Raw genomic sequence first — 53,832 nt, forward strand, 5'->3', positions numbered from 1 at the left:
AACGGCGCCAGGTTGCCGATGTTCAGCTTGATGATGCGGTGGCCTTCTTCTTCGAGCCGCTTCGCATGTTCGAGGACCGGCCCGCGAATGTCGTAGCAGACATTCAGCAACTTGTTTGACTTGAGAATCGGTTTCACGGCGGGCACTTCATCCTGGTTAATGGGCATTGAGGGCTGCAAGGCTTGACGCCGAGGCCGGTGGAGGTCAGACACAAACTGGCAGAAACAGGGCAAAAATGGCTGGACGACAGGCAGGCACCACGCTTCTCACCCGCTCTGCCACGAGCCCTGAACCACAGGCGATAGCCGGCTCGGGCAAAAAATAGACGCGCACAACACTCGCCGATTGCAAATTCGGGACGCGGCAACGCCGCAGGGCCGCTCCGTAGCGGGCCGCCCGAGGTGGACGAAAGCGGGCGCAACCAGGGTAGGCAGGATGGGCCGCACCCCGGACCGTCGGCGCGGCTCGTGGCGGCGCATGCGCGGGGGCGCCGCTAGGCGGCTAAAAAGTTATAATTTAGCGGATTTTGGCCGACTTCCGCAATGCACCAAGCGCAACGGGAGCCTTTTGAGCCCTTTCCTGTCCCACTCGTGTAGAACCGCCCTGCTCGCGTTTGCCGCGTCAGGCCTTCAACACGCACGATGTCTCGCGACGACTTCGGAAAACGAATTTGAAATTACATCAGGATTCCAGCGGCGCCCTCAACACCGTCACGGGCTACGGCGCCGGCTATGTGGAAATCAATCTGGAGCGCCATGCCGGCAGCATTCTCGTGATGCCGGACGCGCCCGTCATCCCTTGGCCCGTCACGTCTTTCGAGCAACTCACCCCTGAGCTTTTCGCGATGCTGGTGGATTCCGCGCCGGAGGTGGTGGTGTTCGGCAGCGGCGAGCGGCTGCGCTTTCCGCACCCGCGCCTGACTGCGATGCTGACGGCAAGACGCATCGGCGTCGAAACCATGGACTTCAAGGCCGCCTGCCGCACGTACAACATTCTGATGGCCGAGGGCCGCAAGGTTGCGGCGGCGCTGCTGATCGAAGCGTAGCGACTGCACGCAGTCGATTGCGAGCTTGCGATGGCCGGGCGCCTGTGGCCGTGCTGCCGTGCGTTGGCGGATGCCGTGCGTTGGCGGATGCCGGGTGATGGCGAATGCCGTGCGATGGCCGCTGCGGTGCGGTGGATGCTGCGTTGCGATGGCCGCTGCCGTGCGATGGCCGCTGCCTTGGCATACGCCAATGACCGTCCGTCCGGCCAGCGTTCCATCGCGCGCACGCCGAAAGCCGCTGACCGCGAGTTTCGCGCACCTGCCGCCTGGCCTGCCCTCGCCGTGCCCCGCACGATCACGTACACTGCGCGCCATCCGCGCACGGGCAGCCGCCTGCCGGCATTTCCGAATAACAACGCAGCGCCGCGCAAGCAGCGTTGCCAGAAAGGTTTAAATCCATGAACGATACGCCGTCCAGGCTACCGCTCAACCGCACTACGATCCTGTTACTGGTGCTGGTCCTTGCCCTTATCTGGTTCGTGCCGCTCGGCTGGCGCCATCTGCTGCCAAGCGACGAGGGCCGCTACGCCGAAATGGCCCGCGAGATGTTCGTGACCGGCGACTGGATCACGCCGCGCTATAACGGCTACAAATATTTCGAAAAGCCGCCGCTGCAGACCTGGGCAAACGCGCTCACCTTCGCGTGGTTCGGCATCGGCGAATGGCAGGCGCGGCTCTATACGGCGCTGACAGGTTTTGCCGGCGTGCTGCTGATCGGCTACACCGGCGCGCGGGTATTCAATGCGGCGACCGGCGTGTTCGCCGCACTGGTGCTGGCGACCTCGCCGTACTGGAATCTGATGGGCCACTTCAACACGCTCGACATGGGCCTGTCGTTCTGGATGGAACTGACGCTGTGCGCGCTGCTGCTTGCGCAGCGCCCGAACCTCACCGTTTCGTGCGTGCGCGGCTGGATGTGGCTGTGCTGGGCGTCAATGGCGCTCGCGGTGCTCTCCAAGGGCCTTGTCGGCGTGATCCTGCCGGGCGCCGTACTGGTGCTCTATACGTTGATTGCGCGTGACTGGGCGGTCTGGAAACGCCTGCATCTGATCGGCGGCCTGCTCGTGTTCTTCGCGATCGTCACGCCGTGGTTCGTGCTGGTGCAGGAGCGCAATCCGGAATTCCTCAATTTCTTCTTCGTCGTTCAGCAGTTCAAACGCTATCTGACGCCTGAGCAGAACCGCCCCGGGCCGTTCTATTATTTCGTGCCGGTGCTGATCATCGGTTTCCTGCCGTGGCTTTCGGTCACCGTGCAAAGCGTGCGTCACGCATGGCGTCTGCCGCGCCAGCCGAACGGCTTCGCGCCGGTCACGTTGATGTTCGTCTGGACCGGCTTCATTTTCCTGTTCTTCAGCGCGTCGCACTCCAAGCTGCTGTCGTACACGCTGCCTGTCGCGCCGGCCATCGCGCTTCTGATCGGCATGTATCTGCCGCTCGTCACGCGCGGGCAGTTGCGCCGTCATCTGACGGGCTATGCGCTATTTCTCGTAGTGGCCGCGTTTGCCGCGCTTTTTCTGCCGCGCTTTGGCAGCGCGCGCAATCCGACCGAAATTTACGCTGCGTACCGCAGCTGGGTGCTCGCGGCGCTCGCGGTGGCCTTCGCGCTTACACTCGCGGCGCTCTGGCTCAATCGACGCAGCCGCGCCGCCAGTCTCGGTGCGATCGCGAGTTTCGGCGCCGCGTGGCTGCTGCTCGGCACGATTGCGGGCACGGGTCACGACGTATTCGGGCGGCTTAGCTCCGGCGCGCCGCTCGCGCCCGCCATCAAGGCGCAAATGGCGAAATTGCCCGCCGACACGCCGTTCTACTCCGTCGGCGTGCTCGACCACACATTGCCGTTCTACATCGGCCATACGATGACGATGGTCGAGCATCCGGATGAACTGGCGTTCGGGGTGTCGGTGGAGCCGCAGAAATGGCTGCCTTCGGTGCAGGCATGGGAAGAGCGCTGGAGGGCCGACCGCTATGCGCTCGCGCTGCTTCCGCCGCAGACTTACGACAGACTCCTGAGCGAAGGTCTGCCGATGCAGATAATTGCCCGCGACTCGCGCCGCGTGGTGGTGATGAAGCCGCTCACGGCGCAGCCGGCGGCATCTGCATCTGCGTCCGCATCTGCATCTGCTGCGACGTCGGCACCCGCAGCGTCGGACGCCTCGGCCACGCCGGCAACTCCGCCCGCACCCGCCGCGTCGGCAGCCAAACCGCAGTCATGACGCCATATCAGGATCCTGAGCTCAGATGAACCCGATTTCCCTCTTTTGCATCCTCGCCGGCGTCACGTTGAACGCCGGCGCGCAATTGCTGCTCAAAGCCGGAACGAATGCCGTTGGACACTTTGAATTCAGCCGTGCGAACATCCTGCCCATCGCCTTTCGAATGGCGACGCAACCGCCGATCATCGGCGGCCTCGCCTGCTATGTGATCAGCGTGGTGGTGTGGATCGTCGGACTGTCGCGCGTGGACGTGTCGATCGCTTATCCGATGCTGTCGCTCGGCTACGTCGTCAATGCGTTCGCCGCGTGGTATCTGTTCGGCGAAGTGCTGTCGGTGCAGAAACTGGTCGGCATCGGCGTGATCCTCGTGGGCGTGGCGATAGTCGCCCGCAGCTAGGCGCCCGGCGCCACGCGCCGCAACAAGACAACGTAAGCCGGCCTTCATGCCGGGCAAGCAAAACGTAAGGTCGATCGCGGTATGCTTCGCGGTTGCACCCTTTTTTGGCCCAGGCCTCGCGTGGCGCGTCGTGTGTGTCGACGGCGCCGTGCAGGCCCCCGGCCCTTTCGATCGAGCGAAGCATTCATGACCCAGTCAACCGTCCCGCCGCTGCCGTTCCTGCCGTTCGTCAAACCGGAAATCGACGAAGAAACGATTCAAGGCGTAGCCGAGGTGCTGCGCTCCGGCTGGATCACCACCGGCCCGCAGAACCAGAAGTTCGAGGCCGCGCTGTCCGAATTCTGCGGCGGCCGTCCGGTGCGCACCTTCAATTCCGGCACGGCGACACTCGAAATCGGCCTGCGCATTGCAGGCGTCGGCCCCGGCGACGAAGTGATCACCACGCCCGCCTCGTGGGTCTCGACCAGCAATGTGATCTACGAAGTCGGCGCAACGCCGGTGTTCGCGGACATCGACCCGGTAACGCGCAACATCGACCTCGACAAGCTTGAGCAGGCCATCACCCCGCGCACCAAGGCGCTCATCCCGGTTTATCTGTCCGGCCTGCCCGTCGACATGGACCGCCTCTACGCGATTGCCCGCGCACACAAGCTGCGCGTGGTGGAAGACGCCGCACAGGCGTTCGGCTCGACGTGGAAGGGCCAGCGCATCGGCGCGATTGGCGACATGGTCTCCTTTAGCTTCCACGCGAACAAGAATCTGACGTCGGTCGAAGGCGGCGCCCTCGTGCTGAACAACGAGGAAGAAGCCGTCCTCGCGCAGAAGTACCGGCTGCAAGGCATTACCCGCACCGGCTTCGACGGCATGGACTGCGACGTGCTCGGCGGCAAGTACAACCTCACGGACGTTGCCGCGCGCGTCGGCCTCGGGCAGTTGCCGCATCTGGACCGTTTTCTCGCGCAGCGCCACAAGCTGGTGCGCGCGTACTACGCCGGCTTCGAGGGCGGCGCGGCAGTGAAACTGGGCGTCGGCCTGCCGTTCGCCGACTTCGAGAACAGCAACTGGCACATGTTCCAGATCACGCTGCCGCTGGAAAAGCTTTCGCTCGACCGCGCCGGTTTCATGGGACAGTTGAAGGAACGCGGCATCGGCTCGGGCGTGCACTACCCGGCCATTCACCTGTTCTCGCTGTATCGCGCGCGCGGCTTCGCGCCCGGCATGTTCCCGCATGCCGAGCGTTTCGGCGCCACCAACGTCACGCTGCCGCTGTTCACGCTGATGAACGAAGGCGACGTGGAGCGCGTATGCCGCGCGGTCAACGAAATTTGCGAACAATACGGAAAGTAAGCGGAAATGATTTATACGGAACAACGCGCCGTCACGCCGGAAGTGTCGATCATCATTCCGGTGTACAACGAGGAAGCCGGACTGGCAGCGCTCTTCGCGCGGCTTTACCCGGCGCTCGACGCGCTCGGCACGTCCTATGAAGTGATCTTCATCAACGACGGCAGCCGCGACAAATCTCCCGCGCTGCTCGCCGAGCAGTTCCGCGCGCGCCCGGACACAACCCGCGTGATCCTGCTCAACGGCAATTACGGGCAGCACATGGCGATCCTCGCGGGCTTCGAGCAGTCGCGCGGCGAGATCGTCATCACGCTCGACGCCGATCTGCAGAACCCGCCCGAGGAGATCGGCAAGCTCGTGAACAAGATGCACGAGGGCTTCGATTACGTCGGCACCATTCGGCTGCAACGCCAGGACAGCCTGTGGCGCCGCAAAGCGTCGCGCGCGATGAACCGCCTGCGCGAGCGCATTACCCACATCAAGATGACCGACCAGGGCTGCATGCTGCGCGCGTACAGCCGGCACATCATCGACACCATCAATCGTTGCGGCGAAATCAACACCTTCATTCCGGCGCTCGCCTACACGTTCGCGCAGAATCCGGTGGAGATCGAGGTCGCGCACGAGGAGCGCTTCGCAGGCGAATCGAAGTACTCGCTGTATTCGCTGATCCGCCTGAATTTCGACCTGGTGACCGGCTTCTCCGTCGTGCCGCTGCAGTGGCTGTCGTTCATCGGCGTAATCCTGTCGCTCGGCTCGGCGGCGCTCTTCGTGCTGCTGCTGATTCGCCGCTTCATCATCGGCGCGGAAGTTCAGGGCGTGTTCACGCTGTTTGCGATTACGTTCTTCCTGCTGGGCGTGATCATCTTCGCGCTCGGGCTGCTCGGCGAGTACATCGGGCGGATTTATCAGCAGGTGCGCGCGCGCCCGCGCTATCTGGTGCAGACCATTCTCGAAGAGCGCAACGGCACCGCGGTGGCGGACGTGCCGCGCCAGACGGTGGTGCAGGCGATTCGGCCGGCGCCCATCGCCGAGGAGCGCAACGAGGGTCCTGACCGATGAAACCGCGCGCCGTCGTATTCGCGTATCACAACGTCGGCGTGCGCTGCCTGCAGGTGCTGCTCGCGCGCGGCGTGGAGGTGGCGCTCGTCGTCACCCACGAGGACAGCCCGACCGAGAACATCTGGTTCGGCAGCGTCGCGAGCGTGGCGGCCGAGCACGGCATTGCCGTCGTGACGCCCGCCGATCCGAAAAGCCCAGAATTGCGTGCAGCCATTAGCGCGGCGCGCCCGGACTTCATTTTTTCGTTCTACTACCGCCACATGCTGCCGGTCGACCTGCTCGCGCTCGCCGCGCGCGGCGCCTACAACATGCACGGCTCGCTGCTGCCCAAGTACCGGGGCCGGGTGCCCACCAACTGGGCGGTGCTGCACGGCGAAACCGAAACCGGCGCGACGCTGCACGAAATGGCCGCCAAGCCCGACGCGGGCGCGATCATTGCGCAGACGCCCGTGCCGATCCTGCCGGACGACACCGCCGCGCAAGTGTTCGACAAGGTCACCGTGGCCGCCGAGCAGACCCTGTGGCGCGTGCTGCCCGCGCTGCTCGCGGGCGAGGCGCCGCATCTGCCGAACGATCTGTCGCACGGCAGCTATTTCGGCGGGCGCAAGCCCGAAGACGGCCGCATCGACTGGAGCCAGCCGGCACAGCAGGTGTACAACCTGATTCGCGCGGTCGCGCCGCCCTATCCCGGCGCGTTTACCGACATCGACGGCCGCCGTTTCGTGGTTGCGCGCGCGCGCCTCGCGACGCCCGGCGCGCTTCGCTCCGATTTGCCGCCGGGCCTGCACGTAAGCGATAATGCCGTTTTCGCGATATGCGGCGACGGTCGCGCGATCGCGGTCCACGAATTGCGGCACCAGCACGACGGCAGCGAAACCGTCGTCACCCCGGCCGAATTCGCCCAGTTCCTCCAAACTCCCCGACATTTATGAAGAAAGTCCTGATCCTGGGTGTGAACGGCTTCATCGGCCATCACCTGTCCAAACGCATTCTCGAAACGACCGATTGGGAAGTCTTCGGGATGGACATGCAGACAGAACGTCTGGGCGATCTCATCAATCATGAGCGGATGCACTTTTTCGAAGGCGACATCACGATCAACAAGGAGTGGGTCGAATATCACATCAGGAAGTGCGATGTGATTCTGCCGCTGGTCGCGATCGCCACGCCCGCCACCTACGTGAAGCAGCCGCTGCGCGTGTTCGAACTCGACTTCGAGGCGAACCTGCCGATCGTGCGCTCGGCCGTCAAGTACGGCAAGCACCTCGTGTTTCCGTCCACCTCCGAGGTCTACGGCATGTGCACGGACGAGCAGTTCGATCCGGAAGAATCGCAACTGTCGTATGGCCCGATCAACAAGCCACGCTGGATCTATGCGTGCTCGAAGCAGTTGATGGACCGCGTGATCTGGGGCTACGGCATGGAGGGCCTGAACTTCACGCTGTTCCGTCCGTTCAACTGGATCGGCCCGGGCCTCGACTCGATCTACACGCCGAAGGAAGGCAGCTCGCGCGTGGTCACGCAGTTCCTCGGCCATATCGTGCGCGGCGAGAACATCAGCCTCGTGGACGGCGGCGCGCAAAAGCGCGCGTTCACGGATATCGACGACGGCATCGGCGCGCTGATGAAGATCATCGAGAACAAGAACGGCGTGGCGACGGGCAAGATCTACAACATCGGCAATCCGACCAACAACTTCTCGGTGCGCGAGCTCGCACACAAGATGCTCGCGCTTGCGGCTGAATTCCCCGAATACGCAGACAGCGCCAAGCAGGTGCAACTGGTCGAGACCTCGTCCGGTGCGTACTACGGCGCGGGCTATCAGGACGTGCAGAACCGCGTGCCGAAGATCGACAACACGATGCAGGAACTCGGCTGGGCGCCCAAGTCGACCTTCGACGAAGCGCTGCGCAAGATTTTCGAAGCGTATCGGGGCCATGTTGCTGAAGCGCGCGCACTCGTCGAACAGCAATAAGGGCTGATCTTGGCCCGTATCGTGCTGAAGATCGACGTCGACACGCTGCGCGGCACCCGCGAAGGCGTGCCGAACCTCGCGCGTATCTTCGACCGCTTCAAGGCGCGCGCCACTTTCCTCTTCAGCCTCGGGCCCGACCACACCGGTTGGGCGATGCGCCGCGTGCTGCGCCCGGGCTTCCTGCAGAAAGTGTCGCGCACCTCGGTGGTCGAGCACTACGGGCTCAGGCAGTTGATGTACGGCGTGCTGCTGCCGGGGCCGGACATCGGCGTGAAAGCGTCGGCAGAAATGCGCGCGATTCACGAAGCCGGTTTCGAGTGCGGCATCCACACGTGGGACCACGTGTACTGGCAGGACAACGTTCGCTCGAAAGACCGCGCGTGGACAGCCGCACAAATGCAGAAAAGCTACGCGCGCTTCGTCGATATTTTCGGCGCGCCGCCCGTCACGCACGGCGCGGCAGGCTGGCAGATGAACGGCCATGCGTTCGAGCAGATCGACGCCTGGGGCATGCACTACGCGTCCGACGGCCGCGGCCATTCGCCGTACCTGCCGGTCGTGGACGGCAAGACGCTCGCTCACGTGCAAATGCCGACCACGCTGCCCACGCTCGACGAAGTGCTCGGCGTGAACGGGGTGGACGAACACAACGTCGCCGCCTTCATGTTGACGCACACGGAAAACAATCCGCACGATCAGGTCTTCACGCTGCACGCGGAACTGGAAGGCCAGAAGCTCGCGCCAATCTTCGAGCAATTGCTGGAAGGCTGGCGGGCGCAAGGCCACACGTTTGCGACCATGGGCGACTACCACGCGGCGCTGGACCGCAGCGCGCTGCCATCGTACCCTGTTACGTGGGGCGAAATTCCAGGGCGCTCCGGCGAGCTGATCGTCCAGCCATGACGGGTCGGCCGGCCTGCCGGACCGACACAACCGCTGGCTTGCGGTCCGCCAACCCCGCCCTGACGAGCCCAGCCGCCACGCGAGCGTGTGCGTACCGGCAGCCCCTCCCAAAAAATGTCTCGATGCCAGGTCCGCGCCGCCGTGACGGATTCACGCGGCGGCGCCGACCATCACAACCGGAGAATCTTGTGCCCATCGCAGTCGATCAACCTATCCCCGACTTCACCGCTGCCGCTACCGGAGGTGAGATCACGCTGTCCAGTCTGCGGGGTAAGAAGGTGGTGCTGTATTTTTATCCGAAGGACAACACGCCGGGCTGCACGACCGAAGGTCTGCAGTTCCGCGATCTGTATCCGAAGTTCAAGAAGGCCGGCAGCGAGATTCTCGGCGTCTCGCGCGACAGCCTGCGCTCCCATGAGAACTTCAAGGCGAAGCTCGAACTGCCCTTCCCGCTCATCTCCGACCCGGAAGAAAAGCTGTGCGCGCTCTTTAACGTCATCAAAATGAAGAAAATGTATGGCAAGGAAGTACGGGGAATCGAACGCTCCACCTTTCTCATCGACGCCGACGGCGTGCTTCGCGCAGAGTGGCGCGGCGTGAAAGTGCCCGGCCATGTCGAGGACATTCTGGAGGCTGTACAAGCGCTGTGAGGCGCGCTATATTGGGTTGCAATGAGTGCCTGTCCATCCCAAATTTTTCGCTGCTGCGCAAGGCTTGACGGTCGTGTCGGTCATGGCAACCGATCCGTCGAAGTCGTGAGGCGCAACGCGAACACCGTAGGCGAGCCGCTTGCCCCGTACGACGGGGCGGCGGCTTTTTTAATTGCGCGCAGCCGTTCGTTCACTCGGCCGCGCGCTTTCCGTTAAGGAGCCGATCGAAGAAGAGGCGAACTGGCATCTTTAGACCGAATGCGCGCCTCCGGGCGCAAACTGCGTGCGCGACATCGGCACCGGCAGAATGCGACAGGCGGCGCACGATATGTGACCCGATTATTCCGAGGGAAACCATGCCTTTGCCTACCCCCCCGAGCAAGCTCGGCAATCTCCTGCCACCTGACGAATACAAGGCCAAGGCCGCCACTCCGGCGCGCTCAGCAGCAAAGAAACAGCCCGAGGGAGAGTCCGCGGAACCGGCCGACTACGGTCGCGCGAACGTCGCCACGCCCATGGCGCATGCCGCCAATGCGGCGACCACCTTGCGACCCGTGCCGGCGTCGTCGGCTTCCGCTGCAGCGTCTACTGCCGCGGGCGAGACCGCTCAGGCACGCGGCGCGTCGGGCTCCGGCCGCAAGACGAGGCAAACCGCCGCGCTGCTGCAGCCGGTTCCGGCAGCCGAGCCGCAGCCGGTCGTCGCGCGCAAGCCCGGCGCGAAAGAGCCCGTGGCCAGCACGGCCGCCGCAGCGCCCACCGCGCGCGGCACCAGCAAGAAACGCGGTGCGGCTGCGCAGCCGGTCGAGATCCAGAAGCTTTTCGTGCTCGACACGAACGTGCTGATGCACGACCCGAGCTGCCTGTTCCGCTTCGAGGAACACGACGTCTATCTGCCCATGATGACGTTGGAAGAGCTCGACAACCACAAGAAGGGCATGTCGGAAGTCGCGCGTAACGCCCGCCAGGTGAGCCGCACGCTCGACGCGCTGGTCGCGAACGCAGGCAACATGTCCGACGGCATCTCGCTTGCACGTCTGGGCAGCCGCGAGGCGTCCGGGCGCCTGTACTTCCAGACGAAGCTGACGGCCATCGAGCCGGTCGAAGGTCTGCCGGAAGGCAAGGCCGACAATCAGATTCTCGGCGTGGTGCGCGCGTTGCAGCGCGACCGTTCGGATCGCCAGGTCGTGCTGGTGTCGAAGGACATCAACATGCGCATCAAGGCGCATGCGCTCGGCTTGCCGGCCGAAGATTACTTCAACGACCAGGTGCTCGAAGACAGCGACTTGCTGTACTCGGGCATCCGCGCGTTGCCGCAAGACTTCTGGACGCGGCACGCGAAGGGCATGGAGAGCTGGCAGGACACCAAGACCGGCACCACGTATTACCGCGTGACCGGGCCGCTGTGTCCGTCGATGCTCGTCAACGAATTCGTCTATCTGGAGCCGCAGAACGGCGAGCCGGCCTTTCACGCGCTGGTGCGCGAACTGAACGGCAAGACGGCGCTGCTGCAAACGCTACGTGATTACGGCCACCACAAGAACAACGTGTGGGGCATTACCGCGCGCAACCGCGAGCAGAACTTCGCGCTGAATCTGTTGATGAACCCCGAGATCGACTTCGTGACGCTGCTGGGTCAGGCGGGCACCGGCAAAACGCTGGTCGCGCTCGCAGCGGGACTCGCGCAGGTGCTCGACGACAAACGCTACAACGAGATCATCGTCACGCGTGCGACGGTGCCCGTCGGCGAGGACATCGGCTTCCTGCCTGGTACAGAAGAGGAAAAAATGCAGCCGTGGATGGGTGCATTCGACGACAACCTCGAAGTGCTGCAGAAAACCGATGACGCTGCCGGCGAATGGGGCCGCGCCGCTACGCAGGAACTGATCCGCTCGCGCCTGAAGATCAAGAGCATGAATTTCATGCGCGGCCGTACGTTCGTGGACAAGTATCTGATCATCGACGAGGCGCAAAACCTTACGCCCAAGCAGATGAAAACGCTCGTCACGCGTGCAGGCCCGGGCACGAAGATCATCTGCCTCGGCAACATCGCGCAGATCGATACGCCGTATCTGACGGAAGGCAGTTCGGGTTTGACGTACGTGGTCGACCGCTTCAAGGGCTGGGCACACAGCGGTCACGTGACGCTGGCGCGCGGCGAACGTTCGCGCCTTGCGGATTACGCGTCGGAAATCCTTTAAAAATCAAACGGCTGCCTGTAACGGGCGGCGCAACAGTGAGCCGCGCCCCGAGCATTCGGGGCGCGGCTTTTTTCTGCCTGTTGCGTCTTTGGCGAGCAACACTTAGCGCAGCAACTTCAAGTAATTTGTCAAGAGTTCTTGCCGCTTTTGCGTTTCACCGGCTACCATCCGGACATCGTCCGCCTTTAAACGAGCGTTTACCGCCCTCTGCCCTTCATGCGCCGACTCGCCTTTTCACTGCTGACCGTCCTGCTGCTCGCCGCATGTGCCGGCGCGCCGCAGAAGACCTCGCGCAGTTCGGGAAGCCCGGTTGTCGTGGCGAACGGCACGTATCGGGCGCCGCCGCCGGGTTTTCCCAACTTCGTGGATCACAGCATCGGCCGCGAGGAAATTTCGATTCAGGCTATGAGCCTTGTCGGCGTGCCCTACCGTTGGGGCGGCAACACGCCGGACAGCGGCTTCGATTGCAGCGGCCTCGTTCGCTATGTGGTGGCGCGCGCCGCCTCGGTGAACCTGCCGCGCACGACCGCGGATATGAGCGGGCGGGGCGAATCCGTCGAACCTGACGAAATAGCGCCCGGCGACCTGATCTTTTTCAACACGACCGGGCGCCCCCATTCGCACGTAGGCATCTACGTGGGCAAACTGCGCTTTGTCAACGCGCCGTCGACGGGCGGCACCGTGCGGCTCGATTACTTGACCAACCCCTATTGGGCAAAGCGGTTTGACGGTATCCGCCGGGTGGCTGGGCCGGCCGCGAAGCCCGCGCCATTCGACGCGCCGAGCTACCAGGCGGCCACGCCGCAGCCGGAGCGGGCAGCGGCGCTGGCGGCGGCAAGTGCGTACGGCGGTGCTCGGGCGAGCGCGGCGAATGCGCCGTCGGGCGCCGGCAGATCGGCTGCGAGTTATGCCGCCGCTTCCTCGCCTTCGCAAGACAGCGCTCGGGCCGCAGCGGCGGCTGAGCCGCGCACGCCGTCGACGGCAACTACGGATCCCGCCGTGGCCGCGCTGCCCACGACGCGGGCGCCGCAAGCCGATCCGTTCGAACCGCCGCCACCGGGAATGAGTGCAGCGCAATTGCAGGCGCGCGCAGCGGGCGCGGTTTCGCCGACGCCGGTGGCCCCTTCGGCAACGACTGCATACGACAGCAGCGCTCCCGCGCCTCTCCAGGCCGCCGCTGCAGCACGCTCGGCGACCCAGCCAGCAAGCGCCGGCGCACCCGATGCGATCGACGCAGCCGCCGATGCGTTCGAGCCCCCGCCGCCCGCTTCCGTCGCCGCTCGCCAGGCACGCGTCGCTCAGCAAAGCCAGCAGACGCAGCAGGCCCCGCTCGCTCAGCAAGCGAATCAGCCGCGAACCGACGACGGCGCCGTGCAGATCATGCGAGCGTCGACCGCCTCGCGCAGCGTACCCGCCCCGTCCCAAACGAACGACGACCCGATTGCCCGGTTCGCCAACGGCAACTTCTAACGCGAGGAACGGCCGATCGCTGACGCGGCAGCGCCGTTCAGACGCGCTGCGTGAGTTCGTCGAGCGTAATGGGCGCGGTGCCGACTTTGCCGACCACGATACCGGCTGCCACGTTGGCGAGCCGCGCGGCGCTTTCGACGTCGTGGCCCGCTGCCAACGCGGCGGCCATCGTGGCGATGACCGTGTCGCCGGCGCCGGACACGTCGTAGACTTCGCGCGCCTGCGCCGGGATGCGGATGTGGCGATTCCCGACAAAGAGGCTCATGCCCTCCTCCGAGCGCGTGACAAGCAACGCGGCCAGCTCGAACTCGTCGCGCAGCGCGAACGCGCGCCGCTCGAAGTCGGCCTCGCAGGTCCACTTGCCTGCTGCCTGCGCGAATTCGTCGCGATTCGGCGTGATGAGGCTCGCGCCGCGGTAGATCGAGTAATCCGGCCCTTTCGGATCGATCAGGATGGTCGCGCCGGCGGACCTCGCATCGGACATCATCAGGGATAGATGAGCGAGCCCGCCCTTGCCGTAGTCCGAGAATACGACGGTCTTGCAGGCTTTCAACTTCTCACGGAATTGCGCCACCAGCGGAAACAGCAACTCGTGGTTTGGACGCTGCTCGAAATCGGCGCGCACGATCTGCTGGTTGCGCGAAATGACACGCAGCTTGACGGTGGTTTGCAGCGCCGCGTCGCGCAAAAACGTGCAACGAACATTGCGCGATTCCAGCAATGCCTGCAACGCGCGCCCGTCCGGATCGTCGCCGACCACCGACAGCAGTGTGACGTGTGCGCCCAGATTCACCACGTTGATGGCCACGTTGGCAGCGCCGCCCGCCACGTCGCCGGTGCGCTGAATGTGGACCACGGGCACCGGCGCCTCGGGCGAAATGCGCGTGCTGTCTCCAAACCAGTATCGGTCCAGCATCACGTCACCCGCAACGATGACCGACGCCGACGAGCAATCCAGACTCAATTTGCGGCTCCTTCAGAATGACTACTTTTTCGACAGAGAAACATTGGTCGACCGCATGGCCAAATACTTCGTCATACTGACGAATCTGACAGCGAAAAACGCACACATTGTCACAAATGAGATGGCGGCCCCAAGCGGCGCTGACGCCTTGGCGCAACGGTCACGATCAATCGGATTTTTCCGATTGACCTACGGCGAACACTACAGCGAACACCGCCCGGCGACGCGGTTGGTTCAACACGCGGGCGTCGCCGATCTGCTATCGTCATCGGTATTCTTCTGAAGCGGGTGACGACAATGGATCTCGGGCTGAAAGAAAAAGTGGTGTTGGTTACAGGCGGCAGCAAGGGTATCGGCTTTGCATGCGCGCGGGCTTTCGCACTGGAAGGCGCGAAAGTTGCAATCGTGTCGCGCGATCCGGCCAATCTGGCGCGTGCGTACGAACAGTTGAAGGCGGAAGGCTTACACGTACATCGCACGCGCGCCGACCTGCATGAGCCGCACAGCGCGGCGGACATCGTCGAAGAAGTCAGCACGGCGCTTGGTCCTATTGACGTGCTCGTTAACAGCGCCGGCGCGGCGCGCCGCTACGACCCGGAAGCGCTCGATGCCGACGCGTTCCGCGCGACGATGGAAGCCAAGTATTTCCCTTACATCTATCCGCAGCAGGAAGTGCTGCGCCGCATGGCGGAGCGCGCGAAGGCCGGCAACAGCGGCGATCCGGGCACGGTCGTGAACATTATCGGTATGGGCGGCAAAGTGGCGAGCGATATTCATATTGCAGGCGGCGCCGCCAATGCCGCGCTGATGCTGGCCACCGTCGGCCTTGCCCACTACTACGCGCGTTTCGGCATTCGGATCAACGCGATCAACCCCGGCGCGACGCTCACGGAGCGCGTCGAAGAAGCCGCGAAACTGGAGGCCGCGCAGCAAGGTGTGGAAACCGCCGAGGCGCTGGCCCGCGGCCAGGCCAAGGTGCCGCTCGGGCGCTACGCGAAACCGGAGGAAATTGCAGATGTCGCGCTGTTCCTGGCAAGCCGCCGCGCGAGCTATGTGACGGGCGCGATCGTGCCGATGGATGGCGGGAGCACGCCGATGATTTAGGTTAGGAGCGGCTCTGCCTTACGAGGGCCTTCTCGGGCCTTGTGAGAGCCTTGTGAGACCCTTGCGAGAGCCTTGTGATCCTGTCCAGGCCTTCTGCGGGGCGCGTGGGAGCCTTGTTCGGACTCACTGAGCCGCATGGCGCAGCTTCGCGCCCGCTGGCAAGTACAGTTTCCTGTCTCGCCAGCAAGCGCCGCTTGCGCAGAACTTGCAGAGGCTTACAGGAAGCGGTGGCCCAGCCACCAGGCGGCAGCAGCAAGCGCCGCGGACGCGGGAATCGTCAAAATCCACGCCCACACGATGTTGCCGGCCACCCCCCAGCGAACCGCGCTCAACTTCTGCGTCGCACCGACGCCGACAATCGCGCCGGTGATGGTATGCGTGGTGGACACCGGAATGCCGAGCCACGAGGCGGTGAAAAGCGTGATCGCCCCGCCCGACTCCGCGCAAAATCCGCCGACCGGCTTCAGCTTGGTAATTTTCTGGCCCATGGTACGGACGATTCGCCAACCGCCGAACAAGGTTCCTACACCCATCGACAGATAGCAGCCACCGATTACCCACAGCGGCGGCGCTTCCGCGATGGACGACGCATAGCCGGTGGCGATCAGCAACATCCAGATGATGCCGATGGTTTTTTGCGCGTCGTTGCCGCCATGGCCGAGACTGTAGAGGCCCGCGGACAGCAGTTGCAGACGCCGGAAGCGCCGGTCGACCTTGCTTGGCGGCGTGCGGAAGTAGATCCACGAGACGGCCAGCATGAAAAACGATCCAAGCACGAAACCCAGCAGCGGCGAGACGAAAATGAACGTGACGGTCTTCATCAGGCCGTCGAAATTTAGCGAGCCCCAGCCGGACTTGGCCAGCGCGGAACCGACGAGCCCGCCGATCAGCGCATGCGACGAACTGGACGGAATGCCGTAATGCCACGTAATGACGTTCCAGCCGATCGCGCCGACCAGCGCGCCGAAAATCACGTAGTGATCGACAATGTTAGGGTCGATCGTGCCCTTGCCGACCGTGGCGGCCACCTTGAGGTGAAACACGAAATACGCGATGACGTTGAACGCAGCCGCAAACGCGACTGCCTGCTGCGGCTTCAGCACGCCGGTCGACACCACGGTGGCAATCGAATTGGCCGCGTCGTGAAAGCCGTTCATGAAGTCGAAAATGAGCGCGACGGCGACCAGGGCAGCGACCACCCAGATAGCGAGTTGTATCGATTGCATTATGCGTTTTCCAGCACGATGCCTTCGATGATGTTCGCTACGTCTTCACACTTGTCCGTGATCGTTTCGAGCAGTTCGTAAATTGCCTTGAGCTTGATCAGGGTCTTGACGTTGTCTTCTTCGCGAAAGAGCTTTGACATGGCCGCGCGCAGCACCCGGTCTGCTTCGGATTCGAGGCGGTCGATCTCTTCGCATGCCTTCAGGATCTGGCTTGCCTGCTTCATGTCCGAGAGCAGGCTGACGGCGAACTGCACGCGCTCCGAAGTTGCCGTGCAGATGTGCGCGAGCTGGCTCGCCTCGGACGTGACCGACTGCACGTCGTAAAGGGAAATGGCCGTGGCGACGTCCTCCATCAGGTCGAGGATGTCGTCCATCGTGGTGATCAGCTTGTGGATCTCGTCGCGGTCGAGCGGCGTAATGAAAGTCTTGTGCAGCAGGTCGATAGTTTCGTGGGTGAGCCTGTCCGCGGCCTTTTCGGCTTTCTGCACGTTTTGCTTGTGGGTCTCTGCGTCTTGCAGATTGTCGATCAGCAGCTCCAGCTCGCGGCTTGCCGAGACGATGCACTGTGCGTGCGCGTTGAAAATATCAAAAAACTTGCCCTCGGTGGGCATGAATCGACCGAACATTGGGATCCCGAAAATTGGTCACATAATGGCTGACATAAAACCGCCATATTGTACCGTTGCGGGATCGATGTAGCACTTTGCACAGCACGGTTACAACAGCGCCATTGCGTCGCTACGGCTTTTGCTGATGCTTCGCAAGCGCTGTGTCGGCAAATCGCGCTTACTCGCCGTAGAAATTCTGCGCGCCCGCAAAGTTGTCGAACTTCGTGTATTGACCGTGGAATGTGAGCCGAACAGGCCCGATCGGACCATTCCGCTGCTTGCCGATGATAATTTCGGCAGTGCCTTTGTCCGGGCTGTCGGGGTTATACACTTCGTCCCGGTAGATGAACAGGATCACGTCGGCGTCCTGCTCGATAGCGCCCGATTCGCGCAGGTCCGACATGATCGGCCGCTTGTTCGGACGCTGCTCGAGACCGCGGTTCAGCTGCGACAACGCGATCACCGGCACGTCCAGTTCTTTTGCGAGACCCTTGAGCGAGCGCGAGATTTCCGAAATTTCGGTCGCCCGGTTTTCGCCCGCCGACGAGCCGCTCATCAGCTGCAGATAGTCGATGATGATGAGCCCGAGCTTGCCGCACTGGCGCGAGAGCCGCCGCGCGCGCGAGCGCAGTTCCATCGGGTTGAGACCGCCGGTTTCGTCGATGAAAATTTGCGCCTCGCTCATTTTCTGCACCGCGTGCGTGAGCTTCGGCCAATCTTCGTCTGTCAGACGGCCGGTTCGCATGCGGTGCTGATCCAGACGCCCGACCGAGCCCAGCATACGCATGGTGAGCTGGGAGCCCGGCATTTCCATCGAAAACACCGCAACCGGCAAGCCGTACTCAACCGCGACGTATTCGCCGATATTCATCGAGAATGCCGTCTTACCCATCGACGGGCGTCCGGCCACGATGATCAGCTCCCCGCCGTGCATGCCCGAGGTCATGCGATCGAGGTCGACAAAGCCTGTCGGCGTGCCCGTCACGTCGCTTGGATTGGCCGTGTGATAAAGCGTGTCGATCCGCTCCACCACTTCGGTCAGCAGCGGCCCGATTTCGAGGAAGCCCTGAGTGCCGCGCGCACCGTCTTCCGCAATCGAGAAAACCTTTGACTCCGCTTCGTCCAGCAGTTGCCGGACTTCCTTGCCTTGCGGGTTGAAGGCGTCCGCGGAAATTTCATCGGCCACCGAAACGAGCCGGCGCAGCACCGCGCGGTCGCGCACGATTTCGGCATAGCGCCGGATATTTGCCGCGCTCGGCGTGTTCTGCGCGAGCGCATTCAGATAGGCGAGGCCGCCGACCTCTTCCGCCTTGCCCGAAGTACCGAGCGCTTCGTACACCGTGATGACGTCGGCCGGACGCGTCGCCGCGATCAACTTGCCAATGTGCTCGAAGATGATGCGGTGATCGTAGCGGTAGAAATCGCTCTGCGAGAGGAAATCGGCGATCCGGTCCCACGCGGCGTTATCCAGCAGCAAGCCGCCCAGCACCGACTGCTCGGCCTCGATCGAATGCGGCGGGACTTTCAGCGACTCGAGTTGGGGATCTTTGGACGGTGCGTTCATGGAGAGCAATTATCGTGAAATGTGGCGCGCGCGGCCAGCAGCAAATTCAGAAATAGCGCGCACAAAAAAGCAGGGGCCGGTTGCCCGGCCCCTGCCTCTAGCCAGCAACAACCTGGCCAATACTATCTGATACGCTCAGCGTGGATGCTGCGGCTTAGACGTGCTCGCCCAGCACCGACACCGTCACGTCGACAACGACGTCGGTGTGCAGCGAAACCTGAACCGGGTGGTCGCCCACCATCTTCAGCGGGCCTTCCGGCAGACGCACTTGCGCCTTTTCCACTGCAAAGCCTTGCTTGCCCAGCGCTTCGGCGATGTCGGCGTTCGTCACCGAGCCGAACAGACGGCCGTCCACGCCGGCCTTCTGGCCGATCTGAACCGTCGAGCCTGCCAGCTTTTCGCCTTGGGCCTGAGCCGCAGCCAGCTTTTCAGCGGCGATCTTTTCGAGTTCGGCGCGGCGCACTTCGAATTCGGCCAGCGCTTCCTTCGTTGCACGGCGAGCCTGCTTGTTCGGGATCAGGAAGTTACGTGCGTAACCGTCCTTGACCTTCACGATATCGCCCAGGTTGCCCAGATTGACGACTTTTTCCAGAAGAATGATTTGCATTCGGATGCTCCTTATCGCGTCGTCGGGTTAGGCCTTGTGCTGGTCGGTGTACGGCACGAGCGCGAGGAAACGCGCGCGCTTGATTGCCGTGTCCAGCTGGCGTTGATAGTGCGACTTCGTACCCGTGAGACGCGCCGGCGTGATCTTGCCGTTTTCGCCGATGAAGTCCTTCAGCGTTTCGATGTCCTTGTAGTCGATGTACTCGACGCCAGCGGCCGTGAAACGGCAGAACTTCTTGCGCTTGAAGAGCGGATTTTGTTGCTGACGACGCTTGTCGAATTTCTTACCAGTCGGGCGGGGCATGTTCAGTCCTTTCCAATGTCCTGCAATGCTGTGATGTGAAATACCAGAGTTCTTGCGTTGCGGTGCTTTTTAGCCAGGAAGCCTGTGAAGAGCGTTTCGACGCCCATCGGACAGCTTTCCAGCTTACCGCTCGCCTCGCCTGCGGCTACCGCCTGCATGGTCAGTTCGACTTGCCGGGCAATGCCGGCCTCGATTACTTCCGTGCGGTGCTGCAACGTGCAGCCTGCAATCGGAACGCCGGCGGGTGTGTACCGCACCGGTTCGCGTTCGACGACGCTGGCCGTTAGCTGCAGCCGGTTCATGTAGCCTTTCTATACCTGTTGGCGAAAAGCGGCGCGCTTTGATCTGGTAGCTTAAATAGTGTGTCTTAAGCCTGCGCTTCGGACGGTTGCGTAGCAGCCGACTTCTTGGCTTCTTCGCGCTGCACTTCCTTCATCATCGGCGACGGGCCGGTTTCGGCCTTCTTCATCTTGACGATGAGGTGACGCAGAACGGCGTCGTTGAACTTGAACGCGTGCTCCAGCTCGTCGAGCGTGGTTTGGTCGCATTCGATGTTCATGCAGACGTAGTGAGCCTTCGCGAGTTTCTCGATCATGTAGGCCAGTTGGCGACGGCCCCAGTCTTCGATGCGGTGGATCTGGCCACCGTGCGAGGTGATCGTGCTCTTGTAACGCTCGATCATGGCGGGCACCTGCTCGCTCTGATCGGGATGCACGATAAAGACGATTTCATAATGACGCATACACACTCCTTGTGCTGACTTTTGGATAGAAGCCACCCGGGCGTCGAACCGGTGTGGCAAGTGAGAAGCCGAAGATTGTAGCCCGATTAGGCCCCGGTTGCAAGCCATAGTCCCGCACCGGCAGCAGATTCAGGCGTCTTTTCAACTATTTAGCGACCGGCTTGGAGCGCAGGTAGCGAGCCAGCCGCCTCTCGCTGCCGGGCCGCAACGCCGCCCGGCCTTCCGCAGGCCGCGAACAGCCGACCCGCCCGCCGAAGCCACGCGCTAATACGCAGGCTGGTTCCAGTAGTCGTCGCTCGCGTAAATCTGCTTCAGATAATCGATGAAATAGCGCACCTTGGCCGGCACGTAGCGCTGCTGCGGGTAGACCGCGAGAATGTCGTAGTCGGGCAGCGCGAACTCGTCGAGCACGGTTTCGAGTTCGCCGCGCGCAAGCTGCTGCTGGATTTCCCACGTGGAGCGCCAGCCGAGGCCGAGCCCTTCGGACACCCAGCGGTGCAGCAGTTCGCCGTCGTTGCAGTCGAGGCTGCCGCCCACCCGCACCGTGACGAGCTTGCCGTTGCGGCGGAAGTACCAGCCGCGGTTCTGGCCGCCTTGCAGGTTGAACGCGAGACAGTTGTGGCGCGGCAGGTCTTCGAGCGTTTTCGGCTTGCCGTGCCGGCGGAAATACTCGGGGGTGCCGCAGACCACGCGCCGGTTCGAGGCGAGCTTCACTGCGACGAAGTTTGGATCGACCGCGCCGCCAATGCGGATCGACAGATCGTAGCCTTCGCGCACCAGATCCACCACCCGGTCCGTCAGGTTGAACGACACCTGCAGCTCAGGTTTGTCCGCGAGAAAAGCGGGCGCGAGCGGCGCGACGTGCTTGCGGCCAAACGCAGCGGGCGCCGACACGATCAGGTGGCCGTTTACCGCCCGGCGCCCCGCGCTCAGCTCGTTTTCCGCCTGGTCCCATTCGGTCAGGAGACCGCGGCAGCGCTCGAGGAACGCCGCGCCGTCCTCGCTGACCACGAGCCGCCGCGTCGAGCGGTACATGAGCTTGACGCCGAGGCGCTTTTCGAGCGCGTCGATGCGCCGCCCGAGTATCACCGGCGACACGCCCTCCTCCAGCGCTGCAGCCGCGAGGCTGCCGGCGTCGGCCACCCGCACGAAGGTTTCTATCTGCTTGAAGCGGTCCATGCCTGTCTCCTTCCTGTCGCCGCCGGGGGTGCCGGGCGTGCCGGGCGTGCCGGCGCTGTCGGCGCTGCCAGGGCTGCCGGCGTTGTCGTTCGCAGCGGCATTCCATACTTTTTGTTTCGAAATAAGCGACGTGGACTGATCTTATCAAACCTTTAGGTCGAGCCTAAAGTGCGTCCAACAGCGTTATTCGCCAATTTCCAGGATACAGAGGAGACATTCATGGCCAAGATGAGAGCCGTCGACGCCGCCGTGCTGGTGCTCGAAAAAGAAGGTATCGACACCGCCTTCGGCGTGCCGGGCGCCGCGATCAACCCGTTCTACTCGGCCATGCGCCGCGCGGGCAACATCAGCCACGTGCTCGCGCGCCACGTCGAAGGCGCTTCGCACATGGCCGAAGGCTATACCCGCGCGCAACCGGGCAACATCGGCGTATGTATCGGCACGTCGGGGCCCGCCGGCACGGACATGATCACGGGTCTCTACTCCGCCCAGGCCGACTCCATTCCCATTCTGGCCATCACGGGCCAGGCGCCGCGCGCGCGTCTGTACAAGGAAGACTTTCAGGCCGTCGATATCGAGTCAATTGCGAAGCCCGTCACCAAATGGGCGGTGACGGTGCGCGAACCGGCGCTCGTGCCGCGCGTATTCCAGCAGGCATTTCACCTGATGCGCTCGGGCCGCCCCGGTCCGGTGCTGGTCGATCTGCCGATCGACGTGCAGGTCGCCGAAATCGAATTCGACATCGACACCTACGAACCGCTGCCGGTCTACAAGCCAAAGGCCACGCGCAAGCAGATCGAAGCGGCTCTCACGTTGCTCAACGGGTCGGACAAGCCGCTGATCGTCTCGGGCGGCGGCGTGCTGAACGCAGCCGCCGAGGACCTGCTCGTGACGTTCGCCGAAACCGTCGGCGTGCCGGTGATTCCGACGCTGATGTCGTGGGGCGCGATTGCCGACGACCATCCGCTGATGGCCGGCATGGTCGGTCTGCAAACCTCGCACCGCTACGGCAACGCGACGATGCTCGCCGCCGATTTCGTGCTCGGCATCGGCAACCGTTGGGCGAACCGTCACACGGGCAGCATCGACGTCTACACGAAAGGCCGCAAATTCGTGCACGTGGATATCGAGCCGACGCAGATTGGCCGCGTGTTCGGTCCGGATCTGGGCATCGTGTCGGACGCCCGCGCCGCGCTCGAACTGTTTGTCGAAGTGGCGAGCGAATGGAAAGCCGCCGGCAAGCTGAAGGACCGCAGCGCATGGGTCGCCGATTGCCAGCAGCGCAAGCAGACCATGCATCGCAAGACGCATTTCGACAATGTGCCGATGAAGCCGCAGCGCGTCTATGAAGAGATGAACCAGGTGTTCGGTCGCGACACCTGCTACGTGAGCACGATCGGTCTTTCGCAGATCGCGGGCGCGCAATTCCTGCACGTGTACAAAGCGCGCAACTGGATCAACTGCGGCCAGGCGGGCCCGCTCGGCTGGACGATTCCGGCGGCGCTCGGCGTGCGTGCGGCCGATCCGCAACGCCCCATCGTCGCGCTGTCGGGCGACTACGACTTCCAGTTCATGATCGAAGAACTCGCGGCCGGTGCGCAATTCAAGCTGCCCTACGTGCATGTGGTCGTGAACAACTCGTACCTCGGCCTGATCCGCCAGGCGCAGCGCGCGTTCGACATGGATTTCTGCGTGCAGCTCGGCTTCGAGAACATCAATTCACCGCAAACCAATGGCTACGGTGTGGACCACGTCGCGGTGGCCGAAGGCCTCGGTTGCAAGGCGATCCGCGTGTTCAAGCCGGAGGAACTGAAGCCGGCGCTGCAAGAAGCGCAGTCGATGCTCTCCGAGTTCAACGTCCCCGTGATCGTCGAAGTGATTCTGGAGCGCGTGACCAATATTTCGATGGGCACCGAGATCGACGCCATCAACGAGTTCGAAGAGCTTGCGGTGACACGCGAGGACGCGCCCACCGCGATCAGCATCGCCGACTGAGATCACGAGGCGCGCGGGCGCGCTCTCTTCGTGCCCTCCTCGCGCCCTCTCCCGGCTCTCCTCGCGCTCTCATCCACTGACCGACCAACGAGAACACTCAACATGCCGAAATTTGCAGCGAATCTCACGATGCTGTTTAACGAAGTGCCGTTTCTCGACCGCTTTGCGGCAGCTGCGGACGCAGGCTTTAACGCCGTCGAGTTTCTGTTTCCGTATCCGTACAGGATTGCCGAACTGAGCGAGCGTCTTGCGCAGAACCGTTTGAAGCTGGTCTTGCACAACCTGCCCGCAGGCAATTGGGAAGCCGGCGAGCGCGGCATTGCATGCCTGCCCGATCGCGTGACCGAGTTTCAGGAAGGCGTGGGCCGGGCAATCGAATATGCGAGCGCGCTGAAGGTGCCGCAGTTGAACTGTCTCGTCGGCATTCCCACTCCAGGCGTGGATGCCGACAAGGCGCGCGCGACCATCGTCGATAACCTGCGTTTTGCAGCCGCCGAGTTGAAGAAGGCCGGCATCCGGCTGCTGGTCGAGCCGTGCAATGCGTACGACATTCCTGGCTTCGCGCTGAACCGCTCGAGCGAGGGTCTCGACGTGATCCGCGCCGTGGGTTCGGACAACCTGTTCCTGCAATACGACATCTATCACATGCAACGGATGGAAGGCGAACTCGCCGCGACCATCAAAAAGAATCTGCCGCAGATCGCGCATATCCAGCTCGCCGACAACCCCGGCCGCCACGAACCCGGCACCGGCGAAATCAACTACCCGTTCCTGTTCGAACTGCTCGACTCGATCGGCTACGACGGTTGGGTCGGCTGCGAGTACAAGCCCCGCACGACCACCACGGCCGGCCTCGTATGGGTGCAAAGCGTGGCGGGACAAACGCGCGGCGCGGCGCACGCGGCGGCCTGAGCGCAGTTGCATGAAGCGCAGTCGCATGAGCGAGCCTCCCTAAGCGACGTCCAACGGGGAAGGCGCCGCGCACGGCATCGCTCGAATCGGGCGCAGTGCGCCCACGAACACAGTCCCTCGCCGGGACAGCGAACAACACGGGAGATTCACACATATGGCAAAGATCGGTTTCATCGGGCTCGGCATCATGGGTGCGCACATGGCGCGCAACCTTCTCAAGGGCGGTCATACGCTGTTCGTGAACGGCGCCTACCCGGTGCCCGACGACCTCGGCAAGAGCGCGAACGTGGTGGCCAATTCAACTGCCGTCGCGCAAGCCGCCGATATCGTCATCATCATGGTGCCGGACACGCCTGACGTGGCCAACGTTCTGTTCGCCGACGACGGCGTCGCCGCCGGTCTTACCGCAGGCAAGCTCGTGATCGACATGAGCTCGATCTCGCCGCTCGACACGCAGACGTTCGCAAAGAAGATCAATGCACTCGGCGTCGACTACCTCGACGCGCCGGTGTCCGGCGGCGAAGTCGGCGCGCGCGAGGCGACGCTCACTATCATGGTCGGCGGCCCTGAAAAAGCCTTCGCGCAAGCAAGGCCGCTCTTCGAACTGATGGGCAAGAACATCTCGCTGATCGGCGAGAACGGCGCGGGGCAAACCTGCAAGGTCGCGAATCAGATCATCGTCGCGCTGAATATCGAGGCCGTGGCTGAAGCGCTCCTGTTCGCATCGCGTTCGGGCGCCGATCCCGAACGCGTGCGCAAGGCATTGATGGGCGGCTTCGCGTCGTCGCGCATTCTCGAGGTACATGGCGAGCGGATGACGAAGCGCACGTTCAATCCGGGTTTTCGGATCGAGCTGCATCAGAAGGATCTGAACCTCGCGCTCGACGGCGCGCGCAAGCTCGGCATCGCGCTGCCGCATACCGCAAGCGCACAACAGTTGTTCAGCGTGTGCGCGGCAAATGGCGGCAAGGCGTGGGATCACTCGGCGATGGTTCGCGCGCTCGAAATCATGGCCAATTACGAAGTCGCGCAGGCGCCGGAGAGCAAAGCGAAAGCAGCTTGACGACGCAGCGTTGGCGCGCGGCTGGCGCAGCCACAATTGCAGTAGCAGTTCCAGTTGCAGTCAGACCCACGCAAGTGTGCTCGCATCGCTTCACTGCAAAAGCGGCCGCGCGTCACGGCAAACGCAGATTGCGCAGTCAGTAACACCGGTTGCCGCCGGCGTCGTTTCATTCACGTCACGGCAATCGCCTGTGGGGCGCCCGGTTCGTCGCGCGGCATCGCGGCGAAACGGGCAAATCGGGCCGCTCTGGGCTGAGAGCGGCAAAGTGGGGTCCGCAGCGGCACCCGGCGGCGCCGGGGAAGCCTTGGTCGGTCAGACGTCGTCGTCGGGTGTCCGGCTGTCGGATTCTTCATCGCGTTGTGCATGGCGTCGTGCATCGCCCTCTGCATCGCGCTGTACGTCCCATCCATGCTTTGCATGCTTGCGTCATCAAGCACCGGCAATTTGCACGCGCTCTTGCATTTGCTTGCAACTTGGCGCGCTTTCCCTACCTTTCTTGACACTTCGCTGTCCGCTTTTCTCCTACACTCGTGAGTCCGTTGCCTGCGTATGCGCGGCAACGACTGCTTAACCGTACGCACAGCATGCTGGCGTACCAACACGAGGAGTGTGATCCATGGGTATTCTCAGCTTCATCAAGGAAGCCGGCGAAAAACTGTTCAGCGCGGCGTCCACGCCTGCCCAGGCCGAGGCCGCTGCGGCGACGCCCGACCTTGCGGCACTGAACCGGACCGCAGGCGACGCGATCGCCACTTACATCCGCAGCCAGGGTCTGGACGCCACCAACCTGCAGGTCACGTACGACGGAGTCAGCCACACGGTGACCGTTTCCGGCGAGGCGGCTGACCAGCCGACCAAGGACAAGATTCTGGTCGCAGCCGGCAACGTGCAGAACGTCGACAAGGTCGACGACCAGTTGAGCGTCACCGCGCCCGCCGCGGCGCCCACGCAGTTTCATACGGTGGTCGCGGGCGACAATCTGTGGAAGATCGCGGAGAAGTACTACGGTGGCGGCGCGAAGAACGACGCAATCTTCCAGGCCAACACGCCGATGCTCAAGAGCCCGGACAAAATCTACCCGGGCCAGGTGCTGGTGATTCCGCCGCTGCAATAAGCGACTTGCGCGCGTCCGCTGCATTGCTACGCGCGCAGCGGGATATAAAAACGCGGCGCCCGGCTTGACCGCCGGGCGCCGCGTTTTTCATTCGGTACATCGCTTCGCGACAGGCCGCGTCAATAGGTGTCGAACGCCTTTTGCAGCGCGACCGGACCTGCGCCGCCCGCGGCCAGCGCGAGCATCAGCAGCACCCGCGCCTTGTAGGGATTGAGCGAGCCCGCACTGACGAAACCGAGCGCATCGTCGGCAGCCGCGCCGTTGCGCATCACGTGTCCCGAGCCCACGCGCGAAGCACGCACCACGGCGACGCCTTGCGACGCCGCATCGGCCAATGCGTGCGCGAGCGACGCGTGAATCGAACCGTTGCCCGTCCCCGCTACGACGAGACCGCGCACGCCCGCTGTGACGAGCGCATCCACCGCAATGCGCGACACGCCGGCGTAGCTCGACACGATTTCCACATGCGGCCAGTTCGCGCCGATCACGAACTCGGTTGCCCGCGTGTGAGGACGCACCACGCTGCGCTGGAAATCCACCCGCCCGTCCTGCACCCAGCCAAGCGCGCCAATTTCCGGTGAGTGGAACGCGTCCACCGCATACGTGCTCGTCTTCACCACGTCGCGCGCGCTATGAATCTTGTTGTTGAACGCGACCAGCACGCCCTGCCCGCGCGCGGCCGCATGCGCGGCGACGGTCACCGCGTTCAGCAGATTGAGCGGGCCGTCCGCCGAGAGCGCCGACGCCGGGCGCATCGCGGCCGTGAGCACCACCGGCTTGTCCGACTTGACCGTCAGATGCAGCAGATAGGCGGTCTCCTCGAGCGTGTCGGTGCCGTGCGTGATCACTACGCCGTCGATGTCGTCGGCGGCGAGCAATGTGTTGATGCGCTGTGCGAGCGTGGTCCACAGCGCCGTGGACATGTCCTTGCTGTCGATGCTCGCAACCTGCTCGGGCGCAATGCGCGCCACCGTGGACAAGGCCGGCACGACCGAGAGCAGTTGCTCGACGCTGACCACGCCGGCCTGATAGCCGGCGGTGTTGGTCGCATCGGCAGCCGCGCCCGCAATGGTGCCGCCGGTGGCAAGCACGGCGATGCGCGGCAACGGCGCCGCGGCTTCGGACAAAGAGGGAGTCTGTGTATTCATGGCGGCGATTGTAAGCGATCGCGCGCCGCCTTCGCGCGCATTCGACGTTTCCACCGCCGCTTCGACCGCTCGCTCAGACGTTCGAAGCCCTCACACCGCTTCGCGCAACTGCGCGGCGATTTCCGCTTCGGTCAACTGCGGCGCGAACATCTCGATCAGACGGTACGCGTATGCACGCAGGAACGCGCCCTTGCGCAAGCCGACGCGCGTCGTGCTCGCTTCGAACAGATGCTGCGTGTCGAGCGCCACGAGTTCGGTGTCGCGCTTCGGATCGTAGGCCATCGCCGCGACTACCCCGATGCCCATGCCGAGCTCCACGTAGGTCTTGATCACGTCGGCGTCGATTGCGGTCAGCACCACGTCGGGCAATGCGCCCGCTTTCGCGAACGCCTGGTCGATATGCGAGCGGCCCGTGAAATCCTGGTCATACGTGACGATCGGGAACTCGGCGATTTCGTCGAGCGTCAGATTCGGCCGGCCGACGAGCGGGTGATCTTTCGGCACAACGACCACGTGATGCCACGAATAGCAGGCAAAGGTGACGATGTCCGGAAAACGGTCGAGCGCCTCGGTCGAGATGCCGATATCCGCCTCGCCGTTGATGATCATCTGCGCGATCTGTTGCGGGCTTCCCTGGCGCAGCGCGAGATGCACCTTCGGGAACACTTCGGTGAACTGGCGGATCACTTTAGGCAGCGCGTAGCGCGCCTGGGTGTGCGTCGTCGCCACGACGAGGTGACCACTGTCCTGATCCGCGAACTGGCGCGCGACGCGGCGCAGGTTCTCTGCGTCGAGCAGCATCCGCTCGATCAGCTGATGCACCGCCTTGCCCGGTTCGGTGAGCCCCGTAAGCCGCTTGCCGCGCCGAATGAAGATGTCGACGCCGAGCTCGTCCTCGAGATCCTTGATCTGTTTGGACACGCCCGACTGCGACGTGTACAGCACGTTCGCCACTTCCGTCAGGTTCATGTTCTGACGCACGGCCTCGCGCACGAAGCGCAATTGCTGGAAATTCATCTTGAAGTGTCCGCTTCAGCAAAAGTTGAATGATGAGAGTGCGCCGCGCGGCAGCGAATCGGCTCGCGCGAGGCCGCGCGCGTTCACTGCGCCGGGAACACACGGAGCGCGCGCGGCACCGCGGTCACGCCGTCGCCTACCGCGAGCTGCAGTTCGCGCCACGCTTCGCGGTCGAGTTCGGCTTCGAGCAGATTGCCCTCGCGGCCCGCGAGCTCCACTCGCACCGAGCCGCCCAGCGTCACGACGCGCCGCACGTCGACGACGATCCCCTCGCGATGCCCTGCCGACTGCGGATACAACTGCAGGTCGTGCGGACGCACGTATGCGAAAGCCGGACCGCTGAAGTCGGTGGCGATAGGCACCGGCAAAGCCGCGCCGTCCACCACGAAGCCGCTCGCGTCGACCTTGCCGTGCAGACGGTTCGCCGCGCCGAGAAACTCGTACACGAACGACGTTTGCGGGTGGTCATACACGTCCTGCGGACTGCCGACCTGCTCCACGTGGCCACGATTGAGCACGACGATGCGGTCCGCCACCTCGAGCGCCTCTTCCTGATCGTGCGTGACGAAGATCGTCGAGATATGCAGTTCGTCGTGCAGGCGCCGCAGCCAGCTGCGCAATTCCTTGCGCACCTTGGCATCGAGCGCGCCGAACGGTTCGTCGAGCAGCAGCACTTTGGGCTCGACAGCGAGCGCGCGCGCCAGTGCGATTCGCTGGCGCTGGCCGCCCGACAACTCGGACGGGTAACGCTGCGCGAGCCAGTCCAGTTGCACGAGCTTGAGCAACTCGTGCACCTTCTCGCGAATCACCGCTTCCGACGGGCGCTCCTTGCGCGGCTTCACGCGCAGACCGAAGGCCACGTTCTCGAACACCGTCATATGGCGAAACAGCGCGTAATGCTGGAACACGAAGCCCACTTCGCGTTCGCGCGCGCCGACCGTCGCCACGTCCTGACCTTGCAGAACGACCTGACCGCCGTCCGCGTATTCGAGACCTGCGATCACGCGCAGCAAGGTGGTCTTGCCGCATCCGGAGGGGCCGAGCAGCGCAACCAGTTCACCCGGCGGGAAATCGAGCGAGACATTATCGAGCGCGACGAAATCGCCGAAGCGCTTCTCCAGGTTACGTACGGTGATACCCATTACAGCTCTCCTTGCTTGAGCGGGTGTTGCTGCGAGACCGATGTCTTGTGCGGCAGCGCCGCGGCCGGCAGCGCGGCCGGGCCCGCGTGCGCGGGCACGTCGCCCGAGTGCGACAGTTCCGCGGACAGGTGACGCTCGGCGAGCAGCTTGAGCGCGAGCGTGACGAGCGCGAGCAGCGCCAGCACCGACGCCACCGCAAACGCCGCCGAGAAGTTGTATTCGTTATAAAGAATTTCGACGTGCAGCGGCATGGTGTCCGTCTGCCCGCGAATGTGGCCCGACACCACCGACACCGCGCCGAATTCGCCCATCGCGCGCGCATTGCACAGAATCACGCCGTACAGCAGGCCCCATTTGACGTTGGGCAGCGTAACGCGGCGAAAGATCTGCCAGCCGGAGGCGCCGAGCACATGCGCGGCTTCTTCCTCGTCGTTGCCTTGCGCCTGCATCAGCGGAATCAGCTCGCGCGCGACGAACGGGAACGTGACGAAGATCGTCGCGAGCACGATGCCGGGCACCGCGAAAATGATCTGCACGTTGTGCGCTTGCAGCCACGGGCCGAACCACCCTTGCGCGCCGAACATCAAGACGTAGATGAGACCTGAGATCACCGGCGAGACGGAAAACGGCAGATCGATCAGCGTGGTCAGCAGCGCCTTGCCGCGAAACTCGAACTTGGCGATGCACCACGAAGCGGCCAGACCGAACGCGAGATTGAGCGGCACCGCGATCGCGGCGGTGGTTGCCGTGAGCTTGATGGCGGCGAGCGCATCCGGGTCCGCGAGCGATTCCAGATAGAAGCCGAGCCCCTTGCTGAGCGCCTGATAAAACACTGCGACAAGCGGCACGACGAGAAAGAGCGCGAGAAACAGCAAGGCAATGCCGGTCAGCAGCCAGCGCACCGCGGGCGGCTCCGTGACGGGATCGGGCCGGCGCGCCACGTTCAGCGTTGCGCGCGGGGCCGCAGCGGGTGCGTCCATGGCGGCGGCGGTTTTAATGCTATCGACGGAATGGCGGGTCATTGAGCACCTCCGCCTACGCTTGCGACGCCCGCGACGCTCGCCGCGGCCGGCGCGGGCCCCGCGCTGCCGCGGCTCGTGCGGCGCTGCAAATACCACTGCAACGTGTTGATGAAGAGCAGCATCAGGAACGAGACGACGAGCATCACCACCGCGAGCGCGGTGGCGCCCGCGTAGTCGTACTGCTCGAGCTTGGTGATGATGAGCAGCGACGTGATCTCCGACTTCATCGGCACATTGCCGGCAATGAAGATGACCGAGCCGTATTCGCCGAGCGCGCGCGCAAAAGCGAGCGCAAAGCCCGTGAGCAGCGCGGGAAATACCGCCGGCAGCACCACGCGGCGAAACGTCAGCCAGCGCGACGCACCCAGGCAGGCCGCGGCCTCTTCCTGCTCGCGCTCGAACTCCTCGAGCACCGGTTGCACGGTGCGCACGACGAACGGCAAGCCGATGAAAGTCAGTGCAACCAGCACGCCCAGCGGCGTGAAGGCCACCTTCAGCCCCAATGGTTCGAGAAACTGCCCGATCCAGCCATTGCCCGCATACACGGCTGCGAGCGAAATGCCGGCCACCGAGGTAGGCAGCGCGAACGGCAGGTCGACCACGGCGTCGACGATGCGTTTGAACGGAAACCTGTACCGCACGAGCACCCATGCCACCAGGAAACCGAATACCGCGTTGATCAGCGCGCCGCCGAGCGCCGCAAAGAAAGTCAGCCGGTAGGAGGCGAGCACGCGCGGCGAGCTGACCGCGCGGACGAACTGACTCCAGTCGAGCGTCGCCGTCTTGAGAAAGGTCGCCGCAAGCGGAATCAGCACCACGAGGCTCAGATAAGCCACCGTGATGCCGAGAGTCAGGCCAAAACCGGGCAACGCGCTCGGTTTGCGGAAGGTCCACGTGTTCATGCTCGTTACTCTTTCAGTTGATGCTCGTGTTGCAGGCCGCCGGGGTCCCGATCGGCCAGAAGCGCGCCCGCGGCGCGCTACGCAACGACGCGCAGGCGCGCGTCGGATTGCCCTGCCCGCGCCGGCTGCGGCACGGGCATGGGCAGGGCCAGCGTTACTGCGGCTGGTAGATCGAATCGAACACTCCCCCGTCGGCGAAATGCGTTTTCTGCGCATTGGTCCAGCCGCCGAACGTGTCGTCGACCGTGTACAGCTTCAGCTTCGGAAACTTCGCGGTGAGCTCGGCCGGCACCTTGTTCGAGCGCGGACGGTAGAAGTTCTTCGCGGCAATCTCCTGGCCCTGCGGGCTGTACAGGAAGTCCAGGTAAGCCTCGGCGAGCTTGCGCGTGCCGTGCCGGTCGACCACCTTGTCCACCACCGCGACCGGCGGCTCGGCCAGGATGCTCACCGACGGCACCACGATCTCGAACTTGTCCGTGCCGAATTCCTTGACCGACAGGAATGCCTCGTTTTCCCACGCGATCAGCACGTCGCCGATGCCGCGCTGCACGAAGCTGGTAGTTGCGCCGCGTGCGCCCGAATCGAGCACGCCGGCATTCTTGTAGAGCTTGGCGACGAACTCCTTTGCCTTCTGGTCGTTGCCGCCCGGCTGATGCGCGGCATACGCCCACGCGGCGAGATAGTTCCAGCGCGCGCCGCCCGAAGTCTTCGGATTCGGCGTGACGATCGACACGCCCGGCTTGATCAGATCGTCCCAGTCCTTGATGTGCTTGGGATTGCCCTTGCGCACCAGGAACACGATGGTCGATGTATACGGCGACGCGTTGTCCGGCAGACGCTTCTGCCAGTTCCTGTCGACCAGGCCCTTGTTCGCGAGGGCGTCGATGTCATAGGCGAGCGCGAGCGTCACGACGTCGGCCTGCAGGCCGTCCAGCACCGAGCGAGCCTGCGCGCCCGAGCCGCCGTGCGACTGCTTGAAGGTCACGCTCTCGCCGGTCTGCGCCTTCCATTCCTTGCCGAAGGCCTGGTTCACGTCCTGGTAGAGCTCGCGCGTCGGGTCGTAGGAGACGTTCAGAAGCGTCGTGTCGGCGGCCTGCGCCTGCGTGATCGCGCCGAGCGCGGCTGCCGCGCCCAACGCAAGCGCTGCAATGAGTGTCCGGGTTCTGCTTGCCCGCCCCGTGTTGCGATGGTTCATGCCGGTTCTCCGCGTATTGGTTCGCTCAAAGCGAGTGATGTAGTTTTGGGTCGGGTCACGTGCACATGAGCGCGACTGGGAAGCCAGTCTAGCGAACGGCTTTCATCATTAAAAATAATGTTTGTTCATTTTTTAATACGCAAAAGTGGTAATGACAGCCGGACAAGGCGTTGCGGCATGAAAACGGCTGTGAAAACGCCGATCGCCGACGCTGCAGCGTGGTGGCCAGGCACAAACTTAAAGTAAAGCTTGAATTGCGCCGAATACTGTATAAAAATACAGCCACCTGTTCATCCATACAGTGGCGCCATGACCAAACTCACCGCACGACAGCAGCAGGTTTTCGATCTGATCCGCCGGGCCATAGAACGCACCGGCTTTCCGCCCACCCGCGCCGAAATTGCCGCCGAGCTCGGCTTCAGTTCGGCCAACTCGGCCGAAGAGCATTTGCGGGCGCTGGCCCGCAAGGGTGTGATCGAGCTTGCAGCGGGCGCATCGCGCGGCATCCGGCTGGTGCCGCCGCCGGAATTCGGCCAGGACGGCGGGCAGCACCAGTTCACGCTGCCGCATCCAGCTCTGATGCAGTTGTCGTTGCCGCTCGTCGGCCGGGTCGCGGCGGGTAGTCCGATCCTCGCGCAGGAACATATTGCCCAGCACTATGCGTGCGACCCCGCGCTCTTCTCGAGCAAGCCCGACTATCTGCTCAAGGTGCGCGGGCTCTCCATGCGCGACGCAGGCATTTTCGACGGCGACCTGCTCGCGGTGCAAAAGAGAAGCGAAGCGAAAGACGGCCAGATCATCATTGCGCGGCTTGGCGACGACGTCACAGTCAAGCGCTTGAAGCGCCGGCCCAACGGTATCGAGCTGATTGCCGAGAACCCCGATTACGAGAACATCTTCGTCGAGACAGGCAGTGCGGACTTCGCGCTGGAAGGCATTGCCGTGGGGCTGATTCGCCCCGGCGAATTCTGATCGCACGCCGGGGCTGGCGGTTCTGCCGTTCTGCTGCACATCAGCCCTCGCCTGCCACCGACTAACGCAGCATTCACGTTGTATCGCCCGGAGAGCCTCATGGAACGCCTTGCCCGCCTGTTGCCGTTTCGCCAGTTCGGCCGTCTGCGCCACCTGCGCAAGCTGGTGCCTTGCTCACTGATCGAAGCATCCTCGGCTACCACGGCCTCGCTGTTCGATTCGCCAGCAAGCGGCCCCGGCGTGCATGCCGCGCTGTCGTCCTCAATGTCGTCCTCACTGCCGTCGTCCTTGCCTGCGTTTGCACGCGTGTCGCTCAATTCGGGGCTCAATATGGCGGAGCCCGCGCGCCGCGCGCCGGTGCGGGTCTATCATGGGCCGTCGCGGCTCATCATGGTCGGCACCGTAGACGCGGTGTGCAGAATGATCGACCGTTGCATCGCCGAAGAAACCAACGTTCACGGCGCGGTGTTCGAGGCTTGAGGCGTTTGCCGGTGAGAGAAGCGGAGTCGGCAACGTCGCGCTCGAGCCGCTGAAACGCTTACTGCGGCGACGCTTATCGAACGGTTCATCGCATTGCCAGCCGCACCGGAGGGGATCGTTTCAGCGCCACGCCGGTCCACTCTGGGACCACACTAGATGGAGAGATCCGGCCAATGGCAGTTTCAACTCGCACAAAGCGCGGCGCCCGCCCGCTGATTGTCACGCTCATCGTTATTGTGGTGATTGCGGGCTTAGGTTTCGCCTATGCGTCGCCGTATATCGCGCTCAACAACCTGAAGCGCGCGGCCGACGCGCGGGACGCGCAGACCGTCAATCAATACGTCGATTTCCCCGCGTTGCGCGAAAGCCTGAAGCAGCAGGTCACGGGTCTGTTGACGCGGCGGCTCGACTCGCATGGAAGCGGTAATCCGTTGGCCGCGATTGGCGCGATGATCGGGGTCGCGTTGATTGGTCCGCTGGTCGACGCGTATGCGACGCCCGACGGCGTGGCCGCGTTGCTGAACGGCATCCCGCCACGCGGTGAACCCGGCGAGCGGCCGGCTGCGCAGAACCCGGCCGCCGCAAACGGCCCTGCATCGGCAACGCCCGGCACGTCTGACCGTGCGGATCAGAGTGCAGGCAACAGCGGGAACCCAGCAGTCGCGAGCAATGCAGGCCGCAACGCCGCGCCGCCACAGCCTCCGCAGACCACGGCCGGCTACCGCGGCCTCAACGAGTTCGCCGTCACCTATCAGCACGGCGCCGGCGACGCGCGTTACTCCGCGATCTTCATGCGCGAGGGCCTGTTCACGTGGAAACTGGCCGCGGTCAACCTCAACGAGTGAGCGCGAGCGCGGCCCTTCGCGTGATTCCCGGCGCCGCAATGCTCGCTCAGGCCGCCTCTTGCTGCTGCTCCTGCGCGGACGAACACGCGACCAGAATGCTGCACGACACGCGGTCGAGCAGCGGCGTATTGCCGGCACCCATCCACCATCGGGACAGCCCGGTGCGGCAACGGTGGCCGACCACCACGAGGTCCACATGCAGTTCGTTGGCCAGATTGGCGATCTCGTCGATCGGATGGCCGAACGCAAAGTGCCCCTGCGCCTTCACGCCGCGCGCGGTCAGCCAGTCCACGCCTTCTTGAAGAATGTCCCGCGCGGTCTTTTCGAAACTGCCGCACGCGACGTCGGTCAGCAGGCCCGCGCTTTGCGCAATGCTCGAACGCATGTCCACGACCGAGAGCAAATGCGTGTCCGCCTTGAGATCCAGCGCAAGATCGGCGCCGCAACGTAGCGCTTTGCGGCCTTCACGCGAGCCGTCGTAGCACAGCAGGATTTTCTGGTAGCTCGCCATCGTTTTCCCCTTTCCGCACAAGCGCGGTCTAAGTCAATCATGGTGCGCCGCAATTCAGCTTGCAAGGGATGGAAAACGCTAAGTGCTAATCAGCTTCGCCCCTGCCTTGTGCATGCAGGGCCCGGGCGACGGCGGCAGCGTCGGCTCCGCCCATGCGGCGGTGCAAGAAGCCGCCCGGCTGCACAGCCGGAGGCCAACAATGGGTGGCCGATGGCCTAGAATGAGCAGCCTTCCCGGTCATTCGCGACTTTTCCGGAGCCCCGATTTCATCCATGCCTGACACCGCCATCCAGTTTCAACAGGTTCAAAAAAGCTACGGCGAAAAGAAAGTTGTCGACGGCCTTTCGTTTCATGTCGAAACCGGCGAATGTTTCGGGCTGCTCGGACCGAACGGAGCGGGCAAGACCACCACGTTGCGCATGCTGCTCGGCATCGCCGCGCCCGACGCCGGTGCGATCCATCTGTGCGGCGAGCCGATTCCCGGCCGGGCGCGGCTCGCGCGGGCACGCGTCGGCGTGGTGCCGCAGTTCGACAACCTCGATCCCGACTTCACCGTCCGCGAGAACCTGCTGGTGTTCGGGCGGTACTTCGGCTTAAGCGGCGCGCAATGCCGCGCGATGGTGCCGTCGCTGCTCGAATTCGCACGTCTGGAAAGCAAAGCCGACGCGCGCGTGAGCGAGCTGTCGGGCGGCATGAAGCGGCGCCTCACGCTCGCCCGCGCGCTCGTCAACGATCCCGACGTGCTGATCATGGACGAGCCTACTACCGGCCTGGATCCACAGGCGCGGCACCTGATCTGGGAGCGCCTGCGTTCGCTGCTCGGGCGCGGCAAAACGATCCTGCTGACTACCCATTTCATGGAGGAAGCCGAGCGGCTGTGCGACCGGCTGTGCGTGATCGAGGAAGGACGCAAGATCGCGGAAGGCGCGCCGCGCGAGCTGATCGAATCGGAAATCGGCTGCGATGTGATCGAGATCTTCGGCCCCGATCCGCTCGCGTTGCGCGACGAACTCGCGCCGCTTGCGCAGCGGACCGAGATCAGCGGCGAAACGCTTTTCTGCTATGTGAACGACGCTGCACCGGTGCACGCCCGGCTCAAGCAGCGCACGGATTTGCGCTATTTGCACCGGCCGGCGAACCTGGAGGATGTGTTCCTGCGGTTGACGGGACGGGAGATGCAGGACTGAGCGCGCCCGGCGCTAGCGCGGCGGGTGCAGCAAACAGCACGCGAGCGCCATGCGAAACGCCACACGACTGCCACGCTGAAGACCGCCGCACACATCGCACGGGACATCGCCTCAGAACATCGCCCAAACGCCGCTGCAAACGCCGCCCCAGACACCGCCCCAAACGCCGCACGAGACCCGCAATGGACGCACGCACCTACCGAAGCAACGAAGCCGCGCCGCCCGCGCAGGCGCCGCTCGCCGCCCTGCCCGCGAACGCCGTCAACTGGATCGCGGTGTGGCGCCGCAACTATCTCGTGTGGAAGAAGCTGGCGCTGGCCTCAATGTTCGGCAATCTCGCCGACCCGATGATCTATCTGTTCGGCCTCGGCTTCGGCCTGGGACTGATGGTCGGCCGCGTCGACGGTGTGTCGTATATCGCGTTTCTCGCCGCGGGCACGGTGGCTTCGAGCGTGATGATGTCGGCGAGCTTCGAGTCCATGTATTCCGGTTTCTCGCGCATGCACGTGCAGCGCACGTGGGAAGCCATCATGCACACGCCGTTGACGCTTGGCGACATAGTGCTTGGCGAAGTGATCTGGGCGGCCAGCAAATCGGTGCTGTCGGGGGCGGCGATCATGCTGGTGGCGGGCGCGCTCGGCTACGCCAGTTTCCCGTCGATGCTGCTGGCGCTGCCCGTCATCGTGCTGACGGGGCTTGCATTTGCCAGCGTCGCGATGGTCGTGACCGCGCTCGCGCCGTCGTACGACTTTTTCATGTTTTATCAGACGCTGGTGTTGACGCCGATGCTGCTGCTCTCCGGCGTGTTCTTTCCGATCTCGCAGTTGCCTGCCGCCGCACGCGGCGCAGCGCAGGTGCTGCCTCTGGCACACGCCGTCGATCTGATCCGGCCGGCGATGCTGGCGCGGCCGCTGGAGAACGCCGCCGCGCATGTCCTCGTACTGGCGGCTTATGCAGTAGGCGGTTTTCTCGTTTCCGCCGTGCTGTTCCGGCGCAGGATGATGAAGTAAACCGTGTCTTCGCGGGCGTCGAACCGGGGCGGCCAACGCCCGCTTGCGATGCGGTGCGAGCGGCGCTCGCTCAGTCCTCGTCGTCGGTCCAGGGAATGTCGACGTCCGAGATGAACGCGACCGTCGCGAACGGACCGCCTTCGTGTCGCCCGATCTTGCCGTCTGCCCGCTGCCATTCGACGCGGAACACCGTGCCTGGGTCGTCCGCGATCAGGCGCACGGTCCGGATCTCGTCCGGATCGGCGTCTTCCACCGGACCATCGAGCGAGATCTGCAGCTCTTGCGGCCAAAGACCGTCAGCGGGATCGTAGATTTTGTCGCCGTCCGGGATCAGCGTGAAAGCTTCCACGCCGATGGTCGCCGACGCATCCACGATCATTTTGGCCAGCGCGCGCAGCAACGCGGTTGCCCGCGCCGAATTCGCCTGACGGATCGCAAGGTCCCCGCGCGTGAGCGCCTGCTCGAGTTTTGGGTTTGTTTTTTGTTGCGCCATTCGATGTCCTGAGTCCTATCGCTGTGTTGGGCAGCGCGGCGGACGCGCCGCCGCCCTGCCGTTTTTGGGCTGCATCGTATCATTCGCGCACCGGCCAACGCCATGAAGCGCGCGGCGCCGACGGCGCGAACGCGACGAGTGGCGAAGCCCGGCCTGCTCACCACAGTTTAGGTCGTGATTTGCCGACAGACAGGCACATTTGCCTTTCGTTGCAAGTCGTGGCGGCCGGGTGGGAGTTGGGGAGCGCCCTGAGGCGAGCGTGGCGGTCGACTGGGAGCCGCTGGCTTCAAGTCTCACCCGCGTGTGTCCACCTCGGCGGCTGCCTCAAGGCGCAGGGTTGGGCTGCAACTGATGCAGTGCGTCGATTTCATCGAGCACGTCTTGCGGCAGCTTCACATCGACGCTCGCAATGTTTTCCTTCAACTGATCGAGCGAGGTTGCGCCGATCAGATTGCTCGTCACGAACGGCCGGCTATTGACGAAGGCGAGCGCCAACTGCGCCGGTGACAGTCCGTGGCGCTTTGCCAGTTCGACGTAGCGCGAAGTGGCCGCAATCGCTTGCGGCTTGCTGTAGCGCTGAAAGCGCTCGAACAGGGAAATGCGCGCGCCGGCCGGCCGCGCCCCGCCCTCGTACTTGCCCGTCAACCAGCCGAACGCGAGCGGCGAATACGCGAGCAGCCCGATGTTGTCGCGATGCGCGAACTCCGAGAGCCCCGCTTCGTAAGTGCGATTGAGCAGACTGTACGGGTTCTGGATACTGACGATGCGCGGCAAGCCGAGCTTCTCCGACGCACGCAGAAACTGCGCGACGCCCCACGGCGTTTCGTTCGAGACGCCCACATGGCGCACCTTGCCCGCCTTCACGAAATCGCCGAGCACGGAGAGCGTTTCTTCGATCGGCACCGTGTATTCGTCGTCGACCCACGGATATGCCGGGCGGCCGAATGTCATCGTGTTGCGGTCCGGCCAGTGCAGTTGGTAGAGATCGACGTAATCCGTTTGCAGACGCTTGAGGCTGCCGTCGAGCGCCTCGGTGAGATTCTTGCGGTCGAACTGGTTGGTTTCGCCGCGGATATGGCGTGGGTTGTGCGGCTGACGCGCGGGCCCGGCGATCTTGGTGGCCAGCACGATCTTCTCGCGCGCGCTGCGATGCTGCGCGAGCCATGTGCCGATGAAACGCTCGGTCGAACCCTGCGTCTCCGCGCGCGGCGGGACCGGGTACATCTCCGCGGTGTCGATCAGGTTGACGCCGTGATCGAGTGCGTAGTCGATCTGCGCGTGCGCCTCCTGCTCGCTGTTCTGCTCGCCCCACGTCATGGTGCCGAGCCCGATCAGGCTGACCTGCACATTCGAATCGCCGAGTCTGCGGTATTCCATGGAAGCTGTCCTATCGTTGTATGAACATAAACCGCTGACGTTACCACGCCGGCGCGATGCCTGCAGCGAGGCTAGAATGCCGTGCTAGCTGGCGTCCGAGGACGCTCCACTCAAACCTTTATCGCGTCGCTCAACCTGGTGAATTCCGAACAGCTCGAACTGCTAGTCACGCGCACGATGCCCTTCGGCAAGTACAAAGGCCGCCTCATTGCGGATGTGCCCGGCCATTACCTGAACTGGTTCGCGAGTCAGGGCTTTCCACCGGGCGAGATCGGTCGGCTGCTCGCGCTGATGCACGAGATCGATCACAACGGTTTGTCGTCGCTGATCGAGCCTTTGCGGCAACGCCAAGGCTCGTCTTCTGCCGGATGACGATTGCTCGCGCCGCATCGTGACGCGGCCCGGAAATCAACCCACTGTTATCACTTGGTGCACAGTCGACATTGCTCGCGGCGGCAGCCATCTGCGCATGTAGCGGCGTGACAATGCGGCCCAAGAGAGCCCAGCGACAGCGCAGCCACGGGCGGTAACGCACGGACACAAATATCGCTGAACTCCTTCGCGCGCGACCTTTCTCATTCTTATATGAGGACGGGGAGACGATCGTGGGCAGGCTCTTTGCATCGGTGGCATTGCTGATCCTGACGGCAGCCGTTGGCGGATGCGCTGTTGCGCCGGCGTATGACTATGGCTACGCACAACCCTATTACCCCGGCTACGGCTATGCGTACGGCGCACCGTATGCACCGGTGTACGGCACGGTCGGCATCTGGAGCGGCTGGGGTGGGCGCTGCTGCTACGGCGGCGACCACTGGCGCGGCGGCGGTTGGCATGGCGGCCACGGCGGTAACTGGCACGGCGGCGGCTATGGCGGATCGCGAGGCGGCAGTTCGTGGAGCGGCGGCGGTTGGCACGGCGGAGGACGCAGCCATTGATATGGACGTCGAACGGGTTCGGGGGAAAGAAAGGGCAAAAATTGGCGGCGTTGTGATTGGTCACAGCGCCGCTTTCAGAGAGCCTTTTGCCGCTCGTTCGGCGCGCGGCGCATTGGCATCGTCAGGCTGCGGGAAGCGCTCTTCCGGACTAATAGCTGAGCCAGATTTCGCACACTTGCATGCCTGCCCCCGCGAGAGGTTTCATTTTGTCCAATGAACACATAGTATTGGCTCGCTAGCGAAAGCGTCTGTGGCCGCAATCAGCCGGGATCTGGTCCGCACCCTCCTATGCGAGACGACGACGTTGCGGCCCTCGTCACAATTTGGCGCTGATATAAAAAAGTCCCAGTTTTGACTGGGACGCTTGCTTACAGCAGCCCGATGGATCTTCCTCTGCGTCCCTGTGAAGTAAAGATCTCGCCGCGTTCAACGGTCGACCGACGAATTTTCCACAATTCCCGATGGACCTCTATACCGGAAATCATGCCGTTACGAGTCATTTCCTCCAGCAGTTCTATCATCAGATTCGCCGGAGATGGGACTCCAAACCAGCCGTTATCAGGCGATTGAAACGCGTCTTGAAACGCCCAGTTCCAATCTTCAATGATGTACAGACCGCCGGGGCGAAGCAGGGGAAAAAGTGTCTTAAACGACGTCTTCGTTTGCTCGTAAAAGTGGGAAGCGTCGTCTACCACGAGGTCCAGTTCACCACCAAAATCTTCATCGACGATCTGGCGGAGCTTCGATACATCGTCCTGCGACGTGCCGTAGTAAATCTTCGCGCGGGCGGAATTCTTCTCGACATACTGATCCAACGCAGGGATCGGCGTCGCGGACAACTCCAACGCGGAGATTTTTTCGGGGTTAAGAAGTTGATCCAGAAAGACAAATGAGCCGCCCTGATAAACACCCAACTCAAGCACTTTTCTGCAATCTTCCGGACGAAGCGATGTGTAGTGTCCGAGAAAATTTTTTGCCTTCATTAGAAGGAACTCATTCCCCTCAGATCTTATCTTGCTGCCACCGTGCTCATAATGCATGCGCAAAATGTACCCGCCCATCTCGAAGTCAGTTTCATTCTTCCAATTGAGATTATGCATGTTGTATGGCCTCTCTCGGGGTTTTTCATTATTGAAATGTTGACCGTTATTCCCTCTAAATGCGCACTTCTCAAGCGCACCTGAAAAGCCTACTACGCCAATATTACAAGGTAATTTCTTGCAAGATCTGCTATGCAACGTCCCGCGCGCCTGCTAATTTCCGACATAGTCGGTCACCGCAGGTTATTCGCGCGTCTATCATTTGCGGATTGAAGATCGGAAAGGCGAGATTCGGCGCGAGAGTTTTTATGTCTTTTCTCGCGGCGCTGAGATTGCAGGCAGGGGTTACCAGTTGGCGGGTAAGGGCCCGATTACATAAGATTGGCAGAAATGGGCGCACAAGATACGCGACGAGGGAAACAGCGCCTTGCACGAAGACACAGAGCCATCAAGAGGGTCAGTTGAAGAGCTTCGGCTTTTTGCGGAGCTCGTCCTGACGCACCTGTTCACGCTGCCGCACAAGGTCAGTGAGAACCTGCCCAAGACCTGATAGGTCCGGCGCAGCTTCCCCATCATATTCATGCGTCGCAATGGACGAGGCCCATCCGCGCAGGCGTTTAACGAGGTCGTTAGTCATCTGCCACTCCCAGACGGGTGGCGAGGAGAGCGCGGACCTACTACGTGACGCAGCACAAAGCGACGCGCGGCGCACTGCTTGACCTACACGCGAACCCGGCGACGACGGCGCGCGTTTATGACCGCTCCAAGAACGTAAAGCGTCGTGCACTGCAACTGCACGGATGCACAGGACTAGGTGCTTTGACGTACGAGCGAGGGGCGCCGCTCGCTTCCCAAAATGGGAATTTTCGCGGGAAGCACAAACAAAAACGGCACTGTGTTTTTCACAGTGCCGTCGTTTAAGACTTTGATTTACCGCTGAATTCTTTGGGGTGGCTGATGGGGCTCGAACCCACGACAACAGGAATCACAATCCTGGACTCTACCAACTGAGCTACAGCCACCACTGATATCTGCTTTGACTCGCCGAAAACTGCTCAAATAACTGCGCAAAACAGCTTGAAAACCCGGCGTGCCAACGAAGAAACGAGATTATACGAACACGAACGCCGTTTGCCTAGTCCTTTATTCAAAAATCTCGGCCGGCTCACGCAGATGTTGTCGCGCCTCGTCGAAGATCGCGAGGTCGCGAGCAGCGAGACGTTTGCTGTCGGACAGCACACGCCGCCAGCCGCGCGCACCGGCTTCGCCGCGATAAAGGCCAAGCGCGTGACGCGTGATCGAGCCGAGATACGTGCCGCGCGCCATCTCCACGCCACAGTATTCGATCAGCTTCGCTTCCACCTGCTCGCGCGTGAGGGGCGCCTCGGCCGAACCGTAGAAGCGCGCGTCGACATCGGCGAGCAGATACGGGTTGTGATAAGCCTCACGGCCGAGCATCACGCCATCCACATGCTGCAGATGCGCCTCTACTTCGTCGAGCGTCTTGATGCCGCCGTTGATGATGATCTCCAGTTGCGGAAAGTCGCGCTTCAACCGGTACGCGTAGTCGTACTTGAGCGGCGGAATCTCGCGATTCTCTTTCGGGCTCAAGCCTTTGAGAATCGCATTGCGCGCATGCACGATGAAGACCTCGCAGCCGGCCTCTGCAATGGTGCCGACGAAGTCGCGCACGAAGCTGTACTCCTCGACCGCATCCACGCCGATCCGGTGCTTGACCGTTACCGGCACGCCAACGGCGTCGCGCATCGCCTTCACGCAATCGGCAACGAGTTGCGGCTCGTTCATCAGACATGCACCGAACGCGCCGCGCTGCACGCGCTCCGACGGGCAGCCGCAATTCAGATTGATTTCGTCGTAACCCCACTGCTCGCCAAGCTTCGCCGAGCGCGCGAGATCGTCTGGCTCGCTGCCGCCGAGTTGTAGCGCGACGGGCGCCTCGTCCGGCGTGAACGCGAGGTGACGCGGCACGTCGCCGTGCAGCAGCGCACCGGTCGTCACCATTTCCGTGTAAAGCCACGTATGGCGCGAAATCATGCGATGGAGCGAGCGGCAATGGCGATCGGTCCAGTCCATCATGGGTGCGACGCTGACGCGCCGCGGACTGGCAGGCAGAGGTGCAGACATGGGTGGCCAAACGGCTTGAATCGAAACCGCGATTTTACCGCAATGCCGGATCCGGCTCAGCCCGAGCGTTGCCCCCGCTGATCTGCCTGTGCGGACCGACGATCCCCTGCGCCGATCAGGGCTATAAAGCGGCTTGCGCCGCACAAAAGCAGGGTCGAACCACTCCAAACCCGCGCCAGACAAGGCCTAGACCCATTATTTCAGGAACGAGAACAGTAATTTCAGATTATCGGTACAAATTTTCAATAGTAGGGGTATACACTGCCTTCCATCGACGTTGCAGACACACCCACCGGTCTCTGCAACGCCACCCTGAAAATCGAATATCTGGAGGTACATCATGAAGACCAAGTTTATCGCCGCCCTGCTCGTCGCAGTTTCCGCTTCCGTCGCCGCACCGGCTTTTGCAAGCGGCTATGGCCCGGCACCGTTCTATCGCCCGTCCGTCGGCGCACCGGCTTCGCAACAAGGCCAGAACGCGCAAACCGTCGCGGCTGAGCGTGCTAACGCCGAAGCCAACGCTTACGGCGGCGTGAACAACGTGTCGTCGCAATCGGGCACCCGCGAGCCGGTTTCCGGTCCGCAATCGGTGTTCTTCGGCCACTAAGCATTCGCCGTCGACCATGCTGCCCGCCAGGGCAGCATGCGAACTGGGCGCCTAACCGGATTCCGGTGCGGCGCCCAGTTTCGTTTACCTGCGTCGTTAGTGCGTCGTTAGTCAGTCGTTAGCGGCGGCGGACAACGGCAGCCGAGGCGCGCGCTGCGCCCTTACATGGCAAGACCGGCATCGATCACCTCGCGCGCGGCGCGAAAGCCGGCCTCGGCGGCAGCATGCTCGGTCGGCCAAAGACTGTCGATGTGCACGAGCCGCCAGTCGACCACCACCGCGTTCTCGCGCAGTACCCGGAAATGCGCCTTGACGCCGGTAAGCACCTGCTCGACCGCGACCTCGATGTCGTAGTCCAGATAGCGCTCCTGGTAGTCGCCCATGTCGAGGCCCTTCGGCTCCATTTTCCCCTCCTTGCTTTGGCCGACTCGCGGCTCGCGATGCAACCTGCCCCGCGCAAACGCCGCCCGCCGCGCCAGCTTTGGCTTTGCGCGTGACGGCTCGGCCGCCGACCGGCTACCTGTTTCCTGCGCGTCGCAACCGGACATCGCGTGAGACGCCCTGCGGCGGGTTCAGTCGCAATCGCCTGAAAGGTATTGCCTGCCGCTGCAGGTGATTTCGACCTCGTCGCCATTCGCTTCGGCGACGAGGCCGCAGGCCAGCAGTTGCGCGGTCACGGACTGCGGAAACTTCGGCGCCGGCTGCCCGACACCTACATCGTTCAGGCGCCGCAACGCTTCTATCGCTTCGGGACTCAGTGACTTGGACATGATGGTCTCCGCTCTGCGTCGATGACAAATTCATCCTAGCAAGTTTCGACAGCGGATGTGGTCGCGGCGGCGGATCGTCACGCGCGAATGGCTTACGCGTGAATTTTCGCGCAAGCAGCGGGTCTACCGGGAAGCCTCATGCAACCCGCGCGAACGCGGGGCACGCAAAAGGAGAACGAGATGAAGCGAAGCACTATGGCTGCGCTGGGCGCAGCCGCGGCGCTGCTGGCGGCAGGCGCAAGCGGAACGGCGGCATGGGCCGGAACGGACATGGCCGCGCCGAAGCACACGACGCAAGCCGTGCTAGCCGCGCAGGCCGCGCAACCCGCGGACGCTGCGTCGTCAATGGTCAAGCCGCCGGAGTCGGCCTCCAGTGCGACCGGCGCGAGCAATCCGGACAACATGCCGATCAAGCGTCCGCGCAAACCGACAAACGACAAAATGATGCATGAGCCGCCCGCGAGCGGCGCGAACGCAAAGTAGCGCAGCGCTTACAGGCGCGCGATCGAAACCTCCGTGGACTTGACGAGCGCCACGACTTCGGAGCCCACCTGCAGCTCGAGTTCGTCAATGGAGCGTGTGGTGATGACCGAGGTCACGATGCCGAACGCGGTGTCGACATCCACTTCGGACACGACGGGTCCGCGGATGATTTCCTTGACCTTGCCTTTGAACTGATTGCGTACGTTGATGGCGGAAATGCTCATTGCGAGTGGCTCCAGAAAAGCGATTGAGTTGAGTCAGTCAAGGAATGTCAGACGGCCCAGCGGACCTCCGTGGGCCGCCTGAATGGGCCGCTGCCGGCTGCGTCGCGCGTGGTGCGTGCGTCTTGCGCGCCGTGAGACTCGTGCGACCATGGGTCGTCGTTCGGCGCATTCTTCAGCACGCGCCGCAGCACATGCTCTTCGAGCGCGGCGAAGCCCGCCGACGCACGTGCTCGCGGACGCTCGAGCGGTACCGGCTGATCGAGCGCGATGCGCCCTTCTTCGATCAGCAGAATGCGATCGCCCAGCGCCACGGCTTCGTGCACGTCGTGTGTGACGAGCAATGCGGTGAACCGGTGCTCGCGCCACAGGCGCTCGATCAGCGTGTGCATTTCGATGCGTGTCAACGCGTCGAGCGCGCCGAGCGGCTCGTCGAGCAACAGCAACTGCGGACGATGCACGAGCGCCCGCGCCAACGCCACCCGCTGACGCTGCCCGCCGGAAAGCCGGGCGGGCCAGTCGTTGGCGCGCTCCAGCAGACCGACTTCGGCGAGCACCGCGCGGGCGTCGTCGCGAGCGCTGCGCGGCAGGCCGAGCATGACGTTCTGCAGCACGGTCTTCCACGGCAGCAGCCGCGCGTCCTGGAACATGATTCGCGTATCGAGCGGCCGGCCGTCTTCGGCGCGCTTCTCGAGCACGCCCGTCGTGGCCTGCTCGAGTCCGGCGACGAGCCGCAGCAACGTCGACTTCCCGCAACCGCTGCGGCCGACGATCGCGACGAAACTGCCGCGCTCGATGGACAGATCGAAGTCCGTCAGAACCTTGCGTTCGCCATACTGCTTGCCGACGCTGCGCAACTTCACTGAGTAGTCGGCTGAGTCGGCTGACCTGCGTGCGCCGTGTCCGCCTCCAGCGCCACTCCTTACCTCCTCCGTGCCATTGCGCGCCGCCGCGCCCACCGCCTCTGTGCCCCGCCGCTCGACCCGCACCCGCCTCAGCGTGCCATCGCGCTCCTCAACATCCGCGGCCAGATCCGCATCGCGATCCACGACGCGCGCCTGCGCCAGTTCCACCTCAAGATCGCTGCCCGCGATGCCGCCGAACGACGCCGAGAGTGTCGTTGCGCTCATGCGTTACCTCCACGTTGATAGGCCGGGTGCCAGCGCAGCGACACGCGCTCCAGACTCTTTGCCAGCACGTCGGCGATCTTGCCGAGCGCGGCGTAAAGCAGAATGCCGACCACCACGACATCGGTTTGCAGGAACTCGCGCGCGTTCATCGTCATGTAGCCGATGCCCGATTGCGCCGAAATGGTCTCGGCGACGATCAGCGTCACCCACATCAAGCCCAGCGCAAAGCGCACGCCGACCAGAATGGACGGCAACGCGCCCGGCAGAATCACATGGCGGTACAGCGCGAAACCCTTCACGCCGTAGCTGCGCGCCATCTCGATCAGGTTCGGATCGACCGAACGGATGCCGTGGAAGGTGTTCACGTAAAGCGGGAAAAACACACCGAGCGCGACGAGGAACACCTTGGCCTGCTCCTCGATGCCGAACCACAAGATGACCAGCGGGATCATCGCGAGCGCGGGAATATTGCGGATCATCTGCACGGTCGAATCGAGCGCGATCTCTGCCGGTTTGAAGAGCCCGGTCGCGAGCCCGAGCACGAGCCCCATGCCGCCGCCTATCGCAAAACCGGACACGGCGCGCCATGTGCTGACCTTCACGTCCGCCCACATTTCGCCGGACTGGATCAGCGACCACGCCGCCTTCACGACAGCAAGCGGTTCGGGCAACACGCGGGTGGAAAGCACGCCGCTGCGCGCGGCGGCTTCCCAGGCGAGCAGGACCAGAAGCGGCGCGACCCAAGGCGCCAGCGAGGCGCCGATCCGCCGCAACGAGCCGAACGCCGACGCGCGCACGCAGCCGAACGCCGCGCTGTCGCGCACCACTTCGTCGCGCTGCGCACTCACGGTGGATTGAGCCATGATGACTTTCCTGATTGAGTATCGAAGGTGCCGGAACCAGACGGACTGCGCTCAGCTCGCGCTTGCAGCCTTCGGCAGATAGTGATTGCCGACGATCTCGCCGAACGGTCCGGACAGCGGCCCTTCCGAAACCTTGCTCCGGCGATTCGGCAGCAACGGGAACACGAGTTCCGCGAACCGATACGACTCTTCCAGATGCGGATAGCCGGACAGAATGAACGTCTCGATCCCGAGCTCGGCATATTCCTTCATGCGCGCCGCCACTTGCTCAGGATTACCGACGAGTGCGGTACCCGCACCGCCGCGCACGAGGCCGACGCCCGCCCACAGGTTCGGATAGACCTCCAGTTCGGCGCGGCTCCCGCGCCTGCCGCCGTGCAGCGCGGCCATACGGCGCTGGCCCTCGGAGTCCATCTTCCCGAACGACGCCTGCGCGCGCGCAATGGTCTCGTCGTCGAGCTTGCTGATCAGCTTGTCGGCGGCGGCCCATGCTTCTTCTTCCGTCTCGCGCACGATCACATGCAGGCGAATGCCGAAGCGCACCGTCCTGCCATGCTCGGCAGCGCGGGCGCGAATGTCGGCGATTTTCTTCGCGACCGCCGTCGGCGGCTCGCCCCATGTGAGATACGTGTCGATATGCTCGCCCGCGATCGCATGCGCGGCCGGCGACGAACCGCCGAACCACAGCGGCGGATGCGGCTTCTGCACAGGCGGATACAACGCCTTGCCGCCCTTCGACTTCAGATGCTTGCCGTCGAAGTCGATTGCGTCGTTGGTATGCGCGGCCGTGAGCAGCTTGCGCCAGATGTGCAGGAAGTCGTCGGTGATTTCGTAGCGCGTGTCGTGGTCGACGAATACGCCGTCGCCTTCGAGCTCGGCCGCGTCGCCGCCCGTCACCACGTTGATCAGCAGGCGCCCGTTCGACAGACGGTCGAACGTCGCGGCCATGCGTGCAGCCTGCCCCGGCGACGAGAGGCCCGGCCGGATCGCGACCAGAAACTTCAGGCGTTTGGTCGCGGCAATCAGACTCGAGGCGACCACCCACGCGTCTTCGCATGAACGGCCGGTGGGCAGCAGCACGCCTTCGTAGCCGAGCGTATCGGCGGCCACCGCGATCTGCTGGAAATAGTCGTAGTCGGCCGCGCGCGCGCCTTGCGACGTACCGAGATAACGGCTGTCGCCGTGAGTCGGAATGAACCAGAACACATTCATTTGCTGCTCCCCGCTTAAGGCAGAACTGGATTGGGTCAGGACAGCGCCCGCCGCGCCTGCCGGCGCGAGGCAGGCGCATTGCAGATGTCGCCGCGCGCTCACGCAGACCGTACGCACACCGTACGCACCGTATGCACACGCCGGCCGCGCGCATCCGGCCGGTCTTCGGTGACGAACCGGCGGCGCATCGCGAAAGGACGGAAGGTTGCGGTGTCGACGCTAAGCGCAACGATGCGACGCACCGTTTGCATGGAGAAACAGTCTATGGACGGGGGTGCGGCTTTTGAACGATTTTTTTGAGCTTAGGTTTTCCACTTGCGTGATTAGCCCGACGCTACAGCATACGAACACGACTCGACAGGCAGCGGAAAAGCCGTTAGCGCTGGATATAATGGCGCACGTTTCCAATCATCCGGTGCAGGCATTGCAAGTCACGCGCCTGTGCCCTGGCGGTGCAATGCATGCAAAAACTCATCCTGCCGTTTGTAGCCGGTTTCCTGGCATCGCTGTTCTTTCATGATTCCACGCTCGCGTTGCTGCATGCAGCGGGCGTCGTCGAGCAAAGCGGTTTTTCCACTGCCCCGTTCCTGCCGCTCGGTCTGCCCGAGTTCATTGCCAATGCGATCTGGAGTGCGTTCTGGGCCGTGCTGATGGCATGGCTGCTGCGCGTCGCGCCGGAGCGGCGCGCGCCGTGGCTGCCGGCTTTCGTATTCGGCGGCATTGTGCTCACGGCGGCAAGCGTCTTCGTGGTCGATCCGATTCGCGGCATCTGGCCAAGCGGCAACATGCTGCCGCGCCTTGCGATGGGTTTTGCGGCGAACGCCATGTGGGGTTGGGGCGCGCTCGTCTTCATGCGCGCCTTCATGGCGAACGAAGACGGGGATTGAACCCGGGCAACGCCGCCCCGGCGAGCGGCCAAGTGCAGGGCCAACTGCCGGACCAATTGCCGGGCAAACTGCAGAGCTGATTGCCTGGCTAACTGCGGCCGGCTGCGCGGCCAACTGCGTGGCTAATTGCCCAAGTCGAGCAGCGGATGCTCGCTCGCCAGCCACGGGCTTTCGAACATCTTCGCCACGTCGGCGGCACTCACGTCTTCAATGCGCGCAAAACGCCAGCGCGGCGCGTTGTCCTTATCGACGATACGCGCGCGGATGCCTTCCACCGCGTCGCCGTGCAAAAAGCTGGAACGCGTGAGATCCAGATCGCCGCGCAGCACGTCCGCCATCGAGCCTTCCGCGCGCGTCACCACCTCGAGCGATACCGCCATCGAAAGCGGCGAGCGCTCGCGCAACACGGCGATTGTCTGCTCGGCCCAGTCGGCGGCGTCCCGGTCGCACTTCTGCGCGAGCGAAGCGAGAATGCGCGGCACGTCCGGCAGTGCGAAATGCCGGTCGATCAGCGCTCGCGCACGAGCGAGCGGCGCTTCGCCGGGCGGCGGTGCGACCTGATACGCACGGCATTCGCGCTCGACGCATGCGACCACGTCCGCGCCGCGCTCGAACAGTTCGCAGCGCAGCGTGTCGATAAGCGCCGGCAACGCGGCATCTTCGATGTAGAGGTCGGCGAGACCGGCGTATAGCGCGTCGGCCGCGCCGATCGTTTCGCCCGTCACCGCCAGATAACGGCCGATCGCGCCCGGCGTGCGCGCGAGGAACCAGCTTGCGCCGACATCGGGAAAGAGCCCGATGCGCGTTTCAGGCATGGCCATTTTCGTGGACTGCGTGACCACCCGCAGCCCGCCGGTGCGATGCGCGCCCAGCGAAATGCCCATGCCGCCGCCCATCACCACGCCGTTCATCAACGCGATGTACGGCTTGGGATACGTGAAAATTGCATGATTGAGGCGGTATTCCTCGATGAAAAACTCATCGCGAGCCTGCTGGTCGCCGCGCCGCGCCGACTCGTACAGGAAACGGATGTCGCCGCCCGCGCAGAACGCCCGCGGATGCTGGCTGCGCACCACGACCGCGAGCACGTCCGGGTTGGCGGACCACGCGTCGAGCGCGGCGTGCATTGCGCGGATCATGCCGATGGACAGCGCGTTGAGCGCCTGCGGTCTTTCGAGCTCGATAAAGCCAATTCGGTTGGCTACGTAGGTCGCGACTTCGTCGCTGGCTGCGGGCGAGGCGGAAAGGGACATGGAAAACGACGCGCGGCGGCGCAGAGTCATGGGAACCACAACGTTATCACGTGCCTCGTGCGTGGGCGTGTTTCTCCGACGCAGCCAACGGCCGCCGGCCCCATGCAAGGCGCCGCGCGCTCTGTTGAGCTCAGCCCGCGGCGTTTCCCGGCGGGAAGTGACCGCTTTTCAGCAGCACAGGCGTGCCGTTGCTGATCTGCAGATGTTCGCGCGCGACCGCCTCGATGCGCGGACGTCCTGCGTCGAACGCTCGCATCCACGCTTCTTTGTCTTCCGAACTGGCGCCGAAGTGGTCTTCGAGCGCCTCGACGGAGATCGCGCAGGGAACGGGCTCGCCGTCCACTAACGCCGAAAAGACAACGGTCAGATTGGAGTCGCGGTAGGCTGGCGCGCCCGCGGGAAACCTGATTTCCATAGCCGCCTCATCAGAAGTATCCGGTATAGAACCGGAGCCACGCAAAACCGGCTGGCCCCGGACGACCCGAATATGGTACTCGCGGGGCCGGACCGCGGTCCACCCCGCCGCCGCGGCGCCCGGGGCGTCGGGATCGTTGGAATGGGCCAGAGGTTGCGGCTGTCCTTGCGCTTGCCCGCCTCTGCCCTTGCGCTTGCGTGCCTCTGCGCTTGCATCGCCTTGCCTTGCTCCTGCCTTGCCCCGGCTTCGGCTCCTCCGGCTGTCCTTACGCCTGCGCTCGCGTCTGCCCATGCGGGGTGCCCCCGCATCTGCTTTTCCGCCTCCGCGCCTGCGTCTACGCCTGCCCGTGCGTCGCGTGCCGTCAAGAGCCGCTCCCCAGCAGCCGGTCGACGTAATCGCGCGCGGCCTGTTCGACAAACGCGAGCGCCTCCTTCTCGTCGCTGAAGCGCTGCTCTGCGCCGAGGTCGAGCAAGGTTTCCATCCGGTGCGGATCGTCGGGGCCAAGCTCGGCGAGACTCACGGAACCGACGTAATTGCCAGGCGCGCCGTGCGTGTCGCTTGCCGGCACGAGGCGCGCCGCGGCGCTGATGTAATAGCCGCGATAAGGGCCGCTGACCCGCTCAGCCATGTTCGTTCTCCTCGTTGCATTAATTCAGTTAAGGCGCGCGGCAAGCCAATTAGTTCTGTGCGTCCGCACTCGACCTGCGCCTGTCGTGCATTCGCCCGGTTTCACCGCGCCGTTCGCCTGCCCCGCACTTCCACGCCCAGCGTCGGTCGAACACATTCGTCCGGCATACTCCGTGCTCAGGCACTGGCGCCGTTTCGAGTCCAGAGAGCGCAATATGGGAAAATATTTTCTGCACGACCACGAACTGCCCGAGCCGGATGCGGCCAACCGATGGTTCGCGTATGCCGAAAGTCACGGCATCGACATTGCCAAAGCCATCAGCATCTGGGAAGACGCGGCCACTGAAAGCGGCACGGAAAGCCGCCGGGCGGTCAGCGCCGCGGGCATCACTATCGAAACACCTTGAGCTTGCGAGCGTCGCAAGCGCCGATCATCAAAGGAAACAGACACGATGCATTTCATGACGCAATTGCTGCGCACCAGCCATGGTCACCGTGGCTTCGCGCGGACGCTGCTGCGCCACACGCCGCCGTCGGCCACGTTGTTGGCCACGTTGTTGGCCAGGTTGTTGGCCACGCCGTCGGCCACCTTATTGGCCAGGTTGCTGGCCGCTTTGCCGGCCGCGCTCCTCGTGGGTGCGGGCGTCGCCGGCTGCGCGTCGTCCAACACCACGTCGTTGATCAATCTGCCGAACGGCCAGACAGGCTTCGCGGTGAACTGCAGCGGAGCCGGCGCCGATTCGAGCTGGGCCTCGTGCTATGTGCAGGCGGGCAAGGCGTGCGGCGCGACGGGCTATGACATCGTGTCGAAAGACAATGACGAAGGCGGCACCGCCGGCGGCAGCGTGACGAACGTCGTATCGGCCAACGTGAAGAATCGCTCGATGATCGTGCGTTGCAAGTAAGCGCCCTTAAAGCGCCGAGCGCGGGTCGCCCCGTGCAGCCGTGACAGCCCGCGCCTCGCGCAACGCACCTCGTGCGCGTTCTAATGCGCCTGCATCTTCGAGAAGACGTTCAGCACGGTGACGCCAGCAATGATCAGCCCGAGGCCGACGACGGCCGGCACGTCGGGCACCTGCCCGTACAGCAGCAGCGCGACCAGCGTGATCAGCACAATGCCGGCGCCCGACCACACTGCGTAGACGATGCCGACCGGAAGAGTGCGCAACGTCAGCGACAGGCAGTAAAAAGCGACGGCATAGCCGAGCACCACCACTGCCGAAGGCACGAGCCGCGAGAAACCGTCCGACGCGCGCATCGCGGAAGTCGCGATGACTTCGGCCACAATCGCAACGCCAAGCAATG

General features: G+C 63.6%; 62 protein-coding genes and 1 tRNA gene (2 of these 63 cut by a window edge). 29 read left to right on the plus strand and 34 right to left on the minus strand.

From position 1 onward, the window contains the following. Positions 1-146, minus strand: partial view of a pyridoxal phosphate-dependent aminotransferase gene (locus tag JNB89_RS10105; protein ID WP_041728852.1) — the beginning only. Its footprint begins 1,102 nt before the window's first position; 146 of the gene's 1,248 nt are visible here — the first part of the coding sequence; the start codon lies at positions 144-146; the stop codon falls past the left edge of the window. 524 nt (positions 147-670) lie between these two features. Between JNB89_RS10105 and JNB89_RS10110 the strand changes: the two genes are divergently transcribed. From JNB89_RS10110 to JNB89_RS10160, 11 genes are all read left to right on the plus strand, one after another. Beyond that, positions 671-1,045, plus strand: coding sequence for an Mth938-like domain-containing protein (locus JNB89_RS10110; RefSeq protein WP_220362082.1), 375 nt, complete (start codon positions 671-673; stop codon positions 1,043-1,045). A gap of 398 nt (positions 1,046-1,443) precedes the next feature. Beyond that, a complete protein-coding gene (locus tag JNB89_RS10115) occupies positions 1,444-3,258 on the plus strand; it encodes a glycosyltransferase family 39 protein (RefSeq protein WP_220362083.1) in 1,815 nt (604 codons plus the stop codon). Between the two features lie 25 nt (positions 3,259-3,283). Beyond that, positions 3,284-3,655: an SMR family transporter gene (locus tag JNB89_RS10120; protein ID WP_013339099.1), complete on the plus strand. Its 372-nt coding sequence runs from the start codon at positions 3,284-3,286 to the stop codon at positions 3,653-3,655. A gap of 186 nt (positions 3,656-3,841) precedes the next feature. Continuing rightward, positions 3,842-5,002, plus strand: a complete 1,161-nt coding sequence (locus tag JNB89_RS10125) for a DegT/DnrJ/EryC1/StrS family aminotransferase (RefSeq protein ID WP_220362084.1) — start codon at positions 3,842-3,844, stop codon at positions 5,000-5,002. A 6-nt stretch (positions 5,003-5,008) separates the two neighbouring features. Then, positions 5,009-6,061 carry a glycosyltransferase gene (locus tag JNB89_RS10130; protein ID WP_135893553.1) on the plus strand — a complete coding sequence of 351 codons (1,053 nt, stop codon included), beginning with the start codon at positions 5,009-5,011 and terminating at the stop codon, positions 6,059-6,061. Further along, the gene (locus JNB89_RS10135; protein WP_220362085.1) at positions 6,058-6,993 is read left to right on the plus strand and encodes a formyltransferase; all 936 of its coding nucleotides are present in this window, start codon (positions 6,058-6,060) and stop codon (positions 6,991-6,993) included. Before JNB89_RS10130 ends, JNB89_RS10135 begins: the two co-directional genes overlap by 4 nt. Beyond that, positions 6,990-8,036, plus strand: coding sequence for a bifunctional UDP-4-keto-pentose/UDP-xylose synthase (locus JNB89_RS10140; RefSeq protein WP_013339095.1), 1,047 nt, complete (start codon positions 6,990-6,992; stop codon positions 8,034-8,036). The genes JNB89_RS10135 and JNB89_RS10140 overlap by 4 nt, the downstream gene beginning before the upstream one ends. Before the next feature lie 9 nt (positions 8,037-8,045). Beyond that, positions 8,046-8,939 carry a polysaccharide deacetylase family protein gene (locus JNB89_RS10145; protein ID WP_220362086.1) on the plus strand — a complete coding sequence of 298 codons (894 nt, stop codon included), beginning with the start codon at positions 8,046-8,048 and terminating at the stop codon, positions 8,937-8,939. 188 nt (positions 8,940-9,127) lie between these two features. Beyond that, a complete protein-coding gene (locus JNB89_RS10150; protein ID WP_220362087.1) occupies positions 9,128-9,589 on the plus strand; it encodes a peroxiredoxin in 462 nt (153 codons plus the stop codon). Between the two features lie 356 nt (positions 9,590-9,945). Then, on the plus strand, positions 9,946-11,787 hold the full coding sequence (locus JNB89_RS10155) for a PhoH family protein (RefSeq protein WP_135893549.1): 1,842 nt from the start codon (positions 9,946-9,948) through the stop codon (positions 11,785-11,787). A 216-nt stretch (positions 11,788-12,003) separates the two neighbouring features. Further along, positions 12,004-13,257: an NlpC/P60 family protein gene (locus JNB89_RS10160; protein ID WP_220362088.1), complete on the plus strand. Its 1,254-nt coding sequence runs from the start codon at positions 12,004-12,006 to the stop codon at positions 13,255-13,257. 37 nt (positions 13,258-13,294) lie between these two features. Here JNB89_RS10160 and rfaE1 read toward each other — a convergent pair whose 3' ends face one another. Continuing rightward, on the minus strand, positions 13,295-14,221 hold the full coding sequence (gene rfaE1 / locus JNB89_RS10165; RefSeq protein WP_218741497.1) for a D-glycero-beta-D-manno-heptose-7-phosphate kinase: 927 nt from the start codon (positions 14,219-14,221) through the stop codon (positions 13,295-13,297). A 297-nt stretch (positions 14,222-14,518) separates the two neighbouring features. Here rfaE1 and JNB89_RS10170 point away from each other — a divergent pair, with 297 nt between their 5' ends. Then, the gene (locus JNB89_RS10170) at positions 14,519-15,325 is read left to right on the plus strand and encodes an SDR family oxidoreductase (protein ID WP_135893545.1); all 807 of its coding nucleotides are present in this window, start codon (positions 14,519-14,521) and stop codon (positions 15,323-15,325) included. Between the two features lie 215 nt (positions 15,326-15,540). On the opposite strand, the gene JNB89_RS10175 is transcribed toward JNB89_RS10170, so the two are convergent. From JNB89_RS10175 to JNB89_RS10210, 8 genes are all read right to left on the minus strand, one after another. Then, positions 15,541-16,551, minus strand: coding sequence for an inorganic phosphate transporter (locus tag JNB89_RS10175; RefSeq protein ID WP_013339088.1), 1,011 nt, complete (start codon positions 16,549-16,551; stop codon positions 15,541-15,543). Then, entirely contained in the window at positions 16,551-17,177 is a 627-nt protein-coding gene (locus JNB89_RS10180) for a DUF47 domain-containing protein (protein WP_013339087.1), read from the minus strand. Before JNB89_RS10180 ends, JNB89_RS10175 begins: the two co-directional genes overlap by 1 nt. A 160-nt stretch (positions 17,178-17,337) precedes the next feature. Beyond that, positions 17,338-18,723 (minus strand): replicative DNA helicase, encoded by a 1,386-nt coding sequence (locus JNB89_RS10185; RefSeq protein WP_013339086.1) that lies wholly within the window; start codon positions 18,721-18,723, stop codon positions 17,338-17,340. Between the two features lie 154 nt (positions 18,724-18,877). Further along, complete coding sequence (gene rplI / locus JNB89_RS10190; protein ID WP_013339085.1) at positions 18,878-19,330, minus strand: 50S ribosomal protein L9; 453 nt, start codon at positions 19,328-19,330, stop codon at positions 18,878-18,880. A 27-nt stretch (positions 19,331-19,357) separates the two neighbouring features. Next, positions 19,358-19,633 carry a 30S ribosomal protein S18 gene (rpsR, locus tag JNB89_RS10195; RefSeq protein WP_006048825.1) on the minus strand — a complete coding sequence of 92 codons (276 nt, stop codon included), beginning with the start codon at positions 19,631-19,633 and terminating at the stop codon, positions 19,358-19,360. 2 nt (positions 19,634-19,635) lie between these two features. Beyond that, on the minus strand, positions 19,636-19,935 hold the full coding sequence (priB, locus tag JNB89_RS10200; RefSeq protein WP_013339084.1) for a primosomal replication protein N: 300 nt from the start codon (positions 19,933-19,935) through the stop codon (positions 19,636-19,638). Positions 19,936-20,000: 65 nt separating this feature from the next. Next, the gene (gene rpsF / locus JNB89_RS10205; RefSeq protein WP_006048823.1) at positions 20,001-20,375 is read right to left on the minus strand and encodes a 30S ribosomal protein S6; all 375 of its coding nucleotides are present in this window, start codon (positions 20,373-20,375) and stop codon (positions 20,001-20,003) included. A gap of 264 nt (positions 20,376-20,639) precedes the next feature. Beyond that, entirely contained in the window at positions 20,640-21,554 is a 915-nt protein-coding gene (locus JNB89_RS10210) for a LysR family transcriptional regulator (protein ID WP_135893544.1), read from the minus strand. Between JNB89_RS10210 and JNB89_RS10215 the strand changes: the two genes are divergently transcribed. The 5 genes from JNB89_RS10215 to lysM all read left to right on the plus strand — a co-directional run bounded on the left by JNB89_RS10215 (position 21,553) and on the right by lysM (position 26,638). Next, positions 21,553-21,693, plus strand: a complete 141-nt coding sequence (locus tag JNB89_RS10215) for a hypothetical protein (protein WP_220362089.1) — start codon at positions 21,553-21,555, stop codon at positions 21,691-21,693. The genes JNB89_RS10210 and JNB89_RS10215 overlap by 2 nt on opposite strands. Before the next feature lie 80 nt (positions 21,694-21,773). After that, positions 21,774-23,549 carry a glyoxylate carboligase gene (gcl, locus tag JNB89_RS10220; protein ID WP_220362090.1) on the plus strand — a complete coding sequence of 592 codons (1,776 nt, stop codon included), beginning with the start codon at positions 21,774-21,776 and terminating at the stop codon, positions 23,547-23,549. A 102-nt stretch (positions 23,550-23,651) separates the two neighbouring features. After that, entirely contained in the window at positions 23,652-24,461 is an 810-nt protein-coding gene (gene hyi / locus JNB89_RS10225; protein ID WP_220362091.1) for a hydroxypyruvate isomerase, read from the plus strand. A gap of 154 nt (positions 24,462-24,615) precedes the next feature. Continuing rightward, on the plus strand, positions 24,616-25,524 hold the full coding sequence (locus JNB89_RS10230; protein ID WP_220362092.1) for a 2-hydroxy-3-oxopropionate reductase: 909 nt from the start codon (positions 24,616-24,618) through the stop codon (positions 25,522-25,524). Positions 25,525-26,140: 616 nt separating this feature from the next. After that, positions 26,141-26,638: a peptidoglycan-binding protein LysM gene (gene lysM / locus JNB89_RS10235; protein ID WP_220362093.1), complete on the plus strand. Its 498-nt coding sequence runs from the start codon at positions 26,141-26,143 to the stop codon at positions 26,636-26,638. Between the two features lie 119 nt (positions 26,639-26,757). Here the strand turns inward: lysM and JNB89_RS10240 are convergent, their stop codons facing one another. The 7 genes from JNB89_RS10240 to JNB89_RS10270 form a co-directional block, all read right to left on the minus strand. Continuing rightward, positions 26,758-27,786, minus strand: a complete 1,029-nt coding sequence (locus tag JNB89_RS10240; protein ID WP_220362094.1) for an asparaginase — start codon at positions 27,784-27,786, stop codon at positions 26,758-26,760. A 90-nt stretch (positions 27,787-27,876) separates the two neighbouring features. Next, the gene (locus tag JNB89_RS10245) at positions 27,877-28,803 is read right to left on the minus strand and encodes a CysB family HTH-type transcriptional regulator (RefSeq protein WP_013339077.1); all 927 of its coding nucleotides are present in this window, start codon (positions 28,801-28,803) and stop codon (positions 27,877-27,879) included. Positions 28,804-28,886: 83 nt separating this feature from the next. Then, entirely contained in the window at positions 28,887-29,945 is a 1,059-nt protein-coding gene (locus JNB89_RS10250; protein WP_013339076.1) for a sulfate/molybdate ABC transporter ATP-binding protein, read from the minus strand. Next, on the minus strand, positions 29,945-30,967 hold the full coding sequence (cysW, locus tag JNB89_RS10255; RefSeq protein WP_218741498.1) for a sulfate ABC transporter permease subunit CysW: 1,023 nt from the start codon (positions 30,965-30,967) through the stop codon (positions 29,945-29,947). Before cysW ends, JNB89_RS10250 begins: the two co-directional genes overlap by 1 nt. Next, complete coding sequence (gene cysT, locus JNB89_RS10260) at positions 30,964-31,869, minus strand: sulfate ABC transporter permease subunit CysT (RefSeq protein WP_135893537.1); 906 nt, start codon at positions 31,867-31,869, stop codon at positions 30,964-30,966. Before cysT ends, cysW begins: the two co-directional genes overlap by 4 nt. Before the next feature lie 154 nt (positions 31,870-32,023). Further along, positions 32,024-33,064: a sulfate ABC transporter substrate-binding protein gene (locus JNB89_RS10265; RefSeq protein ID WP_135893536.1), complete on the minus strand. Its 1,041-nt coding sequence runs from the start codon at positions 33,062-33,064 to the stop codon at positions 32,024-32,026. An 88-nt stretch (positions 33,065-33,152) separates the two neighbouring features. Then, positions 33,153-33,362 (minus strand): hypothetical protein, encoded by a 210-nt coding sequence (locus JNB89_RS10270; protein WP_135893535.1) that lies wholly within the window; start codon positions 33,360-33,362, stop codon positions 33,153-33,155. A gap of 11 nt (positions 33,363-33,373) precedes the next feature. Here JNB89_RS10270 and lexA point away from each other — a divergent pair, with 11 nt between their 5' ends. The 3 genes from lexA to JNB89_RS10285 all read left to right on the plus strand — a co-directional run bounded on the left by lexA (position 33,374) and on the right by JNB89_RS10285 (position 35,361). Then, on the plus strand, positions 33,374-34,036 hold the full coding sequence (gene lexA, locus JNB89_RS10275) for a transcriptional repressor LexA (protein WP_013339072.1): 663 nt from the start codon (positions 33,374-33,376) through the stop codon (positions 34,034-34,036). 99 nt (positions 34,037-34,135) lie between these two features. Continuing rightward, on the plus strand, positions 34,136-34,516 hold the full coding sequence (locus JNB89_RS10280; RefSeq protein ID WP_220362095.1) for a hypothetical protein: 381 nt from the start codon (positions 34,136-34,138) through the stop codon (positions 34,514-34,516). A gap of 173 nt (positions 34,517-34,689) precedes the next feature. Next, positions 34,690-35,361, plus strand: coding sequence for a DUF2939 domain-containing protein (locus JNB89_RS10285; protein ID WP_220362096.1), 672 nt, complete (start codon positions 34,690-34,692; stop codon positions 35,359-35,361). Positions 35,362-35,407: 46 nt separating this feature from the next. On the opposite strand, the gene JNB89_RS10290 is transcribed toward JNB89_RS10285, so the two are convergent. Then, positions 35,408-35,872, minus strand: a complete 465-nt coding sequence (locus tag JNB89_RS10290) for a universal stress protein (RefSeq protein WP_013339069.1) — start codon at positions 35,870-35,872, stop codon at positions 35,408-35,410. A 272-nt stretch (positions 35,873-36,144) separates the two neighbouring features. Between JNB89_RS10290 and nodI the strand changes: the two genes are divergently transcribed. Together nodI and JNB89_RS10300 are read left to right on the plus strand one after the other, a co-directional pair. Continuing rightward, a complete protein-coding gene (nodI, locus tag JNB89_RS10295; protein WP_013339068.1) occupies positions 36,145-37,059 on the plus strand; it encodes a nodulation factor ABC transporter ATP-binding protein NodI in 915 nt (304 codons plus the stop codon). Between the two features lie 182 nt (positions 37,060-37,241). Further along, on the plus strand, positions 37,242-38,069 hold the full coding sequence (locus JNB89_RS10300) for an ABC transporter permease (protein WP_220362097.1): 828 nt from the start codon (positions 37,242-37,244) through the stop codon (positions 38,067-38,069). 70 nt (positions 38,070-38,139) lie between these two features. Here JNB89_RS10300 and JNB89_RS10305 read toward each other — a convergent pair whose 3' ends face one another. Further along, a complete protein-coding gene (locus JNB89_RS10305; RefSeq protein ID WP_013339066.1) occupies positions 38,140-38,562 on the minus strand; it encodes a hypothetical protein in 423 nt (140 codons plus the stop codon). A gap of 324 nt (positions 38,563-38,886) precedes the next feature. Then, positions 38,887-39,939, minus strand: coding sequence for an NADP(H)-dependent aldo-keto reductase (locus JNB89_RS10310; RefSeq protein ID WP_013339065.1), 1,053 nt, complete (start codon positions 39,937-39,939; stop codon positions 38,887-38,889). Positions 39,940-40,077: 138 nt separating this feature from the next. Between JNB89_RS10310 and JNB89_RS10315 the strand changes: the two genes are divergently transcribed. Next, complete coding sequence (locus JNB89_RS10315; protein ID WP_220362118.1) at positions 40,078-40,311, plus strand: DUF3820 family protein; 234 nt, start codon at positions 40,078-40,080, stop codon at positions 40,309-40,311. A 233-nt stretch (positions 40,312-40,544) separates the two neighbouring features. Beyond that, complete coding sequence (locus tag JNB89_RS10320; protein ID WP_220362098.1) at positions 40,545-40,874, plus strand: hypothetical protein; 330 nt, start codon at positions 40,545-40,547, stop codon at positions 40,872-40,874. A 368-nt stretch (positions 40,875-41,242) separates the two neighbouring features. On the opposite strand, the gene JNB89_RS10325 is transcribed toward JNB89_RS10320, so the two are convergent. The 4 genes from JNB89_RS10325 to dusA form a co-directional block, all read right to left on the minus strand. After that, positions 41,243-41,974, minus strand: a complete 732-nt coding sequence (locus JNB89_RS10325) for a class I SAM-dependent methyltransferase (protein WP_220362099.1) — start codon at positions 41,972-41,974, stop codon at positions 41,243-41,245. Positions 41,975-42,371: 397 nt separating this feature from the next. Beyond that, entirely contained in the window at positions 42,372-42,551 is a 180-nt protein-coding gene (locus tag JNB89_RS10330; protein ID WP_220362100.1) for a hypothetical protein, read from the minus strand. 309 nt (positions 42,552-42,860) lie between these two features. Next, positions 42,861-42,936: transfer RNA gene (locus JNB89_RS10335), tRNA-His, on the minus strand. Between the two features lie 121 nt (positions 42,937-43,057). Next, positions 43,058-44,059, minus strand: a complete 1,002-nt coding sequence (gene dusA, locus JNB89_RS10340; protein WP_220362101.1) for a tRNA dihydrouridine(20/20a) synthase DusA — start codon at positions 44,057-44,059, stop codon at positions 43,058-43,060. A 340-nt stretch (positions 44,060-44,399) separates the two neighbouring features. Between dusA and JNB89_RS10345 the strand changes: the two genes are divergently transcribed. After that, a complete protein-coding gene (locus JNB89_RS10345; RefSeq protein WP_013339056.1) occupies positions 44,400-44,666 on the plus strand; it encodes a hypothetical protein in 267 nt (88 codons plus the stop codon). Between the two features lie 161 nt (positions 44,667-44,827). Here JNB89_RS10345 and JNB89_RS10350 read toward each other — a convergent pair whose 3' ends face one another. Continuing rightward, the gene (locus tag JNB89_RS10350) at positions 44,828-45,070 is read right to left on the minus strand and encodes a DUF6566 family protein (RefSeq protein WP_013339055.1); all 243 of its coding nucleotides are present in this window, start codon (positions 45,068-45,070) and stop codon (positions 44,828-44,830) included. A 168-nt stretch (positions 45,071-45,238) separates the two neighbouring features. Beyond that, positions 45,239-45,436 carry a hypothetical protein gene (locus tag JNB89_RS10355; protein ID WP_013339054.1) on the minus strand — a complete coding sequence of 66 codons (198 nt, stop codon included), beginning with the start codon at positions 45,434-45,436 and terminating at the stop codon, positions 45,239-45,241. A gap of 180 nt (positions 45,437-45,616) precedes the next feature. Here JNB89_RS10355 and JNB89_RS10360 point away from each other — a divergent pair, with 180 nt between their 5' ends. Continuing rightward, a complete protein-coding gene (locus JNB89_RS10360; RefSeq protein ID WP_220362102.1) occupies positions 45,617-45,919 on the plus strand; it encodes a hypothetical protein in 303 nt (100 codons plus the stop codon). Positions 45,920-45,927: 8 nt separating this feature from the next. Here the strand turns inward: JNB89_RS10360 and JNB89_RS10365 are convergent, their stop codons facing one another. From JNB89_RS10365 to ssuD, 4 genes are read right to left on the minus strand one after another with little or no spacing between them, the layout of a single operon-like run. Then, a complete protein-coding gene (locus JNB89_RS10365) occupies positions 45,928-46,143 on the minus strand; it encodes a TOBE domain-containing protein (RefSeq protein WP_013339052.1) in 216 nt (71 codons plus the stop codon). A gap of 47 nt (positions 46,144-46,190) precedes the next feature. After that, complete coding sequence (locus tag JNB89_RS10370; protein ID WP_220362103.1) at positions 46,191-47,270, minus strand: ATP-binding cassette domain-containing protein; 1,080 nt, start codon at positions 47,268-47,270, stop codon at positions 46,191-46,193. Continuing rightward, the gene (ssuC, locus tag JNB89_RS10375) at positions 47,267-48,133 is read right to left on the minus strand and encodes an aliphatic sulfonate ABC transporter permease SsuC (RefSeq protein ID WP_220362104.1); all 867 of its coding nucleotides are present in this window, start codon (positions 48,131-48,133) and stop codon (positions 47,267-47,269) included. The genes JNB89_RS10370 and ssuC overlap by 4 nt, the downstream gene beginning before the upstream one ends. A 51-nt stretch (positions 48,134-48,184) precedes the next feature. Next, positions 48,185-49,345, minus strand: coding sequence for an FMNH2-dependent alkanesulfonate monooxygenase (gene ssuD, locus JNB89_RS10380; RefSeq protein ID WP_220362105.1), 1,161 nt, complete (start codon positions 49,343-49,345; stop codon positions 48,185-48,187). A 461-nt stretch (positions 49,346-49,806) separates the two neighbouring features. On the opposite strand from ssuD, the gene JNB89_RS10385 reads away from it, so the two are divergent. Further along, positions 49,807-50,232, plus strand: a complete 426-nt coding sequence (locus JNB89_RS10385) for a hypothetical protein (RefSeq protein ID WP_013339048.1) — start codon at positions 49,807-49,809, stop codon at positions 50,230-50,232. Positions 50,233-50,354: 122 nt separating this feature from the next. Here the strand turns inward: JNB89_RS10385 and JNB89_RS10390 are convergent, their stop codons facing one another. From JNB89_RS10390 to JNB89_RS10400, 3 genes are all read right to left on the minus strand, one after another. Continuing rightward, a complete protein-coding gene (locus JNB89_RS10390) occupies positions 50,355-51,485 on the minus strand; it encodes an enoyl-CoA hydratase/isomerase family protein (protein WP_220362119.1) in 1,131 nt (376 codons plus the stop codon). A 130-nt stretch (positions 51,486-51,615) separates the two neighbouring features. Beyond that, positions 51,616-51,900 (minus strand): DUF1488 domain-containing protein, encoded by a 285-nt coding sequence (locus tag JNB89_RS10395; protein ID WP_041727993.1) that lies wholly within the window; start codon positions 51,898-51,900, stop codon positions 51,616-51,618. 361 nt (positions 51,901-52,261) lie between these two features. After that, positions 52,262-52,528, minus strand: a complete 267-nt coding sequence (locus JNB89_RS10400; RefSeq protein ID WP_220362106.1) for a hypothetical protein — start codon at positions 52,526-52,528, stop codon at positions 52,262-52,264. 214 nt (positions 52,529-52,742) lie between these two features. On the opposite strand from JNB89_RS10400, the gene JNB89_RS10405 reads away from it, so the two are divergent. After that, positions 52,743-52,934 (plus strand): hypothetical protein, encoded by a 192-nt coding sequence (locus tag JNB89_RS10405; protein WP_013339044.1) that lies wholly within the window; start codon positions 52,743-52,745, stop codon positions 52,932-52,934. 45 nt (positions 52,935-52,979) lie between these two features. Beyond that, positions 52,980-53,432: a hypothetical protein gene (locus JNB89_RS10410; RefSeq protein ID WP_220362107.1), complete on the plus strand. Its 453-nt coding sequence runs from the start codon at positions 52,980-52,982 to the stop codon at positions 53,430-53,432. Positions 53,433-53,512: 80 nt separating this feature from the next. Here the strand turns inward: JNB89_RS10410 and JNB89_RS10415 are convergent, their stop codons facing one another. Continuing rightward, positions 53,513-53,832 carry the 3' portion of a DMT family transporter gene (locus tag JNB89_RS10415; protein WP_013339042.1) on the minus strand. It continues 19 nt past the right edge of the window, so only the last 320 of its 339 coding nucleotides appear in the window; its start codon lies off the right edge, out of view; the stop codon is at positions 53,513-53,515.

This window comes from Paraburkholderia phenoliruptrix (assembly GCF_019511605.1).
Classification (GTDB): domain Bacteria; phylum Pseudomonadota; class Gammaproteobacteria; order Burkholderiales; family Burkholderiaceae; genus Paraburkholderia; species Paraburkholderia phenoliruptrix_A.

What these genes read in the sequence shown, in the direction of transcription:
- rpsF (WP_006048823.1), bottom strand. Translation starts at nt 20,375, where the DNA reads ATGCGTCATTATGAAATCGTCTTTATCGTGCATCCCGATCAGAGCGAG.
- JNB89_RS10305 (WP_013339066.1), bottom strand. Translation starts at nt 38,562, where the DNA reads ATGGCGCAACAAAAAACAAACCCAAAACTCGAGCAGGCGCTCACGCGC.
- JNB89_RS10130 (WP_135893553.1), top strand. Translation starts at nt 5,009, where the DNA reads ATGATTTATACGGAACAACGCGCCGTCACGCCGGAAGTGTCGATCATC.
- JNB89_RS10365 (WP_013339052.1), bottom strand. Translation starts at nt 46,143, where the DNA reads ATGAGCATTTCCGCCATCAACGTACGCAATCAGTTCAAAGGCAAGGTC.
- JNB89_RS10140 (WP_013339095.1), top strand. Translation starts at nt 6,990, where the DNA reads ATGAAGAAAGTCCTGATCCTGGGTGTGAACGGCTTCATCGGCCATCAC.
- JNB89_RS10355 (WP_013339054.1), bottom strand. Translation starts at nt 45,436, where the DNA reads ATGTCCAAGTCACTGAGTCCCGAAGCGATAGAAGCGTTGCGGCGCCTG.
- JNB89_RS10410 (WP_220362107.1), top strand. Translation starts at nt 52,980, where the DNA reads ATGCATTTCATGACGCAATTGCTGCGCACCAGCCATGGTCACCGTGGC.
- cysW (WP_218741498.1), bottom strand. Translation starts at nt 30,967, where the DNA reads ATGACCCGCCATTCCGTCGATAGCATTAAAACCGCCGCCGCCATGGAC.
- JNB89_RS10240 (WP_220362094.1), bottom strand. Translation starts at nt 27,786, where the DNA reads ATGAATACACAGACTCCCTCTTTGTCCGAAGCCGCGGCGCCGTTGCCG.
- JNB89_RS10135 (WP_220362085.1), top strand. Translation starts at nt 6,058, where the DNA reads ATGAAACCGCGCGCCGTCGTATTCGCGTATCACAACGTCGGCGTGCGC.
- JNB89_RS10405 (WP_013339044.1), top strand. Translation starts at nt 52,743, where the DNA reads ATGGGAAAATATTTTCTGCACGACCACGAACTGCCCGAGCCGGATGCG.
- JNB89_RS10115 (WP_220362083.1), top strand. Translation starts at nt 1,444, where the DNA reads ATGAACGATACGCCGTCCAGGCTACCGCTCAACCGCACTACGATCCTG.
- JNB89_RS10185 (WP_013339086.1), bottom strand. Translation starts at nt 18,723, where the DNA reads ATGAACGCACCGTCCAAAGATCCCCAACTCGAGTCGCTGAAAGTCCCG.
- priB (WP_013339084.1), bottom strand. Translation starts at nt 19,935, where the DNA reads ATGAACCGGCTGCAGCTAACGGCCAGCGTCGTCGAACGCGAACCGGTG.
- JNB89_RS10370 (WP_220362103.1), bottom strand. Translation starts at nt 47,270, where the DNA reads ATGAGCGCAACGACACTCTCGGCGTCGTTCGGCGGCATCGCGGGCAGC.
- rplI (WP_013339085.1), bottom strand. Translation starts at nt 19,330, where the DNA reads ATGCAAATCATTCTTCTGGAAAAAGTCGTCAATCTGGGCAACCTGGGC.
- JNB89_RS10265 (WP_135893536.1), bottom strand. Translation starts at nt 33,064, where the DNA reads ATGAACCATCGCAACACGGGGCGGGCAAGCAGAACCCGGACACTCATT.
- ssuD (WP_220362105.1), bottom strand. Translation starts at nt 49,345, where the DNA reads ATGAATGTGTTCTGGTTCATTCCGACTCACGGCGACAGCCGTTATCTC.
- gcl (WP_220362090.1), top strand. Translation starts at nt 21,774, where the DNA reads ATGGCCAAGATGAGAGCCGTCGACGCCGCCGTGCTGGTGCTCGAAAAA.
- JNB89_RS10385 (WP_013339048.1), top strand. Translation starts at nt 49,807, where the DNA reads ATGCAAAAACTCATCCTGCCGTTTGTAGCCGGTTTCCTGGCATCGCTG.
- JNB89_RS10310 (WP_013339065.1), bottom strand. Translation starts at nt 39,939, where the DNA reads ATGGAATACCGCAGACTCGGCGATTCGAATGTGCAGGTCAGCCTGATC.
- JNB89_RS10395 (WP_041727993.1), bottom strand. Translation starts at nt 51,900, where the DNA reads ATGGAAATCAGGTTTCCCGCGGGCGCGCCAGCCTACCGCGACTCCAAT.
- lysM (WP_220362093.1), top strand. Translation starts at nt 26,141, where the DNA reads ATGGGTATTCTCAGCTTCATCAAGGAAGCCGGCGAAAAACTGTTCAGC.
- JNB89_RS10215 (WP_220362089.1), top strand. Translation starts at nt 21,553, where the DNA reads ATGCCTGTCTCCTTCCTGTCGCCGCCGGGGGTGCCGGGCGTGCCGGGC.
- JNB89_RS10390 (WP_220362119.1), bottom strand. Translation starts at nt 51,485, where the DNA reads ATGTCCCTTTCCGCCTCGCCCGCAGCCAGCGACGAAGTCGCGACCTAC.
- JNB89_RS10360 (WP_220362102.1), top strand. Translation starts at nt 45,617, where the DNA reads ATGAAGCGAAGCACTATGGCTGCGCTGGGCGCAGCCGCGGCGCTGCTG.
- JNB89_RS10250 (WP_013339076.1), bottom strand. Translation starts at nt 29,945, where the DNA reads ATGGGTATCACCGTACGTAACCTGGAGAAGCGCTTCGGCGATTTCGTC.
- JNB89_RS10210 (WP_135893544.1), bottom strand. Translation starts at nt 21,554, where the DNA reads ATGGACCGCTTCAAGCAGATAGAAACCTTCGTGCGGGTGGCCGACGCC.
- JNB89_RS10160 (WP_220362088.1), top strand. Translation starts at nt 12,004, where the DNA reads ATGCGCCGACTCGCCTTTTCACTGCTGACCGTCCTGCTGCTCGCCGCA.
- JNB89_RS10155 (WP_135893549.1), top strand. Translation starts at nt 9,946, where the DNA reads ATGCCTTTGCCTACCCCCCCGAGCAAGCTCGGCAATCTCCTGCCACCT.
- JNB89_RS10180 (WP_013339087.1), bottom strand. Translation starts at nt 17,177, where the DNA reads ATGTTCGGTCGATTCATGCCCACCGAGGGCAAGTTTTTTGATATTTTC.
- JNB89_RS10300 (WP_220362097.1), top strand. Translation starts at nt 37,242, where the DNA reads ATGGACGCACGCACCTACCGAAGCAACGAAGCCGCGCCGCCCGCGCAG.
- hyi (WP_220362091.1), top strand. Translation starts at nt 23,652, where the DNA reads ATGCCGAAATTTGCAGCGAATCTCACGATGCTGTTTAACGAAGTGCCG.
- JNB89_RS10245 (WP_013339077.1), bottom strand. Translation starts at nt 28,803, where the DNA reads ATGAATTTCCAGCAATTGCGCTTCGTGCGCGAGGCCGTGCGTCAGAAC.
- JNB89_RS10350 (WP_013339055.1), bottom strand. Translation starts at nt 45,070, where the DNA reads ATGGAGCCGAAGGGCCTCGACATGGGCGACTACCAGGAGCGCTATCTG.
- JNB89_RS10125 (WP_220362084.1), top strand. Translation starts at nt 3,842, where the DNA reads ATGACCCAGTCAACCGTCCCGCCGCTGCCGTTCCTGCCGTTCGTCAAA.
- ssuC (WP_220362104.1), bottom strand. Translation starts at nt 48,133, where the DNA reads ATGGCTCAATCCACCGTGAGTGCGCAGCGCGACGAAGTGGTGCGCGAC.
- JNB89_RS10280 (WP_220362095.1), top strand. Translation starts at nt 34,136, where the DNA reads ATGGAACGCCTTGCCCGCCTGTTGCCGTTTCGCCAGTTCGGCCGTCTG.
- cysT (WP_135893537.1), bottom strand. Translation starts at nt 31,869, where the DNA reads ATGAACACGTGGACCTTCCGCAAACCGAGCGCGTTGCCCGGTTTTGGC.
- JNB89_RS10325 (WP_220362099.1), bottom strand. Translation starts at nt 41,974, where the DNA reads ATGCATAATCTCAATTGGAAGAATGAAACTGACTTCGAGATGGGCGGG.
- dusA (WP_220362101.1), bottom strand. Translation starts at nt 44,059, where the DNA reads ATGTCTGCACCTCTGCCTGCCAGTCCGCGGCGCGTCAGCGTCGCACCC.
- rpsR (WP_006048825.1), bottom strand. Translation starts at nt 19,633, where the DNA reads ATGCCCCGCCCGACTGGTAAGAAATTCGACAAGCGTCGTCAGCAACAA.
- JNB89_RS10290 (WP_013339069.1), bottom strand. Translation starts at nt 35,872, where the DNA reads ATGGCGAGCTACCAGAAAATCCTGCTGTGCTACGACGGCTCGCGTGAA.
- JNB89_RS10175 (WP_013339088.1), bottom strand. Translation starts at nt 16,551, where the DNA reads ATGCAATCGATACAACTCGCTATCTGGGTGGTCGCTGCCCTGGTCGCC.
- JNB89_RS10270 (WP_135893535.1), bottom strand. Translation starts at nt 33,362, where the DNA reads ATGGATGAACAGGTGGCTGTATTTTTATACAGTATTCGGCGCAATTCA.
- JNB89_RS10285 (WP_220362096.1), top strand. Translation starts at nt 34,690, where the DNA reads ATGGCAGTTTCAACTCGCACAAAGCGCGGCGCCCGCCCGCTGATTGTC.
- JNB89_RS10345 (WP_013339056.1), top strand. Translation starts at nt 44,400, where the DNA reads ATGAAGACCAAGTTTATCGCCGCCCTGCTCGTCGCAGTTTCCGCTTCC.
- JNB89_RS10120 (WP_013339099.1), top strand. Translation starts at nt 3,284, where the DNA reads ATGAACCCGATTTCCCTCTTTTGCATCCTCGCCGGCGTCACGTTGAAC.
- JNB89_RS10170 (WP_135893545.1), top strand. Translation starts at nt 14,519, where the DNA reads ATGGATCTCGGGCTGAAAGAAAAAGTGGTGTTGGTTACAGGCGGCAGC.
- JNB89_RS10400 (WP_220362106.1), bottom strand. Translation starts at nt 52,528, where the DNA reads ATGGCTGAGCGGGTCAGCGGCCCTTATCGCGGCTATTACATCAGCGCC.
- lexA (WP_013339072.1), top strand. Translation starts at nt 33,374, where the DNA reads ATGACCAAACTCACCGCACGACAGCAGCAGGTTTTCGATCTGATCCGC.
- JNB89_RS10230 (WP_220362092.1), top strand. Translation starts at nt 24,616, where the DNA reads ATGGCAAAGATCGGTTTCATCGGGCTCGGCATCATGGGTGCGCACATG.
- nodI (WP_013339068.1), top strand. Translation starts at nt 36,145, where the DNA reads ATGCCTGACACCGCCATCCAGTTTCAACAGGTTCAAAAAAGCTACGGC.
- JNB89_RS10330 (WP_220362100.1), bottom strand. Translation starts at nt 42,551, where the DNA reads ATGACTAACGACCTCGTTAAACGCCTGCGCGGATGGGCCTCGTCCATT.